This is a genomic window from Peribacillus sp. NPDC097224, from assembly GCF_044761985.1.
Classification (GTDB): domain Bacteria; phylum Bacillota; class Bacilli; order Bacillales; family DSM-1321; genus Peribacillus.
The window spans coordinates 460,018-517,688 of the sequence record NZ_JBIWDK010000001.1 but is presented as its reverse complement, the minus strand read 5'-3'; the positions used below and the strand labels follow the sequence as shown (position 1 = coordinate 517,688).

The 57,671-nt window shown below is 40.1% G+C and carries 59 protein-coding genes, 1 pseudogene and 2 riboswitches (2 of these 62 only partly in view); of the genes and pseudogenes, 13 read left to right on the top strand and 47 right to left on the bottom strand.

The features are described 5' to 3' along the window. Window positions 1-633, top strand: the 3' portion of a protein-coding gene (locus ACIQXR_RS02650; RefSeq protein ID WP_402868914.1) for a mechanosensitive ion channel family protein. 480 nt of this gene lie to the left of the window's left edge; only the last 633 of its 1,113 coding nucleotides appear in the window; its start codon lies beyond the left edge, outside the window; the stop codon is at window positions 631-633. 127 nt (window positions 634-760) lie between these two features. Further along, window positions 761-2,116: an MATE family efflux transporter gene (locus ACIQXR_RS02645; protein ID WP_402868915.1), complete on the top strand. Its 1,356-nt coding sequence runs from the start codon at window positions 761-763 to the stop codon at window positions 2,114-2,116. 56 nt (window positions 2,117-2,172) lie between these two features. Here the strand turns inward: ACIQXR_RS02645 and ACIQXR_RS02640 are convergent, their stop codons facing one another. After that, the gene (locus tag ACIQXR_RS02640; protein WP_402868917.1) at window positions 2,173-2,946 is read right to left on the bottom strand and encodes an SDR family oxidoreductase; all 774 of its coding nucleotides are present in this window, start codon (window positions 2,944-2,946) and stop codon (window positions 2,173-2,175) included. Window positions 2,947-3,173: 227 nt separating this feature from the next. On the opposite strand from ACIQXR_RS02640, the gene ACIQXR_RS02635 reads away from it, so the two are divergent. Next, on the top strand, window positions 3,174-3,575 hold the full coding sequence (locus ACIQXR_RS02635) for an Hsp20/alpha crystallin family protein (protein WP_402868918.1): 402 nt from the start codon (window positions 3,174-3,176) through the stop codon (window positions 3,573-3,575). A gap of 97 nt (window positions 3,576-3,672) precedes the next feature. Here the strand turns inward: ACIQXR_RS02635 and ACIQXR_RS02630 are convergent, their stop codons facing one another. From ACIQXR_RS02630 to ACIQXR_RS02605, 6 genes are all read right to left on the bottom strand, one after another. Further along, complete coding sequence (locus ACIQXR_RS02630) at window positions 3,673-4,518, bottom strand: CAP domain-containing protein (protein ID WP_402868920.1); 846 nt, start codon at window positions 4,516-4,518, stop codon at window positions 3,673-3,675. Between the two features lie 463 nt (window positions 4,519-4,981). Beyond that, window positions 4,982-5,425 carry a FixH family protein gene (locus ACIQXR_RS02625; protein WP_402868922.1) on the bottom strand — a complete coding sequence of 148 codons (444 nt, stop codon included), beginning with the start codon at window positions 5,423-5,425 and terminating at the stop codon, window positions 4,982-4,984. A gap of 18 nt (window positions 5,426-5,443) precedes the next feature. Further along, window positions 5,444-6,856, bottom strand: a complete 1,413-nt coding sequence (locus ACIQXR_RS02620) for a sensor histidine kinase (protein ID WP_402868924.1) — start codon at window positions 6,854-6,856, stop codon at window positions 5,444-5,446. Beyond that, a complete protein-coding gene (locus ACIQXR_RS02615) occupies window positions 6,846-7,538 on the bottom strand; it encodes a response regulator transcription factor (RefSeq protein ID WP_402956871.1) in 693 nt (230 codons plus the stop codon). Before ACIQXR_RS02615 ends, ACIQXR_RS02620 begins: the two co-directional genes overlap by 11 nt. A 5-nt stretch (window positions 7,539-7,543) precedes the next feature. Continuing rightward, the gene (locus ACIQXR_RS02610) at window positions 7,544-8,506 is read right to left on the bottom strand and encodes a YncE family protein (RefSeq protein WP_403079426.1); all 963 of its coding nucleotides are present in this window, start codon (window positions 8,504-8,506) and stop codon (window positions 7,544-7,546) included. Between the two features lie 103 nt (window positions 8,507-8,609). Then, a complete protein-coding gene (locus ACIQXR_RS02605; RefSeq protein ID WP_403079425.1) occupies window positions 8,610-8,894 on the bottom strand; it encodes a hypothetical protein in 285 nt (94 codons plus the stop codon). 102 nt (window positions 8,895-8,996) lie between these two features. On the opposite strand from ACIQXR_RS02605, the gene ACIQXR_RS02600 reads away from it, so the two are divergent. After that, the gene (locus tag ACIQXR_RS02600; RefSeq protein WP_402868932.1) at window positions 8,997-9,239 is read left to right on the top strand and encodes a DNA alkylation repair protein; all 243 of its coding nucleotides are present in this window, start codon (window positions 8,997-8,999) and stop codon (window positions 9,237-9,239) included. A 57-nt stretch (window positions 9,240-9,296) separates the two neighbouring features. On the opposite strand, the pseudogene ACIQXR_RS02595 reads toward ACIQXR_RS02600, so the two are convergent. The 7 genes and pseudogenes from ACIQXR_RS02595 to ACIQXR_RS02565 form a co-directional block, all read right to left on the bottom strand. Further along, a pseudogene (locus ACIQXR_RS02595) lies at window positions 9,297-9,443 on the bottom strand (DUF2188 domain-containing protein); the annotation flags it as partial. A 62-nt stretch (window positions 9,444-9,505) separates the two neighbouring features. Beyond that, window positions 9,506-10,432 (bottom strand): CobW family GTP-binding protein, encoded by a 927-nt coding sequence (locus ACIQXR_RS02590; protein WP_402868934.1) that lies wholly within the window; start codon window positions 10,430-10,432, stop codon window positions 9,506-9,508. Window positions 10,433-10,559: 127 nt separating this feature from the next. Then, window positions 10,560-11,093 (bottom strand): cupin domain-containing protein, encoded by a 534-nt coding sequence (locus ACIQXR_RS02585; RefSeq protein ID WP_402868936.1) that lies wholly within the window; start codon window positions 11,091-11,093, stop codon window positions 10,560-10,562. A 21-nt stretch (window positions 11,094-11,114) separates the two neighbouring features. Then, window positions 11,115-11,741 (bottom strand): methylthioribulose 1-phosphate dehydratase, encoded by a 627-nt coding sequence (locus tag ACIQXR_RS02580; RefSeq protein ID WP_402956865.1) that lies wholly within the window; start codon window positions 11,739-11,741, stop codon window positions 11,115-11,117. Window positions 11,742-11,743: 2 nt separating this feature from the next. Next, window positions 11,744-12,400: a 2-hydroxy-3-keto-5-methylthiopentenyl-1-phosphate phosphatase gene (locus tag ACIQXR_RS02575; RefSeq protein ID WP_402868939.1), complete on the bottom strand. Its 657-nt coding sequence runs from the start codon at window positions 12,398-12,400 to the stop codon at window positions 11,744-11,746. 2 nt (window positions 12,401-12,402) lie between these two features. Next, entirely contained in the window at window positions 12,403-13,635 is a 1,233-nt protein-coding gene (gene mtnW, locus ACIQXR_RS02570) for a 2,3-diketo-5-methylthiopentyl-1-phosphate enolase (RefSeq protein WP_402956863.1), read from the bottom strand. A 156-nt stretch (window positions 13,636-13,791) separates the two neighbouring features. Then, a riboswitch (SAM riboswitch) is annotated at window positions 13,792-13,949 on the bottom strand. 115 nt (window positions 13,950-14,064) lie between these two features. Further along, window positions 14,065-15,249 (bottom strand): pyridoxal phosphate-dependent aminotransferase, encoded by a 1,185-nt coding sequence (locus ACIQXR_RS02565; protein ID WP_402868943.1) that lies wholly within the window; start codon window positions 15,247-15,249, stop codon window positions 14,065-14,067. A 100-nt stretch (window positions 15,250-15,349) separates the two neighbouring features. On the opposite strand from ACIQXR_RS02565, the gene ACIQXR_RS02560 reads away from it, so the two are divergent. From ACIQXR_RS02560 to mtnA, 3 genes are all read left to right on the top strand, one after another. After that, window positions 15,350-16,132 (top strand): carbon-nitrogen family hydrolase, encoded by a 783-nt coding sequence (locus ACIQXR_RS02560; RefSeq protein ID WP_402956977.1) that lies wholly within the window; start codon window positions 15,350-15,352, stop codon window positions 16,130-16,132. A gap of 73 nt (window positions 16,133-16,205) precedes the next feature. Then, window positions 16,206-16,358: riboswitch (SAM riboswitch) on the top strand. A 71-nt stretch (window positions 16,359-16,429) separates the two neighbouring features. Then, window positions 16,430-17,635, top strand: a complete 1,206-nt coding sequence (mtnK, locus tag ACIQXR_RS02555; RefSeq protein ID WP_403079470.1) for an S-methyl-5-thioribose kinase — start codon at window positions 16,430-16,432, stop codon at window positions 17,633-17,635. A gap of 12 nt (window positions 17,636-17,647) precedes the next feature. Next, on the top strand, window positions 17,648-18,694 hold the full coding sequence (gene mtnA, locus ACIQXR_RS02550) for an S-methyl-5-thioribose-1-phosphate isomerase (RefSeq protein WP_402868945.1): 1,047 nt from the start codon (window positions 17,648-17,650) through the stop codon (window positions 18,692-18,694). Between the two features lie 525 nt (window positions 18,695-19,219). On the opposite strand, the gene ACIQXR_RS02545 is transcribed toward mtnA, so the two are convergent. From ACIQXR_RS02545 to ACIQXR_RS02520, 6 genes are all read right to left on the bottom strand, one after another. Continuing rightward, window positions 19,220-20,677 (bottom strand): lmo1851 family serine protease, encoded by a 1,458-nt coding sequence (locus ACIQXR_RS02545; protein ID WP_483878322.1) that lies wholly within the window; start codon window positions 20,675-20,677, stop codon window positions 19,220-19,222. 269 nt (window positions 20,678-20,946) lie between these two features. Then, window positions 20,947-21,651 (bottom strand): purine-nucleoside phosphorylase, encoded by a 705-nt coding sequence (deoD, locus tag ACIQXR_RS02540; RefSeq protein WP_402868949.1) that lies wholly within the window; start codon window positions 21,649-21,651, stop codon window positions 20,947-20,949. A 220-nt stretch (window positions 21,652-21,871) separates the two neighbouring features. Beyond that, window positions 21,872-22,042, bottom strand: coding sequence for a YozD family protein (locus ACIQXR_RS02535; protein WP_402868951.1), 171 nt, complete (start codon window positions 22,040-22,042; stop codon window positions 21,872-21,874). 170 nt (window positions 22,043-22,212) lie between these two features. Beyond that, the gene (locus ACIQXR_RS02530) at window positions 22,213-22,920 is read right to left on the bottom strand and encodes a hypothetical protein (protein WP_402868953.1); all 708 of its coding nucleotides are present in this window, start codon (window positions 22,918-22,920) and stop codon (window positions 22,213-22,215) included. Window positions 22,921-23,092: 172 nt separating this feature from the next. Beyond that, on the bottom strand, window positions 23,093-24,862 hold the full coding sequence (locus ACIQXR_RS02525; protein WP_402868955.1) for an ATP-binding protein: 1,770 nt from the start codon (window positions 24,860-24,862) through the stop codon (window positions 23,093-23,095). 25 nt (window positions 24,863-24,887) lie between these two features. After that, window positions 24,888-25,115: a YozE family protein gene (locus ACIQXR_RS02520; RefSeq protein ID WP_402868957.1), complete on the bottom strand. Its 228-nt coding sequence runs from the start codon at window positions 25,113-25,115 to the stop codon at window positions 24,888-24,890. Window positions 25,116-25,455: 340 nt separating this feature from the next. On the opposite strand from ACIQXR_RS02520, the gene ACIQXR_RS02515 reads away from it, so the two are divergent. The 3 genes from ACIQXR_RS02515 to ACIQXR_RS02505 all read left to right on the top strand — a co-directional run bounded on the left by ACIQXR_RS02515 (window position 25,456) and on the right by ACIQXR_RS02505 (window position 29,744). After that, window positions 25,456-27,558, top strand: coding sequence for an MMPL family transporter (locus ACIQXR_RS02515; protein WP_402868958.1), 2,103 nt, complete (start codon window positions 25,456-25,458; stop codon window positions 27,556-27,558). 141 nt (window positions 27,559-27,699) lie between these two features. Further along, complete coding sequence (locus tag ACIQXR_RS02510) at window positions 27,700-28,374, top strand: response regulator transcription factor (protein ID WP_402868959.1); 675 nt, start codon at window positions 27,700-27,702, stop codon at window positions 28,372-28,374. Further along, window positions 28,371-29,744 (top strand): HAMP domain-containing sensor histidine kinase, encoded by a 1,374-nt coding sequence (locus ACIQXR_RS02505; protein WP_402868961.1) that lies wholly within the window; start codon window positions 28,371-28,373, stop codon window positions 29,742-29,744. Before ACIQXR_RS02510 ends, ACIQXR_RS02505 begins: the two co-directional genes overlap by 4 nt. A 438-nt stretch (window positions 29,745-30,182) precedes the next feature. Here ACIQXR_RS02505 and ACIQXR_RS02500 read toward each other — a convergent pair whose 3' ends face one another. The 11 genes from ACIQXR_RS02500 to ACIQXR_RS02450 all read right to left on the bottom strand — a co-directional run bounded on the left by ACIQXR_RS02500 (window position 30,183) and on the right by ACIQXR_RS02450 (window position 40,529). Continuing rightward, a complete protein-coding gene (locus ACIQXR_RS02500) occupies window positions 30,183-30,461 on the bottom strand; it encodes a YokU family protein (RefSeq protein WP_402868964.1) in 279 nt (92 codons plus the stop codon). 1 nt (window position 30,462) lies between these two features. Continuing rightward, on the bottom strand, window positions 30,463-31,881 hold the full coding sequence (gene kamA / locus ACIQXR_RS02495; RefSeq protein ID WP_402868966.1) for a lysine 2,3-aminomutase: 1,419 nt from the start codon (window positions 31,879-31,881) through the stop codon (window positions 30,463-30,465). 121 nt (window positions 31,882-32,002) lie between these two features. After that, the gene (locus ACIQXR_RS02490) at window positions 32,003-33,385 is read right to left on the bottom strand and encodes a sigma-54 interaction domain-containing protein (protein ID WP_402868968.1); all 1,383 of its coding nucleotides are present in this window, start codon (window positions 33,383-33,385) and stop codon (window positions 32,003-32,005) included. Window positions 33,386-33,470: 85 nt separating this feature from the next. Next, window positions 33,471-34,313: a putative beta-lysine N-acetyltransferase gene (ablB, locus tag ACIQXR_RS02485; protein ID WP_403079421.1), complete on the bottom strand. Its 843-nt coding sequence runs from the start codon at window positions 34,311-34,313 to the stop codon at window positions 33,471-33,473. Between the two features lie 55 nt (window positions 34,314-34,368). Next, the gene (locus ACIQXR_RS02480) at window positions 34,369-35,658 is read right to left on the bottom strand and encodes a peptidase (protein WP_402868971.1); all 1,290 of its coding nucleotides are present in this window, start codon (window positions 35,656-35,658) and stop codon (window positions 34,369-34,371) included. 17 nt (window positions 35,659-35,675) lie between these two features. After that, window positions 35,676-36,341: a 3-oxoacid CoA-transferase subunit B gene (locus tag ACIQXR_RS02475; protein ID WP_402868973.1), complete on the bottom strand. Its 666-nt coding sequence runs from the start codon at window positions 36,339-36,341 to the stop codon at window positions 35,676-35,678. Further along, window positions 36,308-37,021, bottom strand: coding sequence for a CoA transferase subunit A (locus ACIQXR_RS02470; protein WP_402868974.1), 714 nt, complete (start codon window positions 37,019-37,021; stop codon window positions 36,308-36,310). Before ACIQXR_RS02470 ends, ACIQXR_RS02475 begins: the two co-directional genes overlap by 34 nt. An 18-nt stretch (window positions 37,022-37,039) precedes the next feature. After that, a complete protein-coding gene (locus ACIQXR_RS02465) occupies window positions 37,040-38,392 on the bottom strand; it encodes an aspartate aminotransferase family protein (protein WP_402868976.1) in 1,353 nt (450 codons plus the stop codon). A gap of 202 nt (window positions 38,393-38,594) precedes the next feature. Continuing rightward, window positions 38,595-38,924 (bottom strand): hypothetical protein, encoded by a 330-nt coding sequence (locus ACIQXR_RS02460; protein WP_402868977.1) that lies wholly within the window; start codon window positions 38,922-38,924, stop codon window positions 38,595-38,597. 229 nt (window positions 38,925-39,153) lie between these two features. Then, a complete protein-coding gene (locus tag ACIQXR_RS02455; RefSeq protein ID WP_402868979.1) occupies window positions 39,154-40,128 on the bottom strand; it encodes a S66 family peptidase in 975 nt (324 codons plus the stop codon). Window positions 40,129-40,367: 239 nt separating this feature from the next. Further along, on the bottom strand, window positions 40,368-40,529 hold the full coding sequence (locus ACIQXR_RS02450) for a YjcZ family sporulation protein (RefSeq protein ID WP_402868981.1): 162 nt from the start codon (window positions 40,527-40,529) through the stop codon (window positions 40,368-40,370). Window positions 40,530-40,819: 290 nt separating this feature from the next. Here ACIQXR_RS02450 and ACIQXR_RS02445 point away from each other — a divergent pair, with 290 nt between their 5' ends. Further along, window positions 40,820-41,917, top strand: a complete 1,098-nt coding sequence (locus ACIQXR_RS02445) for an SGNH/GDSL hydrolase family protein (RefSeq protein WP_402868982.1) — start codon at window positions 40,820-40,822, stop codon at window positions 41,915-41,917. A gap of 45 nt (window positions 41,918-41,962) precedes the next feature. Here ACIQXR_RS02445 and msrB read toward each other — a convergent pair whose 3' ends face one another. Both msrB and msrA read right to left on the bottom strand, forming a co-directional pair. Further along, window positions 41,963-42,391, bottom strand: coding sequence for a peptide-methionine (R)-S-oxide reductase MsrB (msrB, locus tag ACIQXR_RS02440; RefSeq protein WP_402868984.1), 429 nt, complete (start codon window positions 42,389-42,391; stop codon window positions 41,963-41,965). Beyond that, the gene (gene msrA, locus ACIQXR_RS02435; RefSeq protein ID WP_402869865.1) at window positions 42,388-42,873 is read right to left on the bottom strand and encodes a peptide-methionine (S)-S-oxide reductase MsrA; all 486 of its coding nucleotides are present in this window, start codon (window positions 42,871-42,873) and stop codon (window positions 42,388-42,390) included. Before msrA ends, msrB begins: the two co-directional genes overlap by 4 nt. 261 nt (window positions 42,874-43,134) lie before the next feature. Between msrA and ACIQXR_RS02430 the strand changes: the two genes are divergently transcribed. Further along, complete coding sequence (locus ACIQXR_RS02430) at window positions 43,135-43,878, top strand: DUF4397 domain-containing protein (RefSeq protein WP_402868987.1); 744 nt, start codon at window positions 43,135-43,137, stop codon at window positions 43,876-43,878. A gap of 60 nt (window positions 43,879-43,938) precedes the next feature. On the opposite strand, the gene ACIQXR_RS02425 is transcribed toward ACIQXR_RS02430, so the two are convergent. The 12 genes from ACIQXR_RS02425 to ACIQXR_RS02370 form a co-directional block, all read right to left on the bottom strand. After that, window positions 43,939-44,523 carry a YpmS family protein gene (locus ACIQXR_RS02425; protein ID WP_402956801.1) on the bottom strand — a complete coding sequence of 195 codons (585 nt, stop codon included), beginning with the start codon at window positions 44,521-44,523 and terminating at the stop codon, window positions 43,939-43,941. Further along, window positions 44,520-45,359 (bottom strand): SGNH/GDSL hydrolase family protein, encoded by an 840-nt coding sequence (locus tag ACIQXR_RS02420; protein ID WP_402868991.1) that lies wholly within the window; start codon window positions 45,357-45,359, stop codon window positions 44,520-44,522. The genes ACIQXR_RS02425 and ACIQXR_RS02420 overlap by 4 nt, the downstream gene beginning before the upstream one ends. Before the next feature lie 253 nt (window positions 45,360-45,612). Beyond that, window positions 45,613-46,203 (bottom strand): SCO family protein, encoded by a 591-nt coding sequence (locus ACIQXR_RS02415; protein ID WP_402869866.1) that lies wholly within the window; start codon window positions 46,201-46,203, stop codon window positions 45,613-45,615. A 155-nt stretch (window positions 46,204-46,358) separates the two neighbouring features. Then, window positions 46,359-47,201 carry a DegV family protein gene (locus ACIQXR_RS02410; RefSeq protein ID WP_402868993.1) on the bottom strand — a complete coding sequence of 281 codons (843 nt, stop codon included), beginning with the start codon at window positions 47,199-47,201 and terminating at the stop codon, window positions 46,359-46,361. Window positions 47,202-47,449: 248 nt separating this feature from the next. Further along, window positions 47,450-48,202, bottom strand: a complete 753-nt coding sequence (tatC, locus tag ACIQXR_RS02405) for a twin-arginine translocase subunit TatC (protein WP_403079419.1) — start codon at window positions 48,200-48,202, stop codon at window positions 47,450-47,452. A gap of 85 nt (window positions 48,203-48,287) precedes the next feature. After that, window positions 48,288-48,482, bottom strand: a complete 195-nt coding sequence (tatA, locus tag ACIQXR_RS02400; protein WP_402868997.1) for a twin-arginine translocase TatA/TatE family subunit — start codon at window positions 48,480-48,482, stop codon at window positions 48,288-48,290. Window positions 48,483-48,676: 194 nt separating this feature from the next. Continuing rightward, window positions 48,677-49,945 (bottom strand): threonine ammonia-lyase IlvA, encoded by a 1,269-nt coding sequence (gene ilvA / locus ACIQXR_RS02395; RefSeq protein WP_402868999.1) that lies wholly within the window; start codon window positions 49,943-49,945, stop codon window positions 48,677-48,679. A gap of 146 nt (window positions 49,946-50,091) precedes the next feature. Next, complete coding sequence (locus ACIQXR_RS02390; protein WP_402988173.1) at window positions 50,092-50,577, bottom strand: dihydrofolate reductase; 486 nt, start codon at window positions 50,575-50,577, stop codon at window positions 50,092-50,094. Next, a complete protein-coding gene (locus ACIQXR_RS02385) occupies window positions 50,574-51,368 on the bottom strand; it encodes a thymidylate synthase (RefSeq protein WP_403079417.1) in 795 nt (264 codons plus the stop codon). Before ACIQXR_RS02385 ends, ACIQXR_RS02390 begins: the two co-directional genes overlap by 4 nt. Window positions 51,369-51,463: 95 nt before the next feature. Further along, window positions 51,464-52,174: an anthrax toxin lethal factor-related metalloendopeptidase gene (locus ACIQXR_RS02380; protein WP_403079415.1), complete on the bottom strand. Its 711-nt coding sequence runs from the start codon at window positions 52,172-52,174 to the stop codon at window positions 51,464-51,466. A 490-nt stretch (window positions 52,175-52,664) separates the two neighbouring features. Continuing rightward, window positions 52,665-53,441 carry a TerC family protein gene (locus ACIQXR_RS02375; RefSeq protein ID WP_402869007.1) on the bottom strand — a complete coding sequence of 259 codons (777 nt, stop codon included), beginning with the start codon at window positions 53,439-53,441 and terminating at the stop codon, window positions 52,665-52,667. Window positions 53,442-53,644: 203 nt separating this feature from the next. After that, window positions 53,645-54,259, bottom strand: a complete 615-nt coding sequence (locus tag ACIQXR_RS02370) for a YpjP family protein (protein ID WP_402869008.1) — start codon at window positions 54,257-54,259, stop codon at window positions 53,645-53,647. Between the two features lie 432 nt (window positions 54,260-54,691). On the opposite strand from ACIQXR_RS02370, the gene ggt reads away from it, so the two are divergent. Continuing rightward, a complete protein-coding gene (gene ggt / locus ACIQXR_RS02365) occupies window positions 54,692-56,386 on the top strand; it encodes a gamma-glutamyltransferase (protein ID WP_402869010.1) in 1,695 nt (564 codons plus the stop codon). Window positions 56,387-56,388: 2 nt separating this feature from the next. Here ggt and ACIQXR_RS02360 read toward each other — a convergent pair whose 3' ends face one another. Together ACIQXR_RS02360 and ACIQXR_RS02355 are read right to left on the bottom strand one after the other, a co-directional pair. Then, window positions 56,389-57,168: a class I SAM-dependent methyltransferase gene (locus tag ACIQXR_RS02360; RefSeq protein WP_402988152.1), complete on the bottom strand. Its 780-nt coding sequence runs from the start codon at window positions 57,166-57,168 to the stop codon at window positions 56,389-56,391. Between the two features lie 79 nt (window positions 57,169-57,247). Continuing rightward, window positions 57,248-57,671, bottom strand: the 3' portion of a protein-coding gene (locus tag ACIQXR_RS02355) for a BrxA/BrxB family bacilliredoxin (protein WP_402956792.1). It continues 11 nt past the right edge of the window; 424 of the gene's 435 nt are visible here — the last part of the coding sequence; its start codon lies beyond the right edge, outside the window — the gene reads right to left on this strand; it ends in the stop codon at window positions 57,248-57,250.

Genomic DNA, 57,671 nt, shown 5'->3' with positions numbered 1-57,671 from the left:
GGATTTAACGTCAATGGATTTGTTGCAGGTCTTGGACTAGGAGGTCTAGCCTTTGCCCTTGCTGCAAAGGATACTGTCAGTAACTTCTTCGGTGGAATCGTTATCGTTACCGAAAAACCTTTTACTATCGGCGACTGGATTAAAACACCAAGTGTCGAAGGGACGATTGAGGACATTACGTTTCGTAGTACGAAGGTTCGTACATTTGCGCAGGCTCTCGTTACGGTTCCGAATGCCACCCTTTCGAATGAACCAATCATCAACTGGTCGAAGATGGGCAAAAGGCAGATTGCTTTTCATTTAGGCGTGAATGTCACAACGCCAAAGGACAAGTTGGAAAATGTCATTAAGAGAGTTGAAAAAATGCTTACTGACCATCCGGAAGTCCATCCCGAAACCATACTGGTGAAATTTGATGAGTTCAGCCATACGGGTTTCAACATCTATTTGTATTTCTTCTCAAACGAAACCAACTATGGGGAGTATTTAGCCATCAAAGAAGATATCAACTTTAAGATTTTGGATATCCTCGAAGAAGAAGATGTCCAGATTGCCATCCCTTCTCAGGCATTCATCCTACAAACCGATTCGCATACAGCAGACATGAACGATTTTCAATCCATGCATGACTGACAAAAGGGACTGCCTAAATACCGGCAGTCCCTTTTTATATCTTGCCTTAAATAAAATCAAAATGTTCAAGGGATTTTATGATATAATTCTTTCATTGTGAAAAAATTTCATACACCGAGGTACATCGATGAATCAAACTTATAAAAAGTCAGAAAAGATCCGTTTGTTATTTTATATTTTGATACCTATCCTCATCACCCAAATCAGTCTCTATGCCATGACTTTTTTTGATGTGATGATGTCGGGCCAATACAGTACTGAAGATGTTGCCGGCGTCTCGATAGGAAGTTCGCTCTGGACTCCAGTCTATACGGGATTGAGTGGCATTTTGATTGCCTTGACTCCGGTCGTCTCACAGCTAATCGGATCAAGACGTACAAAATTGGTATCCTTTTCAGTGATGCAGGCCATATACTTGGCCATATCCTTAGCCGTCATAGTTTTAGTCGTCGGGTCATTTGTTTTAAACCCTATTTTGAATGCCATGGATTTGGATTCAACTGTCCACCGGGTCGCGCATGACTATCTGGTTGCCCTATCAATCGGGATTGTTCCATTATTCATATACAATGCCTTAAGATCCTTCATTGATGCACTGGGTCAAACAAGAATTTCGATGGTTATTACGTTGATCGCACTTCCGATAAATGTTGTGTTCAATTACCTTCTCATATACGGAAAATTTGGTTTTCCGAAACTTGGAGGGGTCGGTTCTGGTTATGCCACCGCGATTACCTATTGGTTAATCGCTATCATTGCCATCTTAGTCGTGGTGAAAATGAATCCGTTCTCTTCCTATCTCGTTTTCCATGAATTTTTCAGGGTATCTTGGATTGAATGGTGGTCCCTATTAAAGATAGGCGTCCCTATCGGATTGGCCATCTTTTTCGAAACAAGCATTTTCTCAGCCGTTACCCTCTTCATGAGTAAATATGATACGATCACTATTGCTTCACATCAAATTGCGATGAATTTCGCGTCATTGCTTTATATGATGCCGCTTAGTATATCTATGGCCCTAACCATTGTCATTGGATATGAAATTGGTGCTAAACGATATAATGACGCCCGTGAATACAGCAAGATAGGAATAATCATGGCTCTGTCGATGGCCCTCGTCAGTTCAGCTATCCTATTTTTCTTCCGGGAACCTGTAGCTGCTCTCTACACAAAAGATCACGCTGTAGTTGCACTAACTTCCCATTTTTTGATCTATGCCATCTTCTTTCAGATATCCGATGCCCTGCAGGCACCCATTCAGGGAGTATTACGTGGATACAAAGATGTCAATGTCACTTTCGCTATGTCACTTGTCTCCTATTGGGCACTCGGACTGCCTATAGGCTATCTATTTGCTAAGTTTACGGAAATGGGAGCTTTCGGATATTGGGTCGGTTTAATCTCAGGTTTGGCACTAGGAGCAATAGGTCTGGCCGCTCGTTTACGATACATTCAGCATATAAAATTCAATAAAACCGCTTAAAAAGGTGAAAAAAGGATTTATCCTTTCTTCACCTTTTCTTATCTTTATCTATCCTATTACTTCTTATTGATTTTACCTAGAATATCACTTCCGCCTGTGATTGGAATGACGCTTCCGGTAATGAAATCAGATTGATTTTCGCACAAAAAGGTAATGACTCGTGCAACGTCTCCTCCTGTTCCGGGTCTTCCTACCGGGACCAACTCATCCTTCTCCCCCTTGGCCATAAAAATCTCGGCTTCCTTCCATGCACCTACAATATCCCCTGGACAGACCATATTGACCGTGATTCCATTGGTTGCTTCTTCTAATGCCAATGTTCTTGTTAAAGAGGTCAACCCGCTTTTTGCAGCAGCAAAAGCCGAGCGGTAAATCCAGCCGGGTGCCGTCTCACAACGGTCAAAACCGAGCGTGATGATCCTACCCCATCTTCGCTTTCGCATATGAGGGATGATTTCCTTTGTCATAAAGAAAAAACCATTTAGATTACCGTTCATCATGTAATTCCATTCTTCACTGCTATACTCGGTCATGGATTTTCGTTCATGCAAATAAGGTCCTGCATTATGGATGAAGAAATCTATTCTTCCAAAAGTATCCATAACTACTTCCACCAGGCTCTTGCAATCTTTCTCAACTGAAGCATCGCCTTCAATTGCCAATGCTTTTACTGAGTAATTTTCCCTCAATTCTTGTACCAATGCTTTTGCTTCCTTTTGACTTTTCCGATAGGTGATGACTATTGACGCCCCCATACTTGCTAGGGAATAGGCAGTCCTTCTACCGATTCCCTTTGCTCCTCCCGTAATAACAGCTACTTTTTCATCCACAGGCATCCCTCTTTACCAAATGATTTTTATTTTATATTATACATAGGCACGAGTTATTTTCCTAAAAATTAACATATCGGAAAATGAACCCATGGGTTTGAGCCTGCATAAAATAACAAAAATAACCCTGTCACCAGAAATGCAGGAGAAAGGAATTCAATATGTTTCCTTGGAATTCACTTTTTTCTTTCCAGAAAAACTCAAATCAAAAGGACTTCTTAAAGAATATGCAGCAAAGTGATGTACAGACCTTTATTGAAAAGGTATTTACACAAGTCATACCAGAAAATATGCAAGGAATGACGAACCAAGCTAATAATCCTTTCCAAAAGGATAATAAGCCTTCAGAACACCCCTTACATTCAGAAGTTTTCGAAACGCATTCATTTGTCTTCATAAGAATACCCATCGAGGATGAAGCCTGGCTCAAACAAATGAAACTGAAACATACTTCTAATCAATCAATCGTTGAAGGTATACCAGAAGCATCGGATCGACATGTGATTACATTGCCTGCTCTCGTTAAGAAAAAAGGTGCTGCTGCACAATATAAAGACGGTACATTAGAAATCCGTCTGCCTAAAAGCTTTAATTCGCAGTATTCCGAAATCGATGTTTCAGAATTTTAATTCCTCTAGAACGATTACATGCAATCATTTCTGAACTAACGCAAAAAAGAGTGTACCTCAAATTTCAAGGTACACTCTTTTTATTCTATTAAACTTATTATTTACCGATGAATTGTTGAGTCCAGTAGTTACCTGATTCTACATATCCAACACCGATATGAGTAAAGCTTGCATTCATGATATTTTCACGGTGGCCTTGGCTGTTCATCCAAGCTTCAACCACTTCTTCTGGTGTTTGTTGACCTTGTGCGATGTTTTCTCCAGCTGATGTATAGCTAATTCCGAATTGTTTCATCATATCGAATGGAGAACCGTACGTGGGGCTATTATGATCAAAATAATTATTGTCTTTCATATCTTGAGACTTCGCACGGGCTACCTTGCTCAATTCTGTATCAATTTCAAGAGCTGCTAGACCTTGTTTTGCTCGCTCAGCATTTGTTAGTGTAACTACTTCTTGTTCAAAAGCACTTAATTCTGAGCTTGTCTCTTTTTGTTCCTCATTTGTTTTCTCTGTCGTTACTTCTTCTGTTGCCTCAGGTTTTGCTTCTGGCGCTGTTACTTCTTCTGTTGCTTCAGGTTGTGCTTCTGGTGCTGTTACTTCTTCTGTTGCTTCAGGTTGTGCTTCTGGTGCTGTTACTTCTTCTGTTGCTTCAGGTTGTGCTTCTGGTGCTGCTACTTCTTCCGGTGTTTCAGCTTTTGCTTCCGGTGTTAATTGTACTTGCTGTACTAATTGTTGGAATGCGAAGTGTGAAGTTGGCATTGCAATATTATACTTAGCTAAGTATTGTTCAAGTACTTTTTGTATATCTTCCTGATTGATAGATTTATATGTTACTTGTTTCACAGTTTCACAGCTTGCCGCTTCAGTTTGGCTAGCACCCGCTCCTGTAAAAATTATAGCTGCAGCAGCTGCTGCTGATATGAACATTTTCTTTTTCATTTGTATTTCCTCCCATTAATTCGTTGATGTGTCTTGGCTCTGGAAATATCATATCATGCATTTTTTGTAATAAAGGCACCATCAATTTCCAGAGCCCTATCCAACAACAATTGATTGGAAGGAATATTATCCTAGTTTCATAGTCATAGAGAAAAACCTTATTCTATCAATGTTTTGCTTTTTCTTACATATTCATATATTTTCCATGATTTTTTTGTCAATGGAAGATACTTATTACCATTACCATGGAATACTAATAACTTTTAGTTGACAACTTGTATAAACCCTTATTGATATGACTTTTTTTACTTTTATATTACAAATATTTCGTATGAAACACGTTTATAATGTTCCTTTTTCTTTCTTTTTTGAAAAATAATGATAGACTCAATTGAATTTAAAAAAGGTTCGAGTTTTACCGAACCTTTTTTCACTACGAGAAGTTGTGACAAAAAAATCATTTTCAATGATCACTTTCTTCATGATCCATCTCATCCATGTTTTTGGAACCACCATTTTCCTCGGGTGAGCTTGGAGTTCCGATTATGAATTCCTTCTTAGGCATATTGTGCATATCCCTGGCCGTTACATGGGCATATACATAATAAGTTCCTTCTTCATTAAAGGACTTTTCCAATTCATAGATTCCATTTCCTTTATGGGTGGCGGCTATTTTTTCATGATCCTCACTATTTGCCAGCCATATTTCAAAACTCACATCATCTGCATCCTTCACTTCTTCTTCACCATAGGTCACTTTTGCCTTGAATGTTACTGGCTCGTCCCTTTCACCTTTAGTAGGTTCGACCGTTAGATCTACATTCAGCAGTTTTGGAATCTCTTCTTCTTTACCACAACCAGCCAGTATGGCTAAAGCTACACACATTCCAATCATCATTTTTTTCATTGCCATTCCCCTTTTTTATTAATTCCATTCATCTACTATAGTCGGTAGCACTATGCTAACTTTTGTACCTATCTGTTCCTCACTTTCTATAGTAATTTTACCTTTTTGCTGCTCAACCAATTTCTTGACGATGGAAAGCCCCAGCCCCGAGCCCCCATCAAATCGGCTTCGTGCTTTGTTCACTCGATAAAAGCGTTCCATCACATGATGAATATCTGATGCCGGTATTCCTCTTCCAGTATCTCCGATGATTAGCTCACACTCTTCTTTTTGCTGGGTCAATGTTAAGTAGATGGTGCCCCCCGTTTCCGTATATGTAATGGCGTTATCCAGGATATTATGAAGAACTTGTTCTACTCTTCCTTCGTCACCCATAATAATCGGGTCAGGATCTAGTTCAACCTCCAACCGGATTTGCCTTTCTTTCATAATAGGCTCATATTTAACCAACACTTCTTCTATGAATTGGGCAAAGGCAATTGGCGTACTATGAAGACCACTTTGTTCACTGTCCAACTTAGCTAAATTCATTAAATCCCTTAAAAGTTTTTGCAGCCTTTGCGTTTCCCTTGAAATGAGTTGAAGGTATTTTTGTTTTTCTTCTTCATCTTTCACAATGCCATCCTTAATGGCCTGCGTATATCCTAAAACGTAGCTCAATGGTGTTCTAAGCTCATGTGCTACATTTTCGAGGAATTCTTTTTTTCTTTCTTCTTCTAAATAAATGGACTGTGCCATCTCATTGAATGCTTGAGCCAAACTCCCTATTTCGTCTTGGCTCTTGACTTGAAGCTTAATATTATAATCACCATCCGAAACGCGATTGGCAGCGTGTTCCATTTCCTTGATCGGCTTGACCAACTTTTTCAACCATTTTGTCATAAAGAAAATCACAACAATTAAAAATAAAAATGCGGCCCCCAACCATTTTGCTGCAAACTCTCTAAGTAAATCGGTAATCGAATCAACGGGAATATATGTATAGATGATGCCTTCAAGGCGATCTCCATCGTTTAAAGGAATAATTGCCGCTACAATATTCTTATCGAACCTTTTCTCATACCCTTCTTTTTCTACGGCTTGTCCGGCCAATAGGAGTTGCCTTTCTTCTTCTGAAATGAGGGTGTCATAATCGATTTCAAAGGGCAGGCAAGCACTTAATTCCCTTGGGTTGCTGACAACAAAGACTTCACTATCATTTTTACTATTGAACCATTCTACCTTTTCCACGAAATCTTCAGTGATTTCCCCTCCGGAATAGTCCACACCAAGCAAGCTGGCTTCATTAACTAAATCTGTTTTAATTTTTTTTACATATAAGTTTTTGTAATAATATTGTGATAGCGAGTATGCGAATAGAACCGATAGAATAATTGCGGCAATAATCGTTACCCATATTTTAATAGATAGGGACGGTCGCTTATTCCACATGTTTTTCCTCGATTTTATAGCCAATGCCCCATACCGTTTGAATATAGTCGTCAGTCTTCAATTTCATCCTTAACGTTTTGATATGGGTATCTACCGTACGTAAAGAACCCCCATATTCTCCGCCCCAAATGTTCTCGAGGAGCTGCTCGCGGCTCAGCGCTTGATTTTGATGACGGATGAGGAATACGAGCAATTCAAACTCCTTCAATGTCAATATCACTTGCTTCCCCTCTAGAGACACAGTTCTGGAATCAAGGTTGACGTTAATTTCACCCAGCTGAATGCTATTTGTATCTTCTCGTTTCAATGACATTTTCCCTGCTCTGCGTAGTACAGCTCCAACCCTGGCCACCAGTTCACCTGGATTAAAAGGTTTCACCAAATAATCATCGGCGCCTATCCCTAATCCTTTTACCATATCCCATTCCTCACCTTTTGCACTGACAAAAATGATAGGGACTTCAGATTGTGAGCGGATTTTTTCACATATGGAAAAACCGTCCATTTCTGGCATCATGATATCCATTAAGATCAAGTCTACATCATGAACTTCAAGCAGGGATATGGCCATTCTCCCATTATCCGCTTGAAGACATTTATATCCTGAGTTAAGCAAATACATTTCTACCAAGTTACGCATATCTTCTTCATCATCAACGATTAAAATGGTGTAATGATGCATGTTATCTACTCCCTAACCAACATTTGAAATGGACCTTCACCGACTTTTGCCGTTTTCTTGACCTCCATGGTTTCAGTATCCACTATATACACTTCATCACTGTCATACCCTGCCACTATCAAATCCTCCTTGAAGTTTCCCATTTCAAAAGGATTGACACCTACAACAAGGCTCTTGATCACTTCATATTTGTCATTCAATTTATATAAAGAACTTGAACCATGACTCAGAATAAAAATCCCGTCATCATTTTCAATGAATTTTATTGGCATAGTCGCCGCCTTAATCCTTTTCTTCAACTTTCCCGTCTCTGTCGAATAAATATAGAGATTTTCTTCTACCTTTTTTCCCTCACCATGACCGCCTATCCAAATTTCTTCATTTTCCTCCCTTACTAAAGCGCCTGTGGAGGAACTCTTTATCGTAAACTCCCAATCAACTTTTTTTGTTTCAAGATCAATCACCGAACAGATGGTATCCCCAAAGTTAACGACAAACAAATTATGTGATTGCTTCCCTTGAAGTACGGTTAAGGGGCTTTGACCAACCCTGACCCTGTCTTGCTCCTTGCCTTCTTCATCTAAAAAGGAAATGGAATGATTCAATTGGTTGACAGCCACAATCCCCTTGTCTTCTTCTAGCATAAGCATATTGACGATCCCCTTCCCTGAATTCCAGCTGTTTATGTGTTTACCAGCGGATAGGGAAAAGATTTCAATCGTCGACATCTCCTTTCCATACAGAAGGAGCGTATCTTTGTCCGCTAAGAGCAAAGCTCCTGTAAAGGGTTCAGAAATATCCCAACTGGCAAAGCGCTGATAGTTTTCATCCAGGAACGTCAAGCTTGTATCTTTAATGTTGACAGTAGCCAAAAAAGATTTATCCAGGTTTATTTTGGTATACGTTTCATTGCTGTCGCATCCACAAAGCAGGGCAACGGCAAGCAAAAGGGGAATGACCCGCATCATGACTTTGACTCCTCATTCGTTTAAAAGCTATTTTCAAATATTCTAACAATAAAATGTGAAAAAAGTATGAAGCAAAAAAGAAAAATGATGAACAACTCTCGCTTCACTTTGAAGCCAACAGTCGTTCCTGTACCGCATGGTAAGCTGAAATGATTGCTGTCTTTTCTGCATCGGTAAGAGAGGATTCCCTCACCCGATTGACACTTAAATGAAATTTATCATGAATTGGCTTCCTTGCCCGAGGATGGGCATTTTCATCCAAGAGTTCACGTCGGATAAGTTCTGACAGAACTTTTGACGGTTCTTCTTCCCCCTTCAATACCCTCCTGTTATTCCATAGGCTTAGATAAGCCTCCAATATTGTCTCATCATTCATTAACTTTTTCATCCATTTCCCTTCCATCCATTACTAATTTATACATATTAAAAATCATCTTCGTAAAGACTATAAGTATATTTTAACTTTATTACTTCTGAAGGAGTGAGTGAATTGTCTCAAGTATATCGTTGTCCGAATTGCAGGACAAATAAATCCCGTTTCAATCTCATTGAACAGGTTCCCACCCCTGTTAAGAAAGATCCGCAATCCGGTGAGATTGTCGAACAGTACTCAAATGATGCCCTTCAGCCGTTTCACCTAGCCTATAATGGTCCTGAAGTTCGAGTACAGTGCGCAGCATGTGGGCTTATTGAAGATGAGAAAACATTTGCAGCTTTTGGACTGCAGTCATAAAAAAATCAGGCCCATGCTTTAAGGGGCCTGATTTTTTTATTCTTTTCCGACTGCCATTTTTGCTCGATCAATGGCGATTGGAATAGCTTTCCCGTCCTCATATCCTTCATCAAGTAAAGCGTTCGCTATCTCAATGGCTTTTTCACGGACATCTGCATCAAGATTTTTCATTGAATTAGGATAATCGCTTTTGTTCCACGGCATCCATAACCACCTCCTCGATAACTAGTCCTCCTCTTTTCCCGGTTTTGATTGGTGGTAAACGCCTATATCGCCGCTTTCACTTCCAAAGCTTTTAACTCATTGATTATCTTCTCTTTATCCAGTTTTTCGCCGATTATGACGATATTCAAAGGCATTTTAATCATTTCATTCATATACAATGGCATCCCATAAGAATATTGGAATAAGTAAGGATGCTGCGAATGCGTGAAGGAAAGATATCCTTTCATCCTGTATACCGTTTCAGGGAGGGCCCTGAGCCAATCCTCAAAGTCGGTTTGATTAATGGTCCCTGTAAAAGTATGCACGATTGCACTTAAATGAAGATGGCTATGTACTTCGAGCTTTTGATGGTTTTTATGTTGGTTCCTATGCATTTGTTGCAGGGAACCTATAGATACGGCTGCATATTCCGTCAATAAACATACGGCTTCTGGATTCAACCCCTGAATGGAATAGATGAGTTGGGATGCTTCCATTTCACTTACCAAATCCGCTTTATTTAATAAGATGAAATCTGCGTGGTGTATTTGCTCGGACAACAACTGTCTAAGCTGTGGCGAGAGCTGTTCTCGGTCACGCCACCTCAATAAATCGACCACCGTGATAATCCCTTTATACTCTAACTTATTAGCAAAAAATGGTGACATGATTCCATCGAGTACTTCTACTGGATGTGCTGCACCTGTTGTTTCAATATAAACGGCATCTAGATCATTTTCGGTCAACAATTCTTGCAGCTGAATTTCAAGCTTGTCCTGAAGGGTACAACAAATGCAACCATCAAACAATTCCTTTAACGGTACGTCATCGCCAATCAAACCACTATCCACCGATACACTGCCAAGTTCATTTAAAAGCACGGCCACTTTTCTACCCGCTTCACTTTCCTGCTTTAATATATTTCGAAGAAGCGTCGTCTTCCCGCTACCGAGAAAGCCGCCTAATATATATACTTCGGTCGTTTTCATTAGTATCTTCTCCTATAATGTACACGATTTTTATTTCCGTTAAAATTTTATCATACTTTTCCCGCTTAAGCACCCTGCGGGGCCACATAAAAAAACCAGCCCGAAAGCTGGTTTTTTCACACTTTTATTATGCCTGAACTTCATCTTTTTCATATATCGGAACCCAGCCGGCCGCTGTAACGAAAATACGGACCGCGACTGTTCTTCTATCTTCCGCTAGCGTGAAGTAGTGACGAGTCGATTCAGGTACGCTGATCAAATCTCCAGGGTTAAGTCGGACATCGAACCATTTTCCCTCGCTACCCTCGATGGCGAAGATACTCGTTCCCCCAGCGATGAACCGTACCTCGTCATCTTCATGATGGTGTTCCTGCTTGAAGTTCTGCAACAATTGGTCCAAATTGGGATTGGAATCGGATAATGTGATAATATCATGCGCTTTATATCCTCTTCTTTCCGAAATTTCTTTAATCTCTGACTGGAAAGCATCAAGAATCTCTTGTTTATCTTCATCCGTAAGATCATATTTTTCCACCAGATGGGCTGGCAATTTTGAAATATCCCATTGTTCGTAAATTACGCCTTGAGTCTCTAAAAAGCTCTGAACCTCTTCATTTGTTTCAATTACTTCATTTGTTTCTTGGAATCTAATTGTAGCCATTATTTTTCCTCCTTTATATTTTTAGCTGAGCGAACCTGTCAATATCTTTTGCTGGTTAAGTAACAGCTGATATTGAAACAGGAATTCACATGCTTCTAAGATTTTTTTTGCTTCCAACCCGCTTTTTCCCCATACGGTTATACCATGATTTCTGATAAGCACCGCTCCTGAGTCTGCATCGACATAGGGACTGAATGTCTCAGCCAACAACGGAATATCTGCATGGTTATGGATGATGGGTATCTTCAATTCTGCATCTTCCTGCCATCGTCCAGTAGCCTTGATAATTTCATGATGACAAAAAGTCACTTCCCCAACTTCACTATATAACTCGGAAATCACGTTATTTTCTACTGTATGGACATGGAGGACGCAATTGGCATCCGTTTTCCGATAAATCTCTGTATGAAGAAGAGTTTCAGCGGAAGGTCTGAGCTCGGTCATTTCGACTGGTTTTCCTGACAAATCCACCAAAATAAAATCGGAATCTGTCTGCTTGCGTTTATCCTTGCCACTTGCGGTTATATAAAAAGAAGGGCTATTAGCCTCACGGATCGATAAATTTCCACTCGTCCCCATGAACCAATCTCTCTCGGCTAGTTCTCCCTTTATTTGCGCTAGTTCCTGCCACTCTTTTGAAGCTGTCACCCTTACACCTCCTGCATTTTTTTTAGAATATCAATCACATCATGGAAAGTTTCAAACTCTTTATGGGGAATGGCTTCTGTGCGGCACTTTTCAAGGAGCCTGTCACGGGCAATAACAAAATCTGCCTGTTTAGCCGCTTCAAAGTCGGTAACGGAATCTCCAATCACCAATTTATACTGATCCTTTGTAGAAAGCTTTCTCATAATCGTAGGTTTACAGCAACCACACCCATGATTACATTGGTCATCACAAGTATGCGGCCACTCAATCATAATTTCTTCCTGACTGAAGTCGGCATGATTACAGTAGACATTCTCTACAGGTAAGAGGTCATTCAAAAGAGGTTCAACGAAAAAGTCCATTCCACCACTGACAATATAGAGAGGAATATCTGATTTTTTTGTAAATTCCACAAAATCACTGAACCCTTGGCGAATACCCGCTGTCTCCTTCACATATTGAATGATGTCCTCCTTTAAATCGCTATCCAGCAGGGAAAACATTTCCCCTACACCGTGGGAAATGCTGATTTTTTGCTGAAGAACACCATCTTTTAATGCCTCCCAGCCGGGCGGGGCAAACTTCTTCATGATTGAGATGATATTATCCGAGTTGGTGATCGTTCCATCAAAATCACAGAAAATGATCGGTTTGACCATGATTATAGCCCTCCCCATAGGGCCAGTGCTTTTTGAAGTTCCTCATCTTCCTCAGCCGCGATTGACAATGATTTTCCGGAAAGGACAGCTTCTACTGCGGAACGGAAGGCCTTAGCTCCGCCTTTTGCACCATCCGGATGACCATGGACGCCCCCACCAGCATTGATCACACTTTCTATCCCAAAATCCTTGATGAGATCTGGAACCATGCCAGGATGGATACCTGCCGATGGAACCGGGAAAGTCCTTTTCCAAGATGTTTCATTTCTCGTCAATCCTTCAGCAATCGCCAATGTCTCTGCTTTATCGAGTGCCACATTTCCGTATGGAGAGGGAAAGAGGGATAAATCTGCACCTGATATCCTCACCAGTTTTCCAAGGAGAAGCGGATAGCTGAGTCCATAAAATGAAGATGAAGCTAATGCTCCGCTATATGCCGGATGAGCCATGATCGGTAAGTTGATCCGGTCATTTTCGCGTAAAGCCTGTAGAACATCCAATCCATATGTATGAACATTAAATAACAAGGCATCTGCGCCGGCTTCGGCTGCCAGTTCAGCTTTATCCAATAGTTCTAGTGTTTTTCCTGACAGGTTCACAGCATATAAGGTTCGATGTCCCGTTGTCTCATAGATACCTTTCAAAATGGCCTTTCCGGTTTTGACTCTATCGATGAAAGGCGTCTGATCTTGGTCAAAAAGAATCTCATCGTCCTTGACAAGATCGACTCCTCCCAATGCCTGTTGCTCCAATTGTTCATTATGAAAGGCGAGGTCTCGACCTAACACACCTTTAAAAATACTCATCACTAGGGGGCGGTCAAACACATCAATTTTTTCCCTGATCCCACTAATTCCGAATCGAGGACCTGGAAAGGCTTTTTGAATATCGCCGACAAAGTCCAAATCCATCAATTTGATTTCCCCATCCAATGACAATTTACCGAATACTGTCGTCAAGATAGCCGGTAGATCATTAGAAAAATTACCTGCCGGGTAGGCAATCCTGATTGTTGAACGGTACACTTTTTGACCGAAATAGAGATTAACTCGCTCTTCTTCGGGAAGGGGTGTTACGGAAACTACCCTACCTTTATGTTTTTCCAGTTGCTGTTGCACCAAGTGAGGAAGTTCAGTCCATGTCCCTACAGTCAATCCTAAAGCAATGCCTTCTGCTTTTTTCTCATGCTCTCCTTTGAAGTCATGAAGTAAATACGTAGCGATTATTTCGCTCATCTGATCACTCCCAATACGTAAAAGTCATTCTTAAAGTTGTCATTGTTGGTCTTTCCTTTAACAAGCTTCTAACCATCTGCGAACAAAGTTGCACTCCAATTCTCTGTTAAACATGTAAAAGCCCCTTCCTAAAGAAGAGGCTTTGAAAAAGCCATCTTCTTATCTCCCAGCTCTATAGCTGCAAGAATTAGCACCGTGCCTTACGGAATCAATAAAATGATCCGGCGGTATTATCTCCGCCCCATTTCACAATGGTATTACAGTCGGTTGCTGGGCTTCATCGGGCTAGTCCCTCCACCTGCTCAAAATAAGAAAATGCTATTATATTTTCGTTTATGTATCTTAACTAAAAATTTAGAATTCTTTTTTATATTCTTTCACGCAATTCATACTTTGTCAATAGGTATAATGTTCAAACTATTCAATATCTCACTGATTTTCTTTGAATATATTCAATGTACGAATTCTTTCTACCGCTTCTTGGAGTCTGTCTTCTGAAGTGAGAAGTCCCACCCTGACGTATCCTTCACCAAATTCACCGAAACCATTTCCTGGTGCAACTGCTACATGGGCATGTGCCAGTAAATGATCTGCAAAGCTCGCTGAAGTATATCCTTCAGGGACCTTTAGCCAAGCAAAGAAGGAAGCATCTGGAGCCTGGACATCCCATCCAATGGATCGTAACCCTTCGATAAATACATTTCGTCGTCCTTCGTACATGTTCACGAGTTCCTTCACACACTCTTGTGAATCCAGTAAAGCGCATGCCGTGGCTTCTTGTATTGCGGGAAAAAGACTGACGTAAAGATGATCCTGCAATAATTCAAGCGATTCGATGACACTCTGGTTGCCAACCGCAAAGCCAACCCTCCACCCCGCCATGTTATATGTTTTAGAAAGGGTGTAAATTTCTATCCCCACTTCTTTTGATCCTTCTGCTTGAAGGAAGCTTACCGGTTTTTTCCCATCGAACCCAATTGCACCATATGCGAAATCATGAACCACACATATCGAGTGTTCTTTTGCCATGGAAACCGTTTCTTCGAAGAATTCTGCTGACGCCGATGCTCCTGTGGGATTATTGGGATAATTCAAGAACATCATCTTCGCTTTGTCAAAAACCTCTTTATCTATTTCCTTATAATCGGGAAGAAAATCATTTTCTTCGGTCAAGGGCATAATTTCCGTTTTAGCTTGGGCTAACGCTACACCTGACAGGTAATCTGGATAGCCCGGATCAGGCACTAAAATTGTATCGCCTGGATTCAACAAGCATTGCGGTAATTCGACTAGACCAGCCTTTCCACCGAAAAGAATCGCCACTTCCGTTTTAGGATCTAGCTTGACGCCATATTCACGTTCATAAAAGAGGGCCGCAGCTTCTTTTAAATAGGGAAGCCCCCTAAAAGGAGAATATTTATGATTCATGGAATTTCCTGCTGCTGTCTGCAGGCTCTTCACGATATGTTCAGGAGTCGGTTGGTCTGGATTTCCCTGCCCAAGATTAATGACATCCTTGCCTTCTGATGTTATGTTATTAACTTTTTCGACTAAAGAAGCAAAAAACTGCTTTGGAAGCTCTTGAAGAAGTCTGGATTTTTCGAATTGCACCATCTTTGCACCTTCTCTGAAATTTCTTGAAATTATAGTCACAAATGATATATGTTTATCTTAATCTTGTAAAGTACTTTTTTACATATGGAGGTTTTAAATGATGAAATGGAAAATCGCCTGTTTACAAATGGACATTGCCTTTGGACAGCCAGATATAAATTTTCAGGTGGCAGAACAATGGATTGAAAAAGCTGTACAGTCTAAACCGGACATCGTCATGCTGCCGGAACTATGGACAACCGGCTATGACTTAACGAGATTACATGAAATTGCAGACGAAGAAGCAGAACAAACCATTACCTTTCTAAAAGCCCTTGCAAAAAAACACCGAATTAACATAATCGGTGGCTCGATTGCAAAGAAAACTAAGGAAGGCATCTATAACACAATGCTCATCATCGATAAAGAAGGCAAACTGGTTAAAGAATATGATAAACTCCATCTGTTTCAATTGATGGATGAACACCATTACTTACAACCTGGCAAAAAAGACGGCTTATTCTCCCTCGATGAAAAGATTTGCGCCGGATTCATTTGCTATGATATCCGTTTTCCGGAATGGCAACGGGCCCATACGGTACGAGGTGCGGAGGTTATCTTCGTGACCGCCGAGTGGCCAAAGCCTAGGCTCCATCATTGGAGGGCACTGTTAATCAGCCGGGCAATAGAAAACCAAGCCTTCGTTGTGGCTGTGAATCGTTCCGGTTCTGACCGAAATAATCATTTTGCCGGACATTCCATCATCATCGACCCGTGGGGAGAAATCATTTGTGAGGCTGGTGAAGAAAAAGAACTTCTACTCGGCACCCTTGACTTAGAAAAAGTAGGAGAAGCAAGAAATAAAATACCCGTTTTCGAAGATCGGCGGCCGGAGTTTTATTAATTTACCATTGACAAACTATTTGAAATATTGATATCATTCATTCGAGATTAATTTTCTGAAAATAAATACAATACTCTTATCAAGAGCAGGCTGAGGGATAAAGGCCCTATGAAGCCCAGCAACCGACTGTAATACCATTGTGAAATGGGGCGGGAATTCCGCCGGATTATATCCACAGAGCACGGTGCCAAATCCACCAGAAAGAATTCTTTCTGGGAGATAAGAGGTTCGAAGTGAAGCTTCTGCCTCTTTCTATGGGAAAGGGGCTTTTTCATATTTTTTAATGTACTTGGAGGGATAACAATGACTCAACCATCAAATTTCAAGCTATTGACAAACGAAACGGCAATTGACCTAACGAAGAAACTTGGGTTACTGCATTCAGATGACTCATTACTATGTAATGAAATCGGTGACGGAAATTTAAATTATGTTTTTCACGTTACAAATCCCGTAACAAATAAAGGAGTTATCATCAAACAAGCAGTTCCTTACGCAAAGGTTCTTGGTGAAAGCTGGCCATTGACTTTAAAAAGATCGGCTATCGAAGCGAATGCATTAATTCAATTCAGAAGCTATTGTCCCGAACTTGTCCCACAAGTCTATTATTCTGATGAACAGCTTGCAATCACCGTCATGGAAGATTTATCACACTTGAAAATCGCCCGGACCGGATTAATTGAAGGAGATCATTTCCCTCTATTATCCAAACACATTGGTGAATTTGTTGCAAAGACCGCTTTTTATACGTCTGATTTTCATTTGGAACCGGCAGCGAAAAAAGAGGTTGCCCGGAACTTCACGAATCCAGAACTCTGCAAGATTACTGAGGTTTTCATTTTCACGGATCCTTTTTTGGAGGAACATCCAGGCGAGTTTGAGCTTGAGTTGCTGGAGGCTGCCAAGTCTATATGGAAAGATGCTGATTTAATACTGGAAGTGGCTAAGTTAAAACAAAGCTTCGAATCCGAGCAGGAGGCCCTTCTTCATGGCGATTTACATACGGGAAGTATATTTGCAAGTGATACAGAAACAAAGGTAATTGACCCTGAATTCGCTTTTTATGGTCCTGTTGGATTTGACCTTGGACAATACATGGCGAATCTCCTATTCCAGGCAGTAACACGCGAGGCCACTGGGAAGGAAGAAATCTTTACTCATCTTCAGGAATTTTGGAATACATTTGAAGAAACATATACGAACCTGTGGAATTCTGAAAATAAAAGTCCTTACAGTAAGATCGAAGGTTATCTTCCATATGTACTCAACAAGTTTAAAGGTGATGCATATGGCTTTGCAGGATGTGAACTAATTCGAAGAACCATTGGCCTATCTCATGTTGCTGATTTAAATGGCATTGAGAATAAAAAAACTAGAATTACAGCTAAAACGGCTACCTTGAAAATCGGGGCCCATATAATCAAAAATCGGAAAGAACTGAATATTCCAGCAGTGATAGAAGCCGTAAAGCAATATACATTGCCTTCCTATTCAGCCCTATAAGGAGATATACATATGACAACTACAACGCCACTACCCTATTCCGTCCAATGGAATGATACCCATATTACCTTATTGAATCAACAGGCCTTGCCATCAAAAATAGAATTCATTGAACTTTTTACGGTTAAAGATGTATATGACAGCATCTTGACCTTGAAGGTCCGTGGTGCCCCCGCTATCGGGCTAACTGCAGCATTTGGCGTTGCTCTTGGTGCAATCCAGGAAAATACCACGGATTTATGGCAATTTAAACACAATGTCACGAAACATGTTACTACACTCGCTTCTTCAAGACCAACAGCGGTCAACCTTTTTTGGGCACTGAAAAGAATGGAGAATACTCTACAAGCAGCCAATAGCATCGCTTCAGCCAAAAGCGCTCTTGTTGCTGAAGCAAAAAAGCTATTTTCAGAGGATGTGGAGATGTGCCGAAAAATTGGTGAATACGGATTGTCTTTATTCAACGAGGGTGATTCTATTTTAACCCATTGTAATGCTGGGGGGATAGCCACTGCACGGTACGGAACTGCCCTCGCACCTTTCCACCTGGCCCAGGAAAGAACCTTTCCTATAAAGGTCTATGCCTGTGAAACGAGACCTGTCTTGCAAGGGGCACGACTCACCGCATGGGAACTTATGCAAGCTGGAGTGGACGTTACATTAATCTCGGATAATATGGCAGCCCACACCATTCATCATAAAAAAATCGAAGCCATTATAGTCGGAGCAGACCGTATTGCGGCAAACGGTGATACAGCCAATAAAATTGGTACATTGGGTTTGGCGATATTAGCTAAGCATTACGATATTCCTTTCTATGTAGCAGCACCATCAAGTACATTCGATTTATCTCTCGAGTCGGGTATCTCCATCCCAATCGAAGAAAGGAATGGGGATGAAATCACTTCTATACAAGGAGTCAGGATAGCACCAGAAAATGTGAAGACATTCAATCCTGCTTTTGACGTTACGCCCCATTCTCTTATTACAAGCATCATTACCGAAAATGGCATCATTTCACCTGATTACAGGAGTAATATCCCGCTTTTTGTAAAATGAAATTATTTATAAAGGATTAATCAAGGGGCTGTCCCAAAAGGTGTAATTACACACCGAAATTGAATAAATAGTAAAAGGCAGAAACGTTGATTTAACAACATTTCTGCCTCTTTGTTTTTGCGAAATTCACTGGAATAAGGACTTATTAGACAGCCCCTTCATTCTTTTCACGATTAACCTTGGAAACCCATTCAGTTGCTCCTGTTATATTTATTCTGACGAGGTTCTTTTTGATAGATATAATCGCAGAATTTAGTCAGATTGGCATCTAGCCTTCTTTGATTTTTCTGCCGCTTTTCGGTAGTAATCATTCTTAGCCTTGTATGAAAGTTCATGTTCCTCAAGCAGGGTTTACCGCTCGTTTTCTTCAAATTCTACTTCATCATGGATACCCTTCCATTCCCCACCCATTGGTACTTCTTCCATGGTCACCTTATGGATTACACACACACCTAAGTCAAGCATACGAAAAACGGCCCATCAGCAATAAATGCTTGCTGATAGGCCGCTTGTTTTTATAAAAGATTATTTGATTTTCTTTTTCAATACTTCCACCGCTTTTTTCACTTGAGTATCATTTTTAAGGATTTTATCCCTAATGACTTCCATCAATTTAACGGTTGTATCGTCTTTAATGACACCTGTTTCTTTGATCTTATGATCCTTTTGGAATTCCTTGACCGCTACCTTTGTTTCTTCATCGAAATACTTATCCACTTTTCCTGGATTATACCCGGCTTCTTTCAGCATTTTCTCCGCTGCTTCTACTTCACTCGAGGAATCCGATACTTTCAATCCTTTATCAGGAGAGATATATGGAAGATTGGCATACTCGGGAAGCTTGACTTTTATATCCGGTTCAATCCCTTTTTTATGGATCCAATTGCCTTTCGGAGTCAGCCATTTTTGTGCTGTATACTTAAAGTTGGAACCATCATCAAAGTCTGCGGCTTTTTGCACGGTCCCTTTCCCGAATGATTTTACCCCTACAAGCTGAATACCCGCAGATTCACTAACAGCGGCGGCAACGATTTCAGATGCACTTGCACTTCCATCATCAATTAATACGACCACTGATAGCTTCAACTCACCATTATTCTGGGATTTATAGACTTCTCTTTTTCCTTTTCGATCCTCGACCTGAAGGATGACTTCCCCATTCGGGATAAATAAGTTTGCCATCGCGATCGCTTGGTCAAGCAATCCACCCGGATTTCCACGTAAGTCCAATATTAGGCCTTTCATCTTTTCTTTATCCATGTCTTCAAGTGCCGTATTCAGCTCTTCCACCGTATGCTCAGAAAAACTTGTAACCTGCACTTTGGCAATCCCATCATCAAGCATCTCTGAATAAACCGTTTCAATCGGAATGGTATCACGCTTAATGGACAAAGTAATCGGTTCCTTTTCACCCGCCCTTGAAATGGCAAGCTCCACTTTTGTTCCCTTTTTCCCCCTGATTTTCAAGACAGCTTCCGAAGAACTTAAGCCATCAAGGCTTTTGCCATTGACACTTAGTATAATATCATTAGGCCGGACTCCGGCTTTTTCAGCTGGTGATCCTTTAATGGGGGAAACCACCATGATCTGTCCATCCTTCTCTTGGATTTCAGCACCTATTCCTTCAAAGGAAGAAGAGATGCTCTCATGGAAACTGGAGGCTTCTTTCTTATCCATATAAGAGGAGTAAGGATCATCCAACGATTCTATCATTCCATTTATAGCTCCATCCACGAGCGTGTTCTCATCGATTTCTTCATAATAATTATCTTTGATCGTATCATATGTAGAATATAACTTTTCAAATTCAGGATGATTACTCGGTGCAAGTGACTCTACTTTTTCATCGCCAAAGGTCAACGCGATTGTAGTTATCCCTGCTGTCAAAAATATGAGTAAGAAAATCCCCATAATAAACGTAAACTTTTTTATTTTCACAATTTTGCCTTCATCTTTGGGCTGTTGTTGATTTTCTTCTTCCACTGAAGCCTCACCACTTTCATTCTTCATGACAATATTAACTAATACATCCTATTTTATCAGCTTTCTAGCAAATCGGAAAACTTTAGTTATCAAATTTTTTGAATGATATGTAAGTGCCTACCATCTTGCTCCAATCCAGCTTTCTTATAGAGACCAATTCTTTATCCACATTCTATTTACGTGCAAAAATACGGACTCCGTGGAATAGAAGAGACTAAATATCTTAGTTTCTTCTATTCCTGGCTACCCGTAAATGATAACGTTTATAGTCAGTCTTGAATCGCTGCCTCTAAAGAAACCTCAATCATCTCATTGAATGTTGTTTGGCGCTCTTCGGAGGTTGTTTCCTCACCTGTTAAAAGATGGTCGGAAATCGTTAAAACGGATAATGCTTTACGACCAAACTTAGCAGCAAGTGTATATAATGCAGCCGATTCCATTTCTATAGCAAGGATTTGGTACTTGGCCCACTTTTCCAATTCACTATTATCATTATAGAATTGATCTGCGGTAAATACGTTTCCGACTTTCAATTGCAACCCTTTGTCCACCCCTGCATCATAAGCTTTTTTCAACAAATCAAAATCAGCAGTAGGAGCAAAATCAACGCCACCGAATGTCATGCGGTTCATTTGTGAATCTGTAGAGGCACTCATAGCCAGGATTACATCTCTGACCTTCACATCTTTTTGAATGGCACCAGCTGTCCCAACCCGGATAAGTTTTTGGACATTATAGCTATTCATCAATTCATTTACATAAATCGAAATCGAAGGGACACCCATTCCTGTACCTTGAACGGAAATGCGTTTTCCTTTATAAGTTCCTGTATACCCAAACATATTACGAACTTCATTGTATAATTTAGCATCCTCTAAAAACGTCTCAGCAATATATTTTGCACGTAACGGATCCCCAGGAAGCAAAACCGTTTCCGCAATTTCATTTTCTTTAGCACCAATATGTACGCTCATTCTTAAAATTCCCTCCTTGAAGTGGTTGAAATGACATTCCCAATTACTATAACATACCAACCCCCTATTAGGAAAATAGAACTTCTTTATCTACTGCAGGAAGTAGGATATAACACTCTTTAAGTGATCGGTGGAACGCAGCAAAACGGCGGAAACCCGCCGTCTTTTTGGTTGATTTTAAGGAGTAATGGCAAGAAAACTGCCATTGATTGATGATACATCATTCATCGACTTCCTCATCAATAATGCATTTTTCAAGAAGGTATTCGAATGTGATGTCAGCAAGATCTTCAACTTCAGATTCTTTTGGAAGATAGCCCCGCTTTAATAATTCTTGGTAAAAGAATTCCGCTATCTCTTCAGTATCAATAAAAACCTCAATTTCTCGCAAATCATCGCCCCCTTAATTAAAGATGTATGAATGTATAGGTATAAATATGCCAGTAGGGCATTTTCTCTCAAAACTTACGCATATCCTACACTTTATTCGTTGATTCAATTTCTTAGAGATGAGTCTTCATCGGCTCGTGCTAAAGTGTATACATCCCTTTTCGAGACCTTTTATTTCGTATGCTCTTTTTTGTGACCTGGGTAAATTTCTTCCGCCGCCTTCTCAATTTTAGCAAGAGCTATTTTCATGATATGTTGATATTCATCATCGCCAAATTGATGAAAAAGCTTACAATAATCATTATATAAATCCAACAGTCCATCAATCATTTCCATTTTTTCATTTTTTGTCATAGTCATATCTCGCTCACCTTTACCAGGGTTGTTTTGTTTAGCAATGATAGTAAGCTCGTTATTCTTATTAGAAAGGAGCAGCCCTAATTTTTGAATGATTGCATCTGCACGTTTGGCATCGGCTACTAAAGTCAATTCTTCTTCATGCGCTTCCAGCCATTCCCCATCGGAGATACGTGATAATTCATATATCACATCTTCCCAGGCATTCTCTTTATAGCGCCAAATCTCCGTTCGATAGCCAATTATCTTAAAATAATCATATTCATATCCATCGACCTGGACTAAATCACCGATAATATATTTATATTCGATATCGATTTGTTCCTGTTGATAAAGGATTTCTCCTTCGTATTCAGTTATAGACTGTAATGTCTTTTCAATATATAGGCCTTCGCTGTAATTTACTTCATACACATAAGAACCATCGAGATATTTTATATCGGTTATATTCCCGACTGTCCCATACATTATAATTACGACTGTATCGCCTAATTTGAATTTTGGCTGATTTTTCTTGCCCATAAGAGACATCCCCCAATATGGTCCTTATCGTTTGATAGTAAATTATATGCATGAACAAACAAGGTGGTTAATGGAAAAGAGGGGGCATTTGACTCATTTAGATAGGTTATGTAAGAAACTTTTATTATGGTAACCTATCAAAAAAATAGGGCAAGACAGGAAAACCGCCTCTTTAAATGAGACGGTTTGTTGTCGGAATCGTCAAGATCACTTCTGTACCTTGTCCATATTTACTTTCGATTTGAAATTTCCCTTTGAGTTCATCCATGATTTGGATGCAAGTTGCCACTCCCAAACCATTTCCTTTTAACTTTGTCGTATAAAAGGGCATCCCGATATTTTTTAAATTCTCAGGTTTAATCCCTTTTCCATCGTCTCGGATCTTCAATTGTACATAATGAGGTGAAGTATCGACGGTCATTTCAATCTGCCCTTTTGACTCAAACGATTCGCAGGAATTATTCAGGACATTAAGGATAACCTGACGCAACCGATTTTTATCGGAATAGGTATGTACGGGTTCTGTCAATGTATTAACGAGTGTGACATCTTTATATAGAGTAGAAGCCGAATAGACAACAACCAGTTCATCAAGGAATTCCTTCAGATCCAAATTCTCCATTTCAAGCTGGTGTGGTTTAGCTAAATCAAGGAGTTGTGTAACAAAAACGTTCACTCGATCTACTTCCCCAAGCATGACATCACTGTACTTTTCAATTAACTCTTTTTCATAATCCTGCTTCTTCAACAGTTGGAGAAAACCCCTGATGGTCGTCAATGGGTTCCTGATTTCATGCGCTACCCCTGCGGCCAGTTGTCCGACATATTTTAACTTTTCGGTACGGACGATCTCTCTTTCCCTATCCTTAATCGTATCCATCATCCTTAGAAACGCATGATTCAACTTCTCCATTTCTACAAAACTTCTTTTATCAGAGACCACGAACTCTTTTCCCTGGATAAAATCTTCCGTCACTTCCACTAGATTATGTACTGGTTTCACCAGAGATTTCGTAAGTAAATAGACGCCTAGAATGATGGACATAAATACAATGGTGTATATAGAAAGATAGCGGGATAAAAGATCATTTAACGGCTGATATACTTGTTTTTTGTCAGCTCCCACTACCACAAACCATTTATTTTCCGTTTGAGCTATCGGTTGAACGTATTGAATGGAATATATCTTTTCTCCATTTTCTGCACTATATAAATTATTGGAATTAGCGGATTCCAATAACTTTTCTTTTGTAAGGCCCATATCTTCCAATGTCGTATTAGAACTCTCATGAATGCCATTCGGGTCTTTTTTTGAAATCATAATGCCATCCTGATTGATCATATAAAAATTCACAGGGTACTTTTCACTAATGTCATTGGCCTTTTTCTCCATCATATCCCAAAGGCCTGATATCCGAAAGGCCGGGGACACAACACCGACCATTTTCCCTTTATTATCATTTACCGGTGCACTTAAGGCTATAATAGGTTCAGCAAATGCTTTCGTTTTATATACATCCGATAGGAATTCATGCCCCTTTAGCCCTTCTTGAAACCATATTCTATTAGCTAAGCTTGTTCCGACCATTTTATTTGAGGTATCAGCCATGACCGTACCTTCCAAATCTAAATATACGGCACCAAAGTATTCACCTTTTGCTTCTGTGAATCTTTTCAATTCATCGGTCTTCTCCTCTTTAGAAGAATCAGGATTGATCAATACCGTATTCGTACTCATTAAGTTAACATCACTAATCCGTTCATTTAAATAACTGTACATTTCATTTACCATATTAAGTGAACCTGAATTCAATGTACTCTTCGCTTCTTTAGCTAGCAAGGAGCGTTGTGATTCATAAGAAATGATTCCCAATATCAAAACAGGTAAGCTCGATATAATTAAAGAATAAAACAAAATTCGGGCTTGAAGGCTTCTAAACATCCTTCGGCTCCCCCTATTCCTGTATCTATAGCAGTCCTTCTTCTATTTGGACATATTGATCCCATAATCGATCGAATATAGTCATACTATCTAAATAGTCTCCATTTAACTCCAAGTAACTGCTCACTTCATGATAATCATCCGATTGCTTTGGAAAACTGTGATCTTCGTATGCATGGTTTGCGAATTTTGTAAATTCATCAATTTCCTTCGGCTGTCGATATTTCATTAAAAATAAGTAAAACGGTCTCATGTCGAGCCCCCTTATCAAAATACTATGATTTAAATCTTAATATATCGGAAACTAACGCTTACGTCTACACCTATACAAGTCTTGATTGTTAATTACCCTTTCAACTATAAATTCCATCTAGATGCTTTACCACGAATTTTGTGTATATAGAGTAAATCTTCAGGCGCTGATAAATGTTTTATTATCCAGCTGGTTACCCCTCCAATTTTTCATAATTTAACTAAAAGTTCATTTTCAGTTCATTTAGTTACATTACAATGAAATAGAAAGTGATGACGAGCTTAAATGTGATGTCCGCATTTCACATTGCAGCTCTAAACTATAAGGGGGAAATAATTAAATGAATTCTTTTTTACGCCCAATAACTGATTGGGTTTCAACTAAGAAAGGTATGTGGATTACAATTGTCACATGGCTGGTCTTAATGATTGGGTTAAGTGCCGGTCCGGCAGTAAGTGATTACAAAGTGACAAACTTTCAATCCTTACCCGACGATGCACAATCCATTATTGCAAATGAAAAATTAGAAAAATACTTCCCTAATGATCAAGGGACGCCTGGTATTCTTACCTTTCATAACGAAAATGGTAAGGTGAACTTAGAAGAAGTTACAAGCATTATGAATAAAATCATCGGTGCTAAAATTGAGGGTGTCGATGAAATCGTCAATATCTCTCAATTACCGCCAGAAGCAATCGAAGGGTTCAAGTCAGATGACCAGTCTACGATCATCATTCCAATGACTTTAGACCCTGGTCTTGATAGCCGCCAAATTGGCGAAACCGTAGATGCTATGGCTGAGGTTGGAAATGGCGTTACAGAGGGTATGTCTGAAACTTCCTTCCGTATTACTGGTCCTGCAGGAATTGCTGGAGATACGCTTAAGTTGTTCGAACAAGCAGATTTCGTGTTACTATTTACCACAATAGTGATTATTTTAATCCTGCTCATCGTTATTTACCGTTCTCCATTATTGGCTTTTATCCCACTATTAGCAACAGTAATCGTATACCAAGTAGTGAATCAAACACTCGGATTAATGGGTGCTGGTGGACTTGAAATCAACAATTCAACTACATCGATAATGAGTATTTTGCTGTTCGCGGCCGTGATTGACTATTCATTATTCATATTCTCTCGCTTCCGAGAAGAACTGAACCACCATGAGACCAAATATGAGGCAATGAAACATGCGATGCGTGCTACAGGATTGCCAGTATTCTTAGCAGGCGGAACAGTACTCGCCGCAATGCTAGTATTATTCTTTGCAAACTTCCGTGATTATCAAAACTTTGCGCCAATTTTTGGAACGACAATGTTTGTCATCATGTTAGCATCCATTACACTTGTCCCAGCGCTGTTCACCCTATTCGGGCGTAAAGCCTTCTGGCCGAAAGTACCGAAGTTTGGTGAAACGAAAGAAGTGAAACATCGCTTCTGGGGACCCGTTGCAAAATTCGTTGTAAATAAACCAGGCCTTTCTGGCGGGATTATCGCCATTTTAATGGTTGTGTCAGCGTTAAATGTATTTAACCTTGATTTTGAATTTGATACAGTGAAATCTTTCCCAAAAGATTTACCTTCACGTGAGGGCTACGAAATCGTCGAAGCGAAATACGACAAAGGTGAATTGGCTCCAACATCCATTTTATTCGAAGGAAAAGAAACGTTATCAGAAAAACAGATCGAAGCATTACGGACAACGCTCGAATCTGAAAAAGATGTTACATCAGTTCGACTAACAAATGTATCTGACGACGCGAAAGTAGTAAAATATAGTATGACGCTTGACCTTAACCCTTATTCTGTCGAAGCAATCGATATGATGAAGGAGTTAATTGAAAACGATGATGAAATCCTAAGTAAAGCAGATATATCCGGTGAAGTGTATTTTGGTGGAATTACTCCTAAACTTGTTGACGAGCGTGATGTCAATAATCGTGATATTTGGGTGATCGTCCTACTAGAAACATTATTAATTTTAATCCTCCTATTCGTGTTAACGAAGTCAGTAAAAATGTCGGTTTATATGATGGCCACCATTTTACTTTCATTCTTGGCGGCATTAGGATTAGGTCTGTTCCTCATTGATGTTCTGTTCGGTTATGAAGCAGTAAGTACACGTGTACCTGTTTATGCGTTTATCTTCTTAGTCGCTCTCGGGATAGACTATAACATTATTTTAATATCCCGTTTCTTAGAAGAACGCAAAACAAAAAAAGTGAAACAGGCTTTGGAAATCGCTATTCGGAATACAGGTGGGGTCATTTCATCTGCTGGTTTAATTTTGGCAGCCACCTTTGCGGCATTGACTACGATGCCAATAGCCGATTTATTCGTCTTTGGATTCATCGTTGCCATCGGTATTTTAATGGATACATTCTTAGTGCGTGGAATGCTATTGCCCGCATTAATATTATTCTTTGAGAAAGATAAGAAATAAAAGAAAAAACAAATATACAAGCCATACGCAGAGACTTCCACATGTCTCTGCGTTCTTACCTGTTTACATGCATGTAAGTATAGATTTCATGAAAGCGAACCCATGTACATATAAAGCAAAAAATGGTTTGAGGTGATTGTATTGAAAATAATGGTTTGTGATGACGACAAACATATATTACAGCTGGTAAGTATTCATTTAATGCGGGAAGGATATGATGTCATAAAAGCTAATGATGCGAAAGAGGCGCTTTACTTATTAGAAGAAGTAGTTCCTGACTTAGCCGTAGTTGATGTGATGATGCCCGGGATGGATGGCATTGAGTTGACAAAAATACTCAACCAAGATTATAAAATTCCTGTTCTACTGTTAACGGCAAAAGATCAATTAGAAGATAAAACGAGAGGGTTTCTAGCAGGTTCCGAAGATTATGTAGTAAAGCCCTTTGAACCTAAAGAGTTACTATTTCGGATTGCCGTCATCCTTAGAAGATTTGATAAGGACAGCCAAAATATCATTCGGATCGGTAATGTGACGATTAATCGTAAAATTTTTGAAGTGTCAACCGAATCAGAAACACTGATCATGCCCTTAAAGGAATTTGAATTGCTATCATTACTTGCAAATCGGCCCAATTATGTCATCGAGCGATTTACCATCATGGAACAAATATGGGGACATGATTATGAAGGTGACGGCCTGACCCTTAATACACATATCAAACGCCTGAGAAACCGATTGGATCGTCTAGGGGCTAATATCGAAATAAACACAATCCGTGGTTTAGGATATAAATTAGAGGTTCAACATTCATGAAAACCTTGTATCAACAGTTCATTATCACTACGTTAAGCCTTATGCTATTCAGTACAATTGTCGGCTTTTTTTTAACAAACACGTATTACCATCTGGTTACTAAGGAACAAAATGATGAAAAGAATGTCGCCATAGCACAAAATATTACACGATATATCGAGAGTACGCCTGATTTGGATTTAGAACATTATTTATCGACACTTGGCGATATAGGGTATCAATTTTATGTTGTCGGGGAATCTGGTTATTCTCAGTTCTTTGGAGGGGCATTTAAAACGTCAGAATTACCCCCTTCCGCCAAAGAAACGGTATTTAAAGGAAATATCTTTCATGGTATGGAGAACTATCCAAATCAGTCATTCATGACAGGTTTTTTTACGAATAAAATTATCAATACTGTCGGTGTCCCCTTTATATATAATGGCGAACAGTATGGGGTCTTCCTTCGGCCCAATATTGGCTTATTATTTTCTGAAGTGCATACAATATTGGCTTGTTTGATCATATCCATGGCGATAATCAGCCTGATTGGAATGCTATTTGTTGCGAAACAATTAATACGACCCATTACACAATTAACGGAAGCCACTAAACAAATATCAAAAGAAAATTATGACCTTCTACTGAAGGTTAAACGACGCGATGAAATTGGACAGCTTGCATCAAGTTTCAATCAAATGACGAAGCAATTACAGGAAACAGATCGATCAAGAAAAGAATTCATAAGCAATGTTTCTCATGATTTCCAATCGCCGCTATTAAATATCCAAGGATATTCTGAACTATTGAAGTCACCCAGCATTACAGAAGAAGATCGCCTAACATACACATCGATTATCGAGACAGAGACTAAGCGATTATCTCTCTTAACTAAGCAATTACTACTGCTAACCTTTTTAGATCAGCCTACACGTGCATTAAAACGCTCCTCATTTGCATTGGATGAACAACTTAAGACGCTGATTCAAAAATATTTGTGGCTCATTGAAGATTCGGGCATCGAACTATATTATAAAATTGCACCAATCCGTTTCAATGGTGATGAAGGTCTATTGGAAACTGTCTGGGATAATTTACTTACAAATGCTTTAAAGTACAATAAACCGAACGGTTCCATTAAAATTATCGTTGAAGAAACAAACGATGATGTTTTCATTCAATTTCGAGATACCGGTATGGGGATTAAAGAAGAAGAACTTTCTCATTTGTTCGAACGTTTTTACCGAGCGGACGCTTCTAGGACAAAAGAAGGCACTGGTCTGGGACTGGCAATTGTCAAAGAGGTAGTGGATTTCCATCGTGGCAGCATACGTGTTTCAAGTCAATTCGGAAAAGGAACATGTTTTTTCATCACTTTGCCTAAACTATAAATAGGCTAACTACGCACCTAGATCAACATATACCTAAAGCCACCAGGATTAAGATATGGTGGCTTTAACTATAATAATCCATCCTTTTGAACATTCGTACACCCTCCCTTCCGCGTTACTCAACCAACTAAAAACGAACATGGAAAAGTTTTTCTAAACTTATAAAATAAGGAAAGTAGCTTATTCTAGTCTAAGCCTATTAATTATTACATGGAACTTGCTGCAGAAGAGATCGTCGGACATTAGTGTGAAAGAGTTATAGTGGACAATATTAGGGGCTTTTTCTGCAGAAAACCTCAGCTATCCTTGCACTTATAATCAGTCCGTTTAGCCGATTTTATCTAGGTTCAATTCAAAAAAACATCTATCCAATCCCGAGGATCAGATAAATGTTTTATCAAAAATCATAGTTTGTATTTTTTATAGAATTCGCTCCTCCTAAGAAAAGTCAAAATAATTCCGTTTCAGCATTCGCTTCATCTTTAATAGTTCCTCATACGTAGTCTGCTTATCTAGCTGTTTCGTATCAATTAAAAACAGCTGGTCTTCAATTTCTTTCACGATTTCATCACGTTGAAATAGGGCGTTACAATTTTCACAATAGGATGATGGCGTTTCGGTAATCTCAACAGCCCTCGTTCCATCCGGTAATTCCCAATAAACTGTACCTTTTATGGAAGAGAGTTTTCCTGTTTCACACCACGGACATACTTCCATTTTACTCCCCTTCTTCCTTTTCACTTTGTGGAGCTATATTTTTTATCTGCTGTGCCTGAAATTTTTTTTCTTTTAGCTGGTCACGTTTTTCGCGTTGGTTTTTTAAAGAGGCATGTTCTGGGTTGGTATGGTACTTTTCACGACGGTTCATCCGTTTCAGGCCTTCAGGTACTAAATTAAATTGTTTGTCGTTCATAAGACCCGCTATCCCTGAATCTGACTGTTTTGCTTCAACATCGGGATAAATCCCCTTGAAATAATCATCGGCAAGTCCCGGTGTGTACTGCTCCGGTTCCGGATAGGTCGTGATTACACCTTCGAAATTCCGTAGGACTGTCTTCGTCGGGGATTGAGACAGGATGTAATTTGGCTGTAAAGTGATTTTCCCTCCGCCTCCAGGTGCATCAACAACGAATGTAGGTACTGCATAACCGGATGTATGACCCCGTAAGCCTTCGATGATCTCGATTCCTTTAGATATCGGAGCCCGGAAATGACCAATTCCTTCTGACAAATCGCATTGATAAATATAGTAAGGGCGTACACGGATCTTGACAAGGTCATGCATTAGCTTCTTCATGATAGGGACACTATCGTTAATGCCCGCTAAGATTACAGCTTGGTTTCCGACTGGCACACCCGCATCCGCGAGCATCTCACACGCTTTCTTCGACTCTTCCGTAATTTCTATCGACGTATTGAAATGCGTATTTAACCAAACCGGGTGATATTTTTTTAGAATATTACACAGGTTTTCAGTGATACGCTGAGGAAAAACCACTGGAGCCCGTGTACCGATTCTAATTATTTCAACATGGGGAATGTCTCGCACATTCTTCAAGATATATTCGAGGATGGTATCGTTGATCAATAATCCATCACCACCGGAAATTAGCACATCCCTGACCGCTGGTGTATCCCGAATATAGCCGATTGCTGCATCTAATTGTTTCTTTGGAACGCCCATGCCAATTTGACCTGAAAAACGCCTTCTCGTACAATATCGGCAATACATCGAGCACTGGTTCGTCACCAGGAAAAGCACACGGTCGGGATACCGGTGAGTCAATCCCGGTACGGGTGAATCCTCATCTTCATGTAGTGGATCCTCCATATCATACTTAGTTTTATGCATTTCTTCCGATATGGGCACGGATTGCATCCTTATTGGACACCTAGGGTCCTCTTTATTCATAAGTGACGCATAATAGGGGGTAATGTTTAAGGGAATCGTTTTGGTGGAGATTCGCACCCCTTCCTCTTCGTCTGGAGTAAGGTCGATTACTTTCTTCAAATCATCCACAGTTCTTATTGTATTTGTCAATTGCCACAACCAATTGTTCCATTGTTCATCAGTTACATCTTTCCATAACTCTATATCTTTCCAATGACGATCTGGTTTATATAAATCAAATAACATAGCCATACCTCCTAAGTCTTGTTAGTAGTATTTAATGCAAGAAGGGTGCCAAAATTGCCCAAAAACTAAATATGAACGCTAAAAAATCCGGTTATATACGATATACCGGATTTTTTAGCGTTCAAGTATGTTTCTTGATTTTATATTGGAGGGTCTGCCTCGGGATGTCCAATAGCTTTGAAGCTTGAAAGACATTTCCTTCGGTTTGCAAAAGTGCCTCTGATATAAGTTTTGTTTCCATTTCCTTCATGGCTTCCCGCAGCGGCAATACCTTCTCTTTAGGAACTGTACTCTTTTTTAAAAATGGGGGCAAGTCACCCGCTGTCAAGACTTCACTTTCGGCATGTATCATCATGAACTCAATCGTATGCTTGAGTTCCCTTACGTTACCTGGCCAATGATAGGCATGTAGGATTCCCTTGGTCTCTTCATCGATTCCTTTTACGGAGCGATTCATCTTCTCGTTAAAGTTTATAATAAAATGCTCCGTAAGCAATAAAATATCCTCTGGACGATCTCTTAGCGGCGGTAGCTCATAGCTCAAAACATGTAAGCGATAAAATAAATCCTCACGGAGCTTTTTCTCCGTGACAGCCGTCTTCGGGTTTACATTCATCGCAGTCATGATCCTGACATCTACCTGAATGCTTTTTGCCGCCCCTATCCTCCTAACGGCCCCATCCTCAAGTACACGAAGCAGCTTCGCCTGTAAATCAATGGGCATCGATTGCAGTTCATCAAGAAATAGAGTCCCTCCATTCGCCAGCTCAAATAATCCCTGGCGTTCGACAGCTCCCGTGTAACTACCTTTCGAAGTCCCAAATAAAAGCGAGTCCAATAAATTTTCAGGTAGTGCCGCACAATTTTGTGCAATGAAGGGCTTTTTTCGCCTATTGGAGTTGTGATGTATACTTTGGATGAAAAGTTCCTTTCCGACACCACTTTCACCATAAACTAAAACCGAAGACGATGACCGGGCAGCCTTTTTCCCTTGTGCAATCAACTTTTCAAATGGTGGATCTTGGGTTAGAATATCAGCAAAAGTGTATAACGTACCATTCGTGGCTACTTTTTTTTCTTTTCTTGTCGTCGTTTTAAGAGAGCTTTCCAAGTCTGCTAAGCGTTCCGATAATTGTTTCAGGCTAGAATAATCTTTCGCAATTTCGATTGCCCCCATTATGAAACCGTCTACATATATAGGCAGGGTTGTATTGAAGGTCTCAATGATTCGACCATGTGCATTTACATAAGATTGTCTATGATGGTAGATGGGCTTTTCGGATTGGATGACACGCAGCAAGGTCGAAGATTTATGATTTAAGGACGGAAACGCTTCAAGCAGTGGTTTTCCAAGCACTTCCTCTACCTTCATTCCATCATGGTTGGCCGCCACTTCATTATAAAAGATCGTTTGACCTTTTGGATCGATTACATGAATTCCCTCATCAATGCTTGCCAGAATCGCTTCTAAGACCTGATTTGTATTAAAACATTCACTGATCAATGTCTTCCCCCTCTCTCACATTCCTTCCATCATATATATGAAGTAGTGCCGAAAACTTGTCATATGCATGCCCGAAAATGGGCATTCATGTATAGTTCTTCACCCATAAGTTCATATCCTCCAATTTATCGAAAATGAAGCAGTTATTGGCTAATCTACCCCTGTAATAATAGCCTTGCTGATGCAATGCTGCATTCATTCCGAATGATAGCGCCCTTGCGATAGAATAGATACAATAAATGTCATGTGAGACGAGGTGACTTTCAAGCTTCTCAATCAAGTGCTTCATTAATCCATACTGCCGATGACCCGGCAGTGTTGCACAATCCGTTATTTCCGCATTACGGTAGAAGTCATTTATTTCAGCGGATGCCGCACTGACGATTACTCCATCATGTTCGTACATGTAAAAGACCGTCCCGCTTTTCATGCATTTCCTCACATATTCTGGTTCATTCATTGGGGTTGGGTAAATTTCAAATACTTTTCCGTACAATTCAGCAAGCTTCACGGCATCTATTTCCTCCGCCTTCCTTCCTATATAGGTTGATGGGGGGGCCTCTAGCTCTACTTTTGTTGGAAGTTTCTGTACATTTTCTAGAATTTCATCCTCCTTGATCCAATGAGAACTGGCCCTTCGCTGATCTTGGGTATATTTAACAAGGAAGTGGCAATCACTTCCTAAAAAGAACTTATCGATACTTCCCTCATATAAAAAACCTTTGCTCAGCAGATCCAGTACATTTTCCGTTCGTGCCTTAAATATGATTTTCTCCGCTGATATATTATCAGCTGCTTTCAAAGATTCTTCGACGCAATCTTGAAAATGGCCCAAATAGTCTTCGACCCGTACGCGCTTATTAAAACGATCCATCGTTATATGTAGTGTAGAACGGGACAATTGAATTCTTTTTTCAACAATATCCATTCGGCTCTCTCCTTCCTTCTCTATCTAATAGTGTAACAGAAGGCCTGACCCTATTTTAGGAATCAGACCCGGTACCCCTTATATGTCCCTCCACTCCACACCATTCCAAAATTGTTCGTGCAATGATTTCGGCCGATTCCAACATTTTATCCACTTCTATATATTCATTGGCATCATGGGCCAATTTTGTTTCGCCTGGTCCGAAAACCACTACCGGTATGGAACCGACCGAAGATAAATACCCTCCATCCGTTCCCCAAGGGGAAGCTTCCACAGTCGGCTGTTCTCCCATGACTTTTTCATAGTGGGTGGACAATGCCTGAATCAACGGATGATCCAATTCCAGGATTCCCGGTATCCATCTAGCTCCGAACCATTCCAATTCAATTGGTTTTTCCTTGAACCAATTATCCTTACGATTCAAATCGTCAATCTTGTTTTTCAAGGAGAGTTGTGCCGCTTCCATGGTTTCCTTCGGGGCAACTCCAAATCTACCTTCTAGAATCGCTGTATCAGGCACAGAAGAAGGCCAATTCCCACTTTGGATGCTCCCGATATTAATGGGAATGGGGATGGGGATATTATGATAAAGTGGATGATCCATCTTTTGGTTACGTTCCTTTTCAAGGTTCTTGATTTCCTCGATTACAAGATAAGCTTTATCTATCGCGCTTTGTCCTTCATACCGGGTTCCCCCGTGTGCTGATTTGCCTTTTATTTTCAGTCGAAACCACATCGATCCTTGTTGAAGGGGGAAAAATTTCATGTTCGTTGGTTCTGGAATGATCGCTCCATCAGCTTTATATCCTCTCAATACAGCTGCGAGTGAACCCGCCCCACCGCTTTCCTCTTCGATTACACTCTGAAATATCACGTCGCCCTTCAACCTTATGCCTGTTTCAACGATGGATTCGAGCGCTAATAATAATGAAACATTCCCGCCTTTCATATCCGTCGTCCCCCGCCCATACACTTTCCCATTCTCTATTTTTCCACTGAATGGATCATCCTTCCATGCTGTTCTATCACCTTCAGGAACGACATCGATATGACCGTTCAATATAAGCGACCTGCCGCCGCCACTTCCCTTCCTAACCGCGACAAGGTTGGGATTCCCTTTAAAATCTTTTCGGTCACAATAAAAATGAGGATGATTTCTTAGTGCACCATCCCCAATCTCCCATAGGTCGATGTCAAGACCGATCTGCCGGCACTTTTCGACGACGATGGCTTGTGCACTCCCTTCCTGCCCGCGTTTGCTGGGTTCCTGCACTAATTTTTGAAGTAATTTAATGCCATCATTTCGATGCTCTTTCAACCATGCACTGATTTGCTCTTCATACATGCCCTCATACTCCTCTCTCATTCTTTTACTATACAAAGCTTGCTAGACACTTTAACATCGGCTTCCGTTCTTTTCTTGACTTCTTCTATTGTAGTGGAAGCGAATAAATCAGTTAATAGGAGACCTTTTGGAGTAACAGAAAAAACGCCCAGTTCCGTGATAACCTTATGTACACATCGTTTCGCCGTTAATGGCAATGTACAGTTCTTCATTATTTTAGAGATACCGTCTTTGTCGGTGTGCTCCATTAGGACAATGACTTTTTTCGCCTTTGCCGCAAGTTCCATTGCCCCACCCATTCCAGGTACTCGCTTACCGGGAACAATCCAATTTGCCAGATCCCCATATTCACTTACTTGAAGAGCACCTAAGATCGTAACATCAACAAGGCCACGGCGAATCATCCCAAAGGCGAGTGTACTATCGCAATAGGATGCTCCTTCCCGGATGGTTATGGGGAGGCCTCCTGCATTACAAAGATGTGGGTCTTCATGGCCCATGGCTGGAGAGCTTCCCATACCAACAATCCCATTTTCTGCTTGAAACATCACTTGATGATCGGCTCGTAGATGATTCGGCACTAAAGATGGAATGCCGATACCTAAATTGACCAGCATGCCATCCCTAATTTCAGCTGCCGCTCTTTTGGCTAATCGATTTCTCGCCTCGGCTCCCAAACCCATTTCCAATCGACTCCTTTTGAAGGAATGATATAATCTACAAAAGCACCAGGTACAATGATTTTCTCTGGATCCATGCTGCCCAGAGGAACGATTTCCTCGACTTCCACAATCGTGATTTGACCTGCCGTTGCCACGAGTGGGTTTGTATTTCGAGCACTTTTGTCGAATATGAGATTGCCATAGGGATCTGCTTTTGCTGCAAAAACGATAGCGATATCGGCAGTCAATGCAGGTTCCACTAGGTAATTTTTCTCCCCGATTTTGACGGTTTGTTTCCCTTTCCTGACGATATCATTATCCAGACCAATATCGGTTAATATTCCGCCAAGACCCATCCCCCCTGCACGGATTCGTTCAACCAGTGTACCTTGCGGAGAGAACTCCACTTCCAACTCTCCATTATTCATGGATAGTCCGGCATTCGGATTGGAACCGATATGAGAAACAATGATTTTTTTTGCCCGCCTTTGAGTAACCAGCCTACCTATTCCGATATCAGGGAAGCCAGTATCATTTCCGATTAAAGTTAAGTGTTGTATACCCGTCTCCAAGATTAGATTGATGAGGCCCGGAGGAGTGCCAATTCCACCGAACCCGCCAAAAAGAATGGACTGTCCGTCTTCAAAGAGATGCAGGACATCCTCAAAACGGCAAACTTTATGGAATGCATTATCATTCAATTCTGTTCACTTCCTTATTTAAGACGGCAGATATCCAGGGAGGATCTTATCTTTAAATTCACGGAGGGTTGAGTCCAGTCTCCTTAGCAATTCAGCACTCTCTTCCTTTGTAATGATTAAGGGCGGAGAAATGATGATGGCTGCCCCGTTAATGCCATCAAGCCCCGCTGATGCAGGGTATAAAATAATCCCATTGTTCATCCCCGCCTTTATAATTTCAGCAGTCACATCTAAAGTTTTTGGAAAAGGTTCCTTCGTTTCTTTATCCTGGACAAATTCCATCCCGATCAATAAACCCCTACCGCGGAGGTCCCCGATAAACGAGTATTTCTTTGCAAGCTTTTTTAAACCGTTGAATAACTCCTTCCCTCTTTTAGCAGAGTGTTCTACGAGATCGTTATCCTCCATATATTCCAAAACGGCAAGCGCTATGGCACACGACAATGGATTGGCACTAAGTGTATGTCCGCCCATGATTGAACGGGAACCATTCATGATGGGTTCCAACACTTTTTCCGTCATGGCAGCGGCAGCGATAGGCGTGTACCCCCCGCTTATCCCTTTCCCAAACGTAATAATATCCGGTTCTACTCCCCAATGTTCAGAGGCTAGCATCTTACCTGTCCGACCGAATCCAGTCATAACCTCATCAGCAATGAATAGAATGTCATGTTCCTCACAAATTTTCTTTAGTTTCTGAAAATAACCATTAGGCGGAACGATTGCCCCACCTGCTGCACCGATAACTGGCTCACATATAAATGCTGCGATGTTATCTGCACCAATGCGCCGGATGGATGATTCCAACTCCAAAGCACAGGCCATCCCACATGTTCGGTGATCTAATTGATATGGACAACGGTAACAATAAGGAGGAGCAACAGAAGGGTATGATTCAAGTAGAGCGGTAAATCGCTCTCTGCGTATAGGATGACCAGACATTGAAAGAGCGCCGATCGTAATGCCATGGTAGCTCATCCATCTGGATATTATCTTTTGTTTCCTGGGTTTCCCTTTTTCCTGCCAATGCTGGATGGCAATCTTTAGTGCAGTTTCGGTCGCTTCTGAACCACTATTAACAAAAAAACTATAGGGGAGCTTCCCATTGGTTAAATCTGCAATTTTTCGGGCAAGCTTCTCTGCTGCCTCGCTCGTGAACTGGGAACGATACACAAATGACACTTGGCTTGCCTGTTGAACCATGGCATCTGCAATTTCTTGCACCCCATGACCAATATTGGAGGTTACAGCACCGGAAGATGCATCCAGATAGTCCTTCCCTTCTTTATCGTATAAATAGACGCCCTTCCCATGACTAATTGTCGGATAGGCGACGCCAAGGAACGGCTTGATCAATGAAGACTGCTCCATGCCCACACTCTCCTTCTACCACCAATTATGGCTTATGCTAAAGTGTATGTCCCCACTAGGGAAATCTTGCTAAGGAATTGTTGCAACTCTTTCAAACTATTTTTATAGGAAGGTTTTAGAAGGATGGGGAATCTATTCACCGCGGGGAAAGTAAGGAAATACGACAAAAAAAAGTGTATCCACGAGAGATACACTTTTTTTCTTATAATGAGCTATTTAGTTTGTCTTGACGAATGGAATCTATGAAGCTTTCATCCTTTAAAATAGCCAGCACACTTTTATAAAAAGCCGCTTTGTCAATGACTGAGGTATGTACGTATTCATACTCTTTTAATGATGGATGACGCAAGACATGTTTCATGCAAGAAAGACAGACTTTTTTAGTACCTAACTTATAGTAATTCAAGTTGCTTGCATCCCCATTAGAAGTGTCTTCGTTACAAACGAAACAGGTATGGCTTACCCGGCCTTTTTTATTATACTCGGATAAAGCGCCTTCTAAACGAATGGATGCGGGAATTGTTAATAACACATAATCACCTTTTCTATTTTAAATCTCTTAGTATTATATCAGAAAAATAAAGAATTTGAACTATTAGCCTCATATTCCCTAATAATGCTTGTAAAATAGGAAAATGAACAGGGATAAAACCCTATTTTACCCAAAAACAGGGACCGATACAGACAATGACCGATAATCTCGGTTCATCCTCTTAAGTTGCCCTATATATAGGTAGTCTGACGATAAGTCCATCTATTTTTCAAGAGAGGATGGTCACTTTCGCGTTACCGTTCCTCACGGTCATCTTAACACTTTCGCCCATCGGTATAGTAGCAAAAGGATGGACATGACCAAAGTTTGCATTCGCTATGACAGGGATACCATTCAGTTCCCTCTTAGTTGCAATGATTTGCTGAAGGGCGTAAGGTGTCATCCCTGAATCCTTTTGAAATCGACCTATGATAACTCCCTTGATACCATCTGCATCAGGCAACTGTAGCAAGGATTGTAAATCCCGATCGAAACTAAAAGGATGGCTTTCTTCATCATCCTCAATAAAAAGAATGCGGTCCCGTAACGATGGCATATACTCCGTCCCCTGCAAAAGATTTATCGTACAAAGGTTGCCACCTAAGATGGTACCAGCTGCTTCGCCCTCCTGTATGACCATATATCCCGAATTTGGATGGAAGGAACGGTCCTCCTGCTCCAGATGCCATGAATCATCGCTCCAGGTTTCACTTTGTTCTAAATCAAAGCCATCATCCATAAGAACCGCTTTCTTAAAGTAGTCCATTGTATAGTCCAGCCCAGTCTTCATCCCAAAAGTAGAGAAATCAGGACCAGAATATGTAGTCAAACCAGTTTTTTGATAAATGGCCAAACCGATGGCCGTAATATCACTATAGCCCATCAAAACTTTAGGATTCTTTTTTATTAAATCGTAGTCGATATATTGTAGCAATTGATTGGCATTATATCCACCTACGCCAGCAAGGATTGCCTTTACAGACGGATTTCTAAACGCATCATGCAAATCTTCAACCCTGTCCTCAATCGAATTCGAGAAAAAGTCATCATGTACCAAAGCTGTTTTACCGTATGTAACTTTAAAACCGAGGTCCACCAATCTTTCCTCTGCCAGTCTGCGTTGCTCACCTTTTACAATCGCAAGACTTCTCGATGGTGCAATAACCCGGATTTCATCCCCGCGTTTTAAACGAGAAGGTTTCATATCTCTTTCCCCCTAAATATATTACATCTTAAATTATTTTAGCAGATATACAGAACAAAAGAAAATCATGGCTCATTATTGATTATAACACAAAAGAAACATATGTTCTTAATCGAATCCCTTTTAAAACTCCACCCTTGAGCCAGTCCCTAGCCAAGGCTTAATCTTGGGTAATTCTGTTATAAAGAATGGCCTCCATAAGAAAAGACCAGCTGATAGCTGGTCTTTTAGTGTTATATTTAGCAGCAGAATGATGCGCCGATGATAACCAACAGAATGAATAAGACAACGATTAATGCGAAGCCTGAACCAAAACCGCCACCGCATCCGCCACCGTATCCTCCGCCGTAACCATAACCGCCGCCGCAGCCGCCACCATATCCTCCACCATATCCGTACATAAAGTTTCACTCCTTCTTGATTTCTGTTTTCTCTTTACACCCTTACCATATGTCGATATGCCCGCCTTGGTCTGTGTATTTGCCCATTTTTTTTTATTTAAGCAAAAACTCCTCCATTCTTCTATATAAATCCCCCTCAATAAAACGTGTAATCAATTGGTTTTAAAAACGGGAAATGAAACCAAACCTTATTGTATTACCTTAAATTTGCGATATAATAAGGTTAAAATATGCTTTTCGGCCTATACTTACCACACCAACCTACAATAATGTTAATCGGAGGAAATGAATTGAAAAAAGTCTCGAAATCCCTCATTCCATTCGCAGGAATTGTCCTCACACTCCTTCTCATTTACATCCTTCAAAAAGTTCCAAAAACATACGGTTCCGATGAGAACTTAAATGTATACCAAAAATACCAGGATGGTCAGCCGATTGACTATCTGATTATTGGCGATAGCATAGGCAGGGGGTCCGGGGCTGAAAATCCGAGTCAAACTTGGTTTAAACAACTGGAAAATAAAATGAGCAAGCACCATTCAGTTCCCTTTAAAGGGGATTACGTTGTTCAAAGCGGCTCCACTGCTTTTGAAGGTCTTTATAAGCTCTCTCAAATAAAAAGAATGGGCCATAAGGATTTGATTTTCATTGTATTCGGTGAAAATGATCGTAAATACATGAATGTGGACGATTTCAAAATGACGTACGAGGCTCTGATTAGAAAAGCAAAGCACCTATATCCTCATGCTGAATTGTTCACGATTACGGAAAGTTGTTTGGAAAACGAGGAATTTGCGAATGCTATCGGTCTGTTATCTGACTATTATGGGGCCACCAATATTGACATGCGTCCAGTTTTCAATTCTTCAGGGTTCACTGACAAGGAATTGACGAAAGATTTGATTCATCCAAATGGCCTTGGCTATCAATTCTATGCAAATGCGATTTACCAAAAGTTTATTGAAAATGCACAAAAAGAAAAACCTGTCGCTAGTCTTCCTCCTAAATTTCATCAAGGCTCCGAAATAAATTTAAGAGATAATGACAACTATGATTCAATGGTGGGGTTTAGACCAAGAGGCGGTTATTACACAAGTGATGAGACAGGGAGTTATATTGAATACCGATTCGAAGGAAATATACTTGGAGTTAAATTACTCAGAAGCCCAGATGGCGGAGAAGTTGATGTATTCATTGACGGCAAACTGAATACATCCCTTCATACGTGGTGGCCCTTTGCCCGCGAAAGGTATTTATTCATCGCCAATGGCCTTTCTCCCGGTCCTCACACCGTGCGTTTTGTAGTTTCAGGGAGAGAAACCTCCAAGGACCTCCCTACCACACATGTGCGGCTTTCTTCCATCATCACCAATGATTCAAACCACTAAAACAAGTAAGCCCCTATCACAGGATGATAGGGGCTTACTTGTTTATTAAAGAAACAGTTTCTTATATTCACCGTATCCTTCTTTTTCAAGATCTTCGAGTGGGATGAATCTTAACGAAGCAGAATTGATGCAATATCGTAACTTGGTTGGTCCTGGTCCATCATCAAACACATGTCCAAGATGGGAATCGGCCGTTTTTGAACGCACTTCGATCCTTCTCATGCCATAGCTTGTATCCAAATTTTCCACAACTTCACCATCATCCAGTGGCTTGGTAAAGCTTGGCCAGCCACAGGCGGAGTCAAATTTATCTTTGGAAGTGAATAGCGGTGTACCGGAAACAATGTCCACATACAGTCCATCTTCATTCAAATTCCAATATTCATTATGAAAAGCAGGCTCTGTCCCGCTATTTTGTGTGACTTCATATTGAATGGGTGTTAATTTTTTCTTCAAATCATCTTTACTGCTCATTTCTTTTCCCCCCAATGATGTTTTTGAAAAGCCTTGCGCCCGGAGCCAACTGAATATCTCTCGTAGTGCTCTGGTTGCTTTTTATAATAATGCTGGTGATACGTTTCTGCCGGATAAAAGGTTTTGGCCGGTAGAATGGGTGTCGCAATGGGCTTAGAAAAAATGCCGCTCTCCTGTAGGTTTGCCCTGGAAGCTTCCGCTATTTCCCGTTGCTTTTCGTCGTGATAGAAAATGGCCGTTTGATAGGAACTACCACGATCAAAGAACTGGCCTCCAGCGTCTGTTGGATCAATCTGTTGCCAAAATAATTCAACTAAATCTTTATAAGGGTAGATGGAAGGGTCAAAGGTAATCTGAACAGCTTCATAATGTCCCGTCGTTTCCGAGCAAACCTCTTTGTATGTAGGATTCTCCGTTGTCCCCCCTGTATAACCGGAAATGACAGATTCAATACCAGGCTGTTCATCGAAGGGTTTTACCATACACCAAAAACATCCTCCAGCAAATGTTGCTTTGTCTAAATGGTTGGTCAACTGTAATATCCTCCTTTTTTGGAAAAGTTCTATTGAATGCATTTTAAACCTTTTATAAGGTCATGTAAAATCATCTGCTGTCTAAACTTCTTTTGTTGATGAAACTGGACTGATTAAAAAAATCAATCAAATTTGAGTATACGAAAGACACATGCCCAAGCATGCTACCATATGATGTCTTCATAATGATTCAAATGAGAGGTGATAGACATGAACCATAAAGACAAACATTTACAAAAGGCCATGAATTATGATGCATTATCCTGCTACTATAAATATACTAACCCACATTTACATGATTATTATTATCATAAACACTTAAAGAGCATGGAAAAAGCCATGCAACCAATGAGAAGTGAACAAATCAATACGGTAAAACCGGCACAGGTCCGTATTTTACATGCAGCTCCAAAAGCACCTGCGGTCGATGTATATGTAAACGAAATGCGCATCCTTCAGAATTTCGCTTACAAAGACAATAGCAACTATTTATCTTTACCCCCGGGTAAATACCAAATTGATATATATCCTGCCGGACAAACCACGTCCACCTTCCTTAGCCGTAAAGTCGATCTGGAAAGTGAAAAACTGTATACTGTCGTTGCTACAGGATCCAATGAAATGCCAAAACTACTTACTTTCGAAGACAATCCTTATGTCCCCCAAGATGAATCCAAGGTTCGATTTGTCCACTTGTCTTTTGATACGTCACCGGTGGATATCGCTGTAAAGGATGGCGATGTCGTATTTTCAAGACTTCCGTATCGCAAAGCAAGTGAATACCTGAATCTCTACCCCATGCAAGTCGATTTTGAAGTAAGGAAAGCCGATTCGAAAGAAGTAGCCCTCTCCTTACCCAATACAGATATTCAGGCAAATACCCCATTATCCATTTATATAATCGGCACCAGTCAGGGTCAACCTGGCTTAGAAACACTTATCTTAACACCTTAATACAAAAAAAGATGAAAAGCCAGGATGCATTTGACCTGGCTTTTCATCTTTCATTTTCACTTATTGTAAAGAAGAGGGGACAGTTAATAAAAATGAAATATCATCATTCTTTAAATCAAATTCATTAGCCTTGACCCTGACGTCACTTTTTAATTTCATGTCCTGTAAAGACACATATATGTTTTCCTCATTGGGATTTATGGTGACCCAATCCGGCATTTTATACCGTTCATTAATTAAGTTCATCACATATGAAACAGGAAGGTTCATCTGGCCAATCGCAATCGATTTTTGTTTTAAAACCAAATCCCCGTTCTTTTGCGCAATGGGTTCGAATGTTAATTTCATTTCCACTTCACGGTTGAAAAAAGGCATTTTCCCGTATAACTCCACTTCATCTCTTAAATACACTTCATAATGTATCAATCCAGTCAAGCCTTCTTTATCAAGATACTGGTTGATTAATCGGGTCAAATCTTCCCGGTTTGTATGAATCTGAAACTGGATATCTTCTTCCTTAGTTACAACTGGCTTCATATCTGAATCTTTTGCCGGTAAATTAATTAAAACCAGGATTGAAAGGATGACCAGGATGTTAACGGCTAATAAAGTAATAAACAAAGTCTTCCATTTGACTTTTGTCATTCTTGGTCATCATCTCCTTTGGCGCTAGCTTCCATTGTATCCTTTCCGATTGTTAAAACTTCCATGTTATTATAGATTCTTTCTGCAATCAATTCATATCCCCGATCATTGGGATGGAAGTAATCTTCCGTATATAGCAAGTCTTCTTTGGAATTTTGGAAAATATCATCTATTTCGATAAAATATGCAGAATCATATTCGGTGATAATCTTTTTTCCGCTATCATTCCAATCATTCATGATTTCATCTAGTTCATAAAAATCAGCAAACCACTTTGAAAATGGGTTATACACGCCCACTAAATAAATCTGTGCCTGTTGATTTTCAGAGCGCACCTTATCCAATATCTGTCTTAATCTTTTTTCATACCCTATTTTAGCTGAATCGAATTGGTTCAGTTCCAAGTTGGAGAAATTCTGTTTAAATACTCTCATGATATCATTTCCACCAATTGTGACGACAATGGAATCGGCTTGTTCAATATCTTCTTGAACACGGGATTTATCCAACCTTTTTAATAATTGGTCGGTCCGGTTTCCCCGAACTCCGTGATTGATCATCTCAACTGAAGTAATAGATGGCTCTTTCTCAAGATTTTTCTGCAAGTAAGGGAGATATCCCCCATTATCTTTACTATCGCCGACACCTTGAGTTAGGGAATCACCTATTGACACGATTTGAACAGGATCCGGAAAAAAGCTGGCTGGAATGGTTTCCTTTTTGCTTAATTCAACAACATTATGCTGCTGAACGAGTGGCTGTTCTGAAGTAGTCCTCTGAGAGCAACCTGAAATCCAAACTAGGCATATAAAAAGACAGGTGATTTTGTGTCTCATAACCTCACCTTCCCTACCTAAATATTATATCATGGGGAAAATATAAAATTGAATCAATTTGACCTTTACTTGTCGGTTTTATTTGTATTTATCACTGTATAGTATGAAAAAAAGCTGGGAATTAAAGCTTATCCCATGAATTTTAGCATGTACCTGATGAGTAAATTCATTCTTCGTAACAGCTATTTGTTCCATACGTCATTCCGTGATTACTATAGAAACTAAAAAACTATTGAACAGGTCATTCTCCTGTTCAATAGTTCTGTAGTATTTTTATATGCTTAATCATCTCATCAAAAGGAATATCCTGAAGTCCCGTGTAATCCCGGATGACTTTTCCCTCTTGATCCATTAGATAAAACCTTGTCTGGTGAATCACCTGATCTTCATTGTCAGGCTTCAATACAATCGTTTTAAAGTTATCCTTGGCAAATGCCTCGATTTCATCTTGACCATAACCAGTCAAAAAGTGCCAATTTTTGTAATCGACGTTGAACTGGTCGCCAAATGCTGTCAAGACATCAGGCTTGTCCACTTCAGGATCCACGGAAAATGACACGAACTCAACATCTGAAATTCCCTCATCCTTCAGTTTTTGTTGCAACTTCACCATATTGGCAGTCATGGGGAGACAAACATCCTCACAATTTGTGAAAATGAAATCGGCTACCCAGACTTTTCCTTTTAAATCAGTTTTGGAAAAGGGTTCCCCATCCTGGTCCACATAACTAAAATCTTCGATATCCCAATTCTTCGCATCAGGCACCCCAGTTGAACCACATGCTGCCAGCATCAACAATACCCCAATGCCCATAGCTGCCTTCAACAAATGCAGCTTCCTCATCCATACCCCGCCTTTTATGTATAAATATTCTGTCACTTCTTTCATTCTACCAGACCACCAGTAGGAAAACAGCACTATTTTTATCATAAAATGAACATTTGACTACATTACTTAGCTATCATCTCCTGCTCTTTAGGAGGTACTAAAAGCGAACATCAATCCCAGTAATACATGATGGCCATGGCACCTTCGCCAGTATGTGTGCTGACCACAGCCGTTGTAGCTTCTAACTTAATATCCTGGACCCCTGAAATTTCAGTAATCGCTTTGCGAACTTTATCGGCCATTTCATAGCCATTTGCATGGACGAAACCAATGCCTTTGACTTGTTTTCCTTGTGTATCTTCTTTGAATTTTTTTGAAATGAATTTTACAACCTGTGATTGGCTCCTTGCTTTTGAAACGGGATTCAGCACGCCTCCGTCCAGAAGTGCAATCGGTTTAATATGTAAAAGAGATCCGATGAATGCTGATACTTTGCCAATCCTTCCGCCTTTCACAAGATTGTCCAGCGTTTCAATGACAATGATTAGACTCGACTGTTTTCTAATGGTCTCAAGCCTTTGCATTATTTCTTCGGTGGTTTTGCCTTCATTCGCCATCTTGGCAGCCTCTATCACTTGGAATGACATGGCTTTTGAGATGAATTCCGAATCATAAACGGTAACTTTAGCATCGGACATCCCTGCTGCACTTTCAGCCGAACGTACTGTACCACTCATGCCACCAGTCATATGGATTGAAATAATCTCACTGCCATCCTTTCCAAGTTCATTATATACTTCTAAAAAAGTCCCTACTGCCGGTTGGGAGCTTTTAGGGAGTTCTTTTGACTGATTCATTCTTCTTAAAAATTCATCCTGTTCAATTTCCACTTTATCCAAAAAGGTCTCTCCATCAATATAGATCGACAAGGGGACCATTGTAATGCCATAATACTCAAATTCTTCTGGGGTCATATCCACTGTTGAATCCGTTACAATCTTCACTTTATTCATCTTTACACATCCCTAAATTAACGTATCTATTGTATTATACCTATTCAAAGTACGCTTTCAAACTAAAGCTTATATTTTTTTCAGAATAATGATTCTCTTGGACACATATACGTTGAAAATCAGAAGAAAACTTTGTAAAAAGGCATATATCTTATTTGGATCTAATCAACTTTATGGCTGAATGATGCCGATTCAATAACTTCAGCCATAAAAAATGACCCGAAGGAATAAATCCTTTGGGCCATTTTTTATATGCCATCTTCATTATTAAGAGTTTCTTCCAGCAAGCTCTCCCGTTTTACCCTTCGTCGATAGACAATTTTAGAAAGCGAAATACTAACTTCGTAAAGTAACAGTAAGGGAACCGTGACCAAAAAATCAGACATGAAATCTGGCGGTGTGATGGAAACAGCAATGACCACGAGAACAAAGTAAGCATACTTCCTTAATTTTTGAAGCACGTAAGGGTTGATAAGACCGATGGAGGTCAGGAACATCGTAACGACTGGTAGCTCGAATAAAAAGGCAAAAGGAATCGTCATATTGAAGACAAATGAAAAATACTTATCTGCGGTGAAATTGGTTATGAACATGCCTTCACCCAGTTCAATTAAAAATTGAAGGATGGTCGGAAAAATGACAAAATAACCAAAAGCAAGGCCTCCAATAAACAAGATGAAAAGAGCTGGAATATAGGCAAGGGTGGCCCTCACTTCATTGGGCATTAAAGCTGGCTTAACGAACAACCAAATTTGAAGTGCTATAATCGGAATCGTTGCAGCAATGGCAACTACTCCTGAAAGCATGAAGTAAATCCAGATGATATCACTTGGACCTAAGACCATTAATTCGAATTCAAGATCCTTAACAAACCAATAGTAGATTTTTTCCACATAAATAAAACTGACAATAAAAAAGACGAAAAAAGCTACAGTCGTAATGATTAGCCGTTTTCTCAATTCATCGAGATGATCGATGATATTTAATTCTTTATCTTCCAAAATAAATCACGCCTTCATTTGAAAATCCGTTTCTTTGCTACAGAACAAAAGACGTAAGAAGGTCCATCTTACGCCCTGCATTTAATCATTCATGATTTTTTGGTTGTTGTATTTTCTTATCCTCTTCATAGTCGCCTTTTGTCAGTTCACTCGTGGATTTCTTGAATTCTCGAAGCGTTTGTCCAAAAGCACGTCCGATTTCGGGAAGCTTCTTCGGACCAAAAATGATTAAGGCCAATACCAAGATGATAATTAGACCAGGTATTCCAATATTCGACATGAATACATCCCCCTCGATGTTATAATTCAACCTATTCTGCTTTTAATTATAATACCATTTTCAGCCAAATGAAAGGAACCTGGCAAATCGTCATACAACGGTAACAATTATCGACAAAACACGACTGCTGGATAAGTTGAATAATATGTAAAAATATATATATTATTCTAACCTAATTTAAAATTTTGTCTAGTTTAAATTAATAAGTGGAATAAATTGCTGTCTTTATTGACTTCCACGCTTGAGAAACCCTTCTTATTCATTCTCTGAATAAGTCCTGTATAATCAAATTTGTTTTTTAACTCAATACCAACAAGGGCCGGGCCACTCTCTTTATTATTTTTCTTCGTATATTCAAATCGACTAATATCATCATTGGGTCCCAACACTTCATCAAGAAATTCCCTTAATGCTCCAGCACGTTGTGGGAAATTCACGATAAAGTAATATAGCAGGCCTTCATATAATAAGGACTTTTCCTTGATTTCCTGCATACGGCCTATATCATTATTACCCCCACTTACAAGGCACACGACCGTTTTCCCCTTTATTTGGTCTTTGTAAAAATCAAGAGCTGATACGGAAATAGCACCCGCTGGTTCAGCAATAATGGCATGCTGATTATATAAATCGAGAATCGTCGTACAGATATGGCCTTCAGGCACTGCAACGATATCCTCAAGATTCTCTTTACATGTTTGGTAAGTCATTTGCCCTACACACTTCACGGCTGCACCATCTACAAACGTATCGATATTCTCAAGTTCAACGACTTTTCCTTCTTGGAAGGAAGTTTTCATGGACGCGGCTCCGAGCGGTTCTACTCCAATACACTTCGTATCAGGGGACACTGATTTGAAGTAACTTGAAACCCCAGCCATTAATCCGCCGCCACCGATTGCTGCGAACACATAATCAATCTTATCTTCACAATCATTCAGGATTTCAACCGCCGTAGTGCCTTGACCGGCAATCACCTTTTCATCATCAAAAGGATGGATGAAAGAACGCCCTTCCTTCTCGCAACATTCCATTGCACTTGCGAATGCGTCATCAAATGTATCACCAATTAAGACAATTTCAATATTATCCCTACCGAATAACCGGACTTGATCGACCTTCTGCCTTGGCGTCGTAGCAGGCATGTAAATTTTCCCATTGATTCCTAACTCACTGCAGGAAAAAGCCACTCCCTGTGCATGGTTCCCGGCACTTGCACACACGACACCATTCTTTGTTTCTTCCTGAGTCAAACTTTTCATTTTATAGTAAGCTCCCCTTAACTTAAAGGAACGAACATGTTGAAGGTCCTCACGTTTCAAATAGACATTGCATTCATACTTACTGGATAAACGCTGATTCTTTTGTAAAGGTGTATGTAAGACAATATCCTTCAATTCTCTATAGGCAATTAGAATATCCTCCAACTGAATCCCCCTATTCACTGATGCTGTCTGGTTCATAGTTATCCCTCATTTCCTTCCTAATCAATTCTATAATTATAGCACTTTATCATAAGTATGTAACTGATTTTTCTAAAAATTCTATCTCTTTGGTTTTGTACAAAAAAACCGACTATGGCTTATTCACCATAAATCGGTTACTAATATCATTTTTTTCGTAAAACAATAAAATCATGGGCATATAGATTTTTATCATCTGTTACCCCAGGGGTCGTCTCCACGGTTTCCCACTCCGTCTCATTAATGATTGGAAAGAACGTGTCCCCTTCAAAGACTTCATGTATTTCAGTTATATATAACCGATCGGTTACTGGCAGGATTTCTTTGAAGATTTCCGCTCCCCCTATAACGAATACCTCTTGTTTACTATTGTCGGCATACGTCTTAATCTGATCAACATCATGCAAAATGGTGCAGCCTTCCGCTTTAAATTCATGATTCCTGGTCACGATGACGTTTTCCCTTCCAGGCAGAATCCGCCCGATGGATTCAAATGTTTTGCGCCCCATGACGATTGGGTGACCCATCGTTACCTTTTTAAAGTACTGAAGGTCCGCTGGCAAATGCCAAGGCAGCTTGTTATCTTTTCCAATCACACGTTTTTCATCCATGGCTACAATTAAGGAAATCATATACTCACCTTCCCTTTAATGTGGGGATGAGCTTCGTAATTTTCAAGTTCGAAATCTTCAAACCGAAACTCAAAGATATCTTTCACTGCAGGATTGATTTTCATCGTAGGCAGTGGTTTAGGGTCTCGTGTCAACTGTAATTTCACTTGATCCATATGGTTCGAATAGATATGGACATCCCCAAAAGAGTGAACGAATTCACCAGGCTCCAGGTCACATACTTGGGCTATCATCATCGTTAAGAGTGCATAAGAAGCGATATTGAACGGCACACCTAAAAATACGTCCGCAGAACGCTGGTAAAGTTGGCAGGAAAGCTTACCGTCCGCCACATAAAATTGAAAGAATGCATGACAGGGAGGTAAGGCCATCTCTTCAAGCTCTCCGACATTCCAGGCACTTACGATCAATCTCCTTGAATTTGGGTTCGTTTTGATTTGCTCGATCACTTCACTGATTTGATCGATTTGCCTTCCATCCGCTGCACCCCATGAGCGCCATTGATGCCCATAGACGGGACCTAGATTTCCTGCTTCATCAGCCCACTCATTCCAAATGCGCACATTATTTTCCTGAAGGTATTGTACGTTTGTATCGCCTTTTAGAAACCATAAGAGTTCATGGATGATTGCTTTTAAACTGACTTTTTTCGTAGTCAAAACAGGGAATCCCTCACGCAGATTGTACCTCATTTGATATCCGAAGGTGCTGATTGTTCCTGTTCCGGTACGATCGCCTTTTTGAGTTCCATTTTCAAGTACATGCTTACATAAATCCAAATATTGCTTCATGGTAAACCACCTTTTCAACATTCATTCTTCTTATTTTAACTTTTTACTGTTACCAGTTCAATGTGTCAATGTGAATTACGATTGAATTAAATCATTCAATCTAGTTGTTTAATAAAATGGTAGGTCTCTGGAGCTTTCCATCTTAGCAATTGATTTTGTTCCGGATTTACATAAAACATCGCAAACGCTTCCGCAAAGTATTCTTCGGGATATGTAGAAAAATAAGGTTGACCAGGAAACAGTGCATCTACTTCTTTTCCCCATACGCTTAAATACTTTATATCCTCACGAATGCCGCCATACACGATTTTATCGAGGGAATGGGCAATTTCATGGAGTTCGAGATTTATAGAACTATGGCCGTTACCTTTATCGCTCGCGCCGATTTTAACCAAGACCATATGCGAGCCCCCCATACCCGGAACATCATCCCATGTAGTGCTGGGATTAACATACCCTCTTGGTGTCTGCCCCTTTAAATGAGCTGCAGAACGATTGTCTGTCAGGCTCCCACTGAAAAGCTTTATTTTCACACCCCGATCAATAATTTTCACTTGAAGGGAATGCGGGAGTTTATTGATTGTTTCAACTATGTTTAAGGCTTCCTCTTCATCAAATTCATCTACAGGATATATAAACAAGTTCTGTAATGTCTCTTGATCCTGAAAAATGGCTGCCTGCCTTAGTAGGCTATCTTTTTTCAAGTCCCTCCACTTTAAACCATCTTCCTTAGCAAAAGAGATGGAAAGCATGGAAAGGAAACAGCCTGCCAAAATGAATAATCCAATCCACTTTTTATTTGTCACCTTCTACATCCTTTCCATGGTTTAATAGGATTTTTCAAAGAAATATGTATACTTCAATCCCAATTTATTATTCTAGTATAACATGAAACTCCTCTATAATTGATTGATGTATTTTTGGTAAAAATAAGTGGAATATTCTTTTCTCACGAGGCACGGATCACCCAGTATTTTCATATAAAATAATATAATCAAAAAAGGTTCAAGGTGATACCATGAAACCAGTTAACAGAAGTCTCATCCTGCCAGAACCACATGAACTAGCCGAGGAAGTACTGGAAATTTACAGTTTAAAAGTGTTCATCATTCTAGACTTATTGCTATTTTCGATTTTCTTTGGCATCTTGCTGCATCCATTCCTCACATCACTATGGCTAAACCTGTTATACCCTTTGCTCTTTTTTACATTTTTCACTCTCCTTTTTCATCTATTTGAGTTTTATTTCCAAAGAAAGAGCTGACACCATTTTGGTGTCAGCTCTTTTCCGTAAGATTATTTACTGTGTTCTTTAAGCTTTTTTTCCCTCTGAAAATGAAGCAAGATGGTCGTTCCAAAAATAACAAGAATGGTCAAAAAGAAGATGACATGTGGAACTTCGATTTTCGCCACCGAAAGAAGCATTTTAATCGATATGAACCCTATCAAGACATAGGCAGCCGTTTCCAATTCGGGAATCTTATCAATCAGTTTCAAAAAGACTCCGGCAACGCCCCGCATCATCAGGACACCGATCATTCCGCCCAACAGGAGGACCCAAATCTTTTCACTCACCCCAAAGGCAGCCAAGACACTGTCAACGGAAAAAGCAATATCCATCATCTCAACAGCGACAACCGTTCCCCATAAATTACCGAACATACGGATTAATAAACTATTTTTACTCATTCCCTGTAACTCTTCATCCTGGTTAGCCTGTTTATTTCTCTTATCTCGGAAATACTTGAATGAAAGCCAGGCAAGATAAACAGCTCCGAGGATTTTTACCCAAGAAATCTTGATGAGATAGACACCTATTCCAATGGCTAAGAAACGGAATGCATATGCACCCAATAATCCATAGAAAAGGGCCTTTTTCCTTTGTTTTTCCGGAAGATGCCGAACCATAACGGCCAATACCAAAGCGTTATCAGCCGATAAAAGGCCTTCCATTAAGACAAGGGTCCCAATTAATCCCCAGCTAACAGGGTCTGTTAGTACTTCCCCCCACATGTCCCAATCAAAAAACTGGGAATAGGTATGGAAGATTTTATTTAGCAATTCTACTGACATGATTAAAGCACCTCTGCAAAACTATAAAATTCACTGCAAGTGCTCTCTAGAGGCACAGCGCAGTTTTCTTGCTATGTATTATTTCACACAAAATAAATACGTTGCAGAACAACGTATCCAAAAAGAACATTATGAACTTACCTTTATGTATGTTCATTATCATCATACTCTTCCCTTTAGATAAAATCAATGAACGAAGAGATTTAGGATATTCTATCTTGATTCGTCCATTTGGGAGGAGTGTTTTTATCCCAATATATTTTCCCGATGTCATAATGCGTGGCAAAAGAATCGTGGTACGTGTGATAATGAAAATTAAACCAATATCCTTCTAACGGTGGATTTTCCTGCCTAACATGGAATCGGATGACATCATTTCCACTTATCGAGTCATAAATATGAAAAATTTTTTCGGATCTACCTGCACTTGGCCGCTCCGTGATAGTTAGCTGTTGCAGTTTTTCATCAGGAAATTGGTTCGCCATATCGTTTACCGTCTCTTCTATTTTCGGCAAAATGATCATTTTGAACTCATCACCTATTTTAGGGTTTATTTTTTCACCAAATTTCACATAAGCGCTTTCTTCTGCTTTATCAAGAATATCCGATAAAAAGTTATCACGGTCGAAATGATTGAAGCCACTAGATTCCTGTGCAGAAGGAAATGGTGTATGGTCTTCTTGCACTACCCCTTTTTTCGAATCTTTTAAAGAGTCAGCATCAGCTAACCATGCCAAATCTGTAGGTGTGACAAGGCCAAACGTTAAAACGGAAACTAAAATGACAAGACTTTTCCTAAACCATGTTGCCGTTTTCAAACCATTATCCCCCCCTCCTGTTGTTCCTTTTTTTTAGTATACTGCGATTTTCCAGGTAATACGAATATATAATACCCCATGTTTCAAAAATCGCCAAAAAGGATAAATACCTATATGCAACATACGTGTTGCATCTTTTATACCATTTTTCACTATAAATATATAAATTAAAGGATTATTAGGTAATTTGTAGAACTTAAATAGATTCAGGTATCTTTTTAAGGAGGGCTTATAAATGGCTTTGACTACAACCGCCATGGTGGCTTTATGTCTTGTTACATTAGCATTTTTCGTATATTTATCATTTGCTGATTAAGACTAAAATACTTATGAAAGAGTCCTTGTCATTCTATTAATGGCAAGGTTTTCTTTTCAATGAAGTTCGTCTCTAGCTCAAGAAAGAACTTAAGACGATATACTGGAGGAATTTTGATGGAAAACATCGATGAAAAAACCAAAGAAGAAAACTATAAAAGAGAAACGGCAACAGGAAAAGCTGGTATGGTCGTCACGGCTCATCCAGTTGCGACTAAAATCGGGGAAAAGATCTTACGCGATGGCGGAAATGCCGTTGATGCAGCAGTAGCCATCCAATTTGCATTAAATATCGTGGAACCTATGATGACAGGAATAGGCGGCAGTGGATTCCTTATGGTTTATAATGAAAAAAGTAAAAAAACGAAGATATTCGATGGACATGTCAGGGCACCTAAAGCGGCATATCCTGAATTGTTCCTGGATGAAAATGGGGAGGTTATTCCCTTTAAAGAGCGTTCGACAAAAGGGACGGCAGTTGGCATTCCAGGAATTCTAAAGGCGATGGATGAAGCGCTCAATGAATATGGCAGCAAGCCATTAGCCGAACTCATTGAACCCTCTATAGAATTTGCTGAAAATGGGGTCCCGGTCAACTGGGTACTTTGTGATGCCCTTAAAAACTTTGAATATCGATTGGGTGATGAAGCGCGAAACTTCTTCATGCCCGAAGGAAAACCATACCAGGTGGGAGATATATTAGTTAAGGAAAAGCTGGCAAACACTTATAGGATTTTACAACGCGAAGGGGTATCTGCTTTTTATGAGGGCGAGATCGGCGAAGGAATCATTTCCTGTATCAAGGAACAAGGCGGATTCATGGAAATGGCCGATTTAAGAGATTACAAAGCAACCGTTGATGAACCCATGGTCGGCACCTATAAAGATTATAAAATTGTCTCTTCGATGGCTCCTAGCGCGGGAGGGTTTACCGTCATTCAAATATTAAAGATATTAGAATCATTCCATCTAGAGCAATATGATGTACGTTCCTGGGAGAAATATTATCTGATAGCGGAAGCGATGCGTCTGGCCTTTACAGATAAAAAGGCATTTCTGGCTGATCCCGAATTTGCCGAATTACCGCTTACGGGTCTTATGCATGACGAATATATAGCTGAACGACGGAAGTTCATTAATTTCAAGTCACGGAACAATGCCATTGATTTCGGAAATCCATGGAAGTATGATTCCGTGAAGCAAAGGGAAGTGATTCAACAGCCAAATGATGAAGAACGCAGTGAAACCACCCACTTCACGGTGCGCGACAGATGGGGCAACATCGCGGCTTGCACCTCGACTGTTGAGCACCCTTTCGGTTCTGGCATCATGGTTTCCGACTATGGTTTCATGTTGAATAATGAATTGACCGACTTTGATTCCGTTCCAGGCGGCATGAATGAAGTACAGCCTAATAAACGACCAGTAAGCTGTAAGAGTCCGACCATCATTTTTAAAGACAATCAACCCATTTTAACACTTGGTTCCCCTGGGGGACCGACAATCATTAGCTCAGTTGTCCAAACCATCATTAATGTGCTCGATTTCAAAATGGACTTAAAGGCGGCAATCGAAGAACCAAGAATTTTCACGCCGATGGGCCCACATATTGAATGGGAAGCCGGGATTGATATGAACAGCAAGGGACACCTCGAAGGAATGGGATTTGCCTTCAATGAAGTCCCCCACTCAATCGGTAATGTCCAGGCCATACAAATCAACCCATTGGACGGTTCGAATTATGGCGCTGCTGATTCCAGCCGTGAAGGCTGTGCAATGGGTCTTGATGAAGGGGATTATCAGACCGAATGAATTCATAAAATGGAAATGAAGCCATAATGGAATTTTGAGGTTTTTCGTTCCAACACGTCAAATCCAAATCTCTGGAAGCGGGTACTGCGAAAATGATCTTTCAACACAACTCTTTTTCGTGCGACCCGCTTGGCTTCATTTATTATTTCCATGGTGAAATCATGATTTGCAGCAAAATGGGTCAGGCCTTTAATGCCATTAGATTCTTCAATGGTCTCCTCAAACATCGGATCAAAATAGACGACATCGAAATGATTATCCGGTAAAGTTTTCAATAACTCATTATGATTAGCCTCCATAACTTCTATCCTCCTCATTACCGATAACATCCACTCTTCTGCATCACTCCAAGTCTTTAAACCATGGTCCACAAGTAATGCCAAGTATTTATTTTCCTCCAGCGCTAACACACGCCCTTTACTACCGACTGCAAAACTAGCGACAATGGAGTCAGCACCTAATCCCAATGTACAATCAAGCACGGAGTCCCCTTCTTTAATATCCCCTGCAATAAGAAAGGGATCAGCCTCCCCATTCAGTAATCGCTTCAATCGAATCATCGCTAAGTTAGGATGGAAAAAGAAAGGCTCCCTCTCTCCGTACCGGTATATTTCCATTCTATTTCTCCCGAAAACGAGACAATCATCCTTGTCGTTTTCCCTTTGGATATCCTGAATCGAACGTTTTCTCCTCGATACAAAAGGAATCTTTTGATCCATCGCGAACTCTTTTGCCAACTCTATAACATCTTGGTCAGCTCGTCCAGCTGTAGTCACAAACATGTACCTGCTCCTTTAATAATCTGAATTTGAAAAAGAATGCCCTTTTACAGGACATTCTTTTTTTTTTACTTATTTTATTTTACTTTACATTATCGAATGCTACCAAGAGATTTTCCATGATAGCTTCCATAGGCTGGCCTTCAATATCATGGCGAGGAATGAAATGAACGACCTCTTTCCCTTTTAATAGAGCCATGGATGGAGAAGAAGGTTCAATCCCATTAAAGTACTCACGCATTTTAGCTGTCGCTTCTTTATCTTGCCCTGCAAATACAGTGACTAGATTATTTGGCTTCTTCTCTGCTTGGAGTACAGCTTGAGTCGCTGCTGGACGAGCTAAACCTGCAGCACAGCCACAAACTGAATTGACGACAACAAGTGTAGTCCCTTCGGCTGCCTCCATGAATTCCTCAACCTTTTCAGCTGTTTCCAATTCCTTAAAACCCGCTTGCACCAATTCAGCACGCATTGGCTTCACCATTTGTTTCATGTATTCATCATAA

Bases quoted from the DNA above. Each gene is read 5' to 3' on its own strand.
- ACIQXR_RS02645 (WP_402868915.1), top strand. From the start codon at position 761: ATGAATCAAACTTATAAAAAGTCAGAAAAGATCCGTTTGTTATTTTAT.
- ACIQXR_RS02530 (WP_402868953.1), bottom strand. From the start codon at position 22,920: ATGGGCAAGAAAAATCAGCCAAAATTCAAATTAGGCGATACAGTCGTA.
- ACIQXR_RS02420 (WP_402868991.1), bottom strand. From the start codon at position 45,359: ATGAGACACAAAATCACCTGTCTTTTTATATGCCTAGTTTGGATTTCA.
- ACIQXR_RS02625 (WP_402868922.1), bottom strand. From the start codon at position 5,425: ATGAAAAAAATGATGATTGGAATGTGTGTAGCTTTAGCCATACTGGCT.
- ACIQXR_RS02620 (WP_402868924.1), bottom strand. From the start codon at position 6,856: ATGTGGAATAAGCGACCGTCCCTATCTATTAAAATATGGGTAACGATT.
- ACIQXR_RS02475 (WP_402868973.1), bottom strand. From the start codon at position 36,341: ATGGGTTTGGGAGCCGAGGCGAGAAATCGATTAGCCAAAAGAGCGGCA.
- ACIQXR_RS02615 (WP_402956871.1), bottom strand. From the start codon at position 7,538: ATGCATCATTACACCATTTTAATCGTTGATGATGAAGAAGATATGCGT.
- ilvA (WP_402868999.1), bottom strand. From the start codon at position 49,945: ATGAACCAGACAGCATCAGTGAATAGGGGGATTCAGTTGGAGGATATT.
- ACIQXR_RS02385 (WP_403079417.1), bottom strand. From the start codon at position 51,368: ATGAAGCAATATTTGGATTTATGTAAGCATGTACTTGAAAATGGAACT.
- ACIQXR_RS02375 (WP_402869007.1), bottom strand. From the start codon at position 53,441: ATGTCAGTAGAATTGCTAAATAAAATCTTCCATACCTATTCCCAGTTT.
- ACIQXR_RS02430 (WP_402868987.1), top strand. From the start codon at position 43,135: ATGAACCATAAAGACAAACATTTACAAAAGGCCATGAATTATGATGCA.
- ACIQXR_RS02565 (WP_402868943.1), bottom strand. From the start codon at position 15,249: ATGGTGCAATTCGAAAAATCCAGACTTCTTCAAGAGCTTCCAAAGCAG.
- ACIQXR_RS02360 (WP_402988152.1), bottom strand. From the start codon at position 57,168: ATGTTTGTGACTACAGCTGGACGAGCTGACCAAGATGTTATAGAGTTG.
- kamA (WP_402868966.1), bottom strand. From the start codon at position 31,881: ATGTTATTTGATTTATATAAACCAGATCGTCATTGGAAAGATATAGAG.
- ACIQXR_RS02425 (WP_402956801.1), bottom strand. From the start codon at position 44,523: ATGACAAAAGTCAAATGGAAGACTTTGTTTATTACTTTATTAGCCGTT.
- ACIQXR_RS02450 (WP_402868981.1), bottom strand. From the start codon at position 40,529: ATGTACGGATATGGTGGAGGATATGGTGGCGGCTGCGGCGGCGGTTAT.
- tatA (WP_402868997.1), bottom strand. From the start codon at position 48,482: ATGTCGAATATTGGAATACCTGGTCTAATTATCATCTTGGTATTGGCC.
- ACIQXR_RS02635 (WP_402868918.1), top strand. From the start codon at position 3,174: ATGCAGCAAAGTGATGTACAGACCTTTATTGAAAAGGTATTTACACAA.
- ACIQXR_RS02605 (WP_403079425.1), bottom strand. From the start codon at position 8,894: ATGAAAAAGTTAATGAATGATGAGACAATATTGGAGGCTTATCTAAGC.
- ACIQXR_RS02630 (WP_402868920.1), bottom strand. From the start codon at position 4,518: ATGAAAAAGAAAATGTTCATATCAGCAGCAGCTGCTGCAGCTATAATT.
- ACIQXR_RS02410 (WP_402868993.1), bottom strand. From the start codon at position 47,201: ATGAATAAAGTGAAGATTGTAACGGATTCAACAGTGGATATGACCCCA.
- msrB (WP_402868984.1), bottom strand. From the start codon at position 42,391: ATGAGCAGTAAAGATGATTTGAAGAAAAAATTAACACCCATTCAATAT.
- ACIQXR_RS02465 (WP_402868976.1), bottom strand. From the start codon at position 38,392: ATGGAGCAGTCTTCATTGATCAAGCCGTTCCTTGGCGTCGCCTATCCG.
- mtnA (WP_402868945.1), top strand. From the start codon at position 17,648: ATGACAACTACAACGCCACTACCCTATTCCGTCCAATGGAATGATACC.
- ACIQXR_RS02480 (WP_402868971.1), bottom strand. From the start codon at position 35,658: ATGTATGAAGAGCAAATCAGTGCATGGTTGAAAGAGCATCGAAATGAT.
- ACIQXR_RS02390 (WP_402988173.1), bottom strand. From the start codon at position 50,577: ATGATTTCCTTAATTGTAGCCATGGATGAAAAACGTGTGATTGGAAAA.
- ACIQXR_RS02610 (WP_403079426.1), bottom strand. From the start codon at position 8,506: ATGATGCGGGTCATTCCCCTTTTGCTTGCCGTTGCCCTGCTTTGTGGA.
- ACIQXR_RS02455 (WP_402868979.1), bottom strand. From the start codon at position 40,128: ATGAAACCTTCTCGTTTAAAACGCGGGGATGAAATCCGGGTTATTGCA.
- ACIQXR_RS02500 (WP_402868964.1), bottom strand. From the start codon at position 30,461: ATGGAAGTATGTCCGTGGTGTGAAACAGGAAAACTCTCTTCCATAAAA.
- ACIQXR_RS02590 (WP_402868934.1), bottom strand. From the start codon at position 10,432: ATGAAAACGACCGAAGTATATATATTAGGCGGCTTTCTCGGTAGCGGG.
- ACIQXR_RS02505 (WP_402868961.1), top strand. From the start codon at position 28,371: ATGAAAACCTTGTATCAACAGTTCATTATCACTACGTTAAGCCTTATG.
- ACIQXR_RS02415 (WP_402869866.1), bottom strand. From the start codon at position 46,203: ATGAGGAAGCTGCATTTGTTGAAGGCAGCTATGGGCATTGGGGTATTG.
- ablB (WP_403079421.1), bottom strand. From the start codon at position 34,313: ATGGATATTGTTGAAAAAAGAATTCAATTGTCCCGTTCTACACTACAT.
- msrA (WP_402869865.1), bottom strand. From the start codon at position 42,873: ATGGTAAAACCCTTCGATGAACAGCCTGGTATTGAATCTGTCATTTCC.
- ggt (WP_402869010.1), top strand. From the start codon at position 54,692: ATGGAAAACATCGATGAAAAAACCAAAGAAGAAAACTATAAAAGAGAA.
- ACIQXR_RS02585 (WP_402868936.1), bottom strand. From the start codon at position 11,093: ATGGCTACAATTAGATTCCAAGAAACAAATGAAGTAATTGAAACAAAT.
- deoD (WP_402868949.1), bottom strand. From the start codon at position 21,651: ATGAGCGTACATATTGGTGCTAAAGAAAATGAAATTGCGGAAACGGTT.
- ACIQXR_RS02515 (WP_402868958.1), top strand. From the start codon at position 25,456: ATGAATTCTTTTTTACGCCCAATAACTGATTGGGTTTCAACTAAGAAA.
- ACIQXR_RS02575 (WP_402868939.1), bottom strand. From the start codon at position 12,400: ATGGTCAAACCGATCATTTTCTGTGATTTTGATGGAACGATCACCAAC.
- ACIQXR_RS02560 (WP_402956977.1), top strand. From the start codon at position 15,350: ATGAAATGGAAAATCGCCTGTTTACAAATGGACATTGCCTTTGGACAG.
- mtnW (WP_402956863.1), bottom strand. From the start codon at position 13,635: ATGAGCGAAATAATCGCTACGTATTTACTTCATGACTTCAAAGGAGAG.
- ACIQXR_RS02520 (WP_402868957.1), bottom strand. From the start codon at position 25,115: ATGAGACCGTTTTACTTATTTTTAATGAAATATCGACAGCCGAAGGAA.
- ACIQXR_RS02525 (WP_402868955.1), bottom strand. From the start codon at position 24,862: ATGTTTAGAAGCCTTCAAGCCCGAATTTTGTTTTATTCTTTAATTATA.